Consider the following 55,941-nt stretch of genomic DNA (forward strand, 5'->3'; position numbering starts at 1 on the left):
CGCCTGCCTCCACCTCCAGATCGTCGATGCGCGTCTGCAGCTCCCCGCTTGCGGCGGAGAGCCGGCTCGCTTCCTGCTGAAGTTTGCCATTCTGAATCTGCAGCGCAACGGTCTTGTCACGCTCCTGCGTCAGGGCATGTTCGGTCCGCGCGTTTTCGGCTGCGAAGAGCGCGCGCGCCATGTCTTTCTGCGCGCGCACTTCCTGCGGGCTCAAGGGCATAGTCGCCTTCAAGCGTTTCTCGGTGAACCAGACGATGCGACGATGGATTGCCGGCGCGATGAGAAAGACCAGTAGAGCGGCCGTCAGAAAGCCCAATCCGAACAAGAGAGCAAATTGAATCACGACGCAGCCAGTATTCTGGAGTTATGTTCGATATCGATAAAATGATTAATCATGGGTTAGCCATGCGGGCAAGCGTTTAACGCGGATATGGTTTATCGGCGCGGAGCCGGTTTGGCGGAAAGAAAAGGCCCGCAACTGAAGCGGGCCAAGGCGTGCGCTGCTTGGGAGATCGTATCAGAGGATTGGTTCAGAAAGGATTCCAGGTCGGGTTCGGCGTGACTTTGAGATAGCCCATGTTGATGCCAAGGCGTGCGCCAAGGCCGGTGCGGATCGGAACGAGCACGATGTTGTTGTTCTTCAGGACAGTCATGCCGAAGCCGGCAACCACGAATGCCTGGCCGCTGACGCCGCCGAAGCGGGTGTAGACGCTGTTGATGCTCGGCAGATCATAGACCAGCATCATGACGCGGGTGCCCTGGCCGCCGTAGTCGAAGCCGAGCGATGGTCCCTGCCAGTAGAGCGGATGCTCGCCGGCATTCTTGGTGTTGAGCTGGCCTTCGCCGTAGGTCAGGCCTGCGAGGAACGCGCCGGAACCTTCCTGACCGAGGATGTAGCCATTCGGCAGGCCATACTGCTGGAAGGCGCGCTCGACCACCTTGGCAAGGCCACCGCTGGTGGAGCCGAAGAAGGAGTGGCCGGCATCGACGATTTCCTGAGCCGAATATTGATTGGTGGGCGCGGCAGCGGCCTGACGGGCCGGCAACGCGAAACTCACAAATGCGACAATGGCCAGAATCAGGCCGAGGCCGAGCGTTCTGGTGCCGGGGCTTGGCATTCTCTTCAGGAATTCATAGCGCATGGAAGTCTTCCGTTCATCATGGTCGGTGCAACAGGGACGAATAGGCGACGCATTCGCCTGAATGCGCCATGCATGGCACGCCCCCATTTTTTCAGACCATTTCGCCCATCTCTCGCAGGACGAATCGCGTGCGAAAAAGTCTGATGGTGATGAATGCATTTTGCGTCGATGGTCTTAACAATCGGTTTACCAAATATGGTGTCATTATGGCGCGCGGTACACTGGCTGCGAAACCCTCGAGCAACCTTACCGTGGCAAGGTGGAACTACTCGCTTTGCCCTGTCAGCATTCAGGAGACAATGAATGTCGAAAAATCCCAATCTCACTCTGACCGGACCGGATCTGGCCGCGCTGCTGTGCAGCCGCGTCTGCCATGACGTGATCTCGCCGGTCGGGGCGATCAACAATGGCCTGGAGCTGCTCGACGAGGGTGGTGCCGACGCCGACGCGATGGATCTGATCCGCACCAGTGCGCTCAACGCTTCCGTCCGCCTCAAATTCGCGCGTCTTGCCTTTGGCGCGTCCGGTTCGGTCGGCGCGTCGATCGACACCGGCGAGGCGGAGCGGGCCGCCAAGGATTTCGCCGCCGCCGAGAAGAAGACCGAGGTTAGCTGGGTCGGTCCGCGCGCGATCATCGCCAAGAACCGCGTGAAGCTGCTGCTCAATCTCTTCCTCGTTGCCTATGGCGCCATTCCGCGCGGCGGCAATATCGAGGTGACACTCGAAAATCCCGAATTCGAGGCAAAGTTCACGATCACCGCCAAGGGTCGGCTGATGCGAATACCACCGAAGTTCGCCGAGATTTGCTCCGGCACGCTGGAGGAAGCCATCGATGCTCACTCGATCCAGCCCTATTACACGGTGCTGCTGGCCGAGGAGAGCGGCATGGAGCTCTCCTACAATGCGACTCCGGAGGAATTAACCTTCGTAGCGACCATGGCTGCCCAAGCCGCGGAGTAAGCGGGTCGATCCATTGATGTTTAGCCCGCAGTCGGTCATCGGCTGCGGGCTTATCTTTTCGTGTATCGAAAATTCTGTGCAATCTTGGAGTTGTCCGCTCAATTGATAATGTAGCGGTAACGAATCCTTAGCTTGCTGCTCCTATCGTTTCAATTTGAAGCCGGCATCGATGATGGCGGCTGATGCCAGGGAGCTCACACATGCAGCGGTTCATGATAACGGATACATCGGATGTCGTACGCAAGGTCGGCAAACGAATCCTGTCCGAGCTGGATTTTCTCGTGAGCGAAGCCGGAGATGCGCGCGAAGCGCTGATGCGCTGCCAGGCCGAAATGCCAGATTATCTGATCGTCGATGCCGGCATGGAAGGGGCACTCGAGCTCATCGCCAGCATCCGCGCCATGCCCGATGGCAAGGACGTGAAGATCTATTACTGCGTTATCGAGGCCGACCTTCGCAAGCTGATGGCCGGAAAGCGCGCGGGCGCAACGGATTTTCTGCTGAAGCCATTCGATCGCAAGATCCTGACGGCCATCTTCGGCAATCGTGCCGCCGCCGCCTGATTTCAATGAGATACATCGAAACAAGGATAGCCGCCCTTCGAGGCGGCTATTATTTTGCGCTGCATTGAGGCCAACAAAAAATCCCGCCTCGAAAGACGGGATTTCTGTGTGTCGGCGGTAAAGGCGGGGAGGCGGCTCAGGCGCTTTCGGCGAAATCGCTGCTGTCGGGCTCGCGCAACACATAGCCGCGGCCCCAGACCGTTTCGATGTAGTTGGCGCCGCCGGCGGCATTTGCCAGCTTCTTGCGGAGCTTGCAGATGAAGACGTCGATGATCTTCAGTTCCGGCTCGTCCATGCCGCCATAGAGGTGGTTGAGGAACATTTCCTTGGTGAGCGTCGTGCCCTTGCGCAGCGAGAGCAGCTCCAGCATCTGATATTCCTTGCCGGTCAGATGCACGCGCTGTCCGCCGACTTCGACGGTCTTGGCGTCGAGGTTGACGATGAGCTCGCCGGTCATGATGACAGACTGGGCATGGCCCTTGGAACGGCGGACGATGGCGTGGATGCGGGCGACCAGCTCATCCTTGTGGAAAGGCTTGGTCATATAGTCGTCGGCGCCGAAGCCGAGGCCGCGAACCTTGTCCTCGATGCCGGCCATGCCGGAGAGGATGAGGATCGGTGTCTTGACCTTCGAGAGGCGCAGCGTGCGCAGCACTTCGTAGCCGGACATGTCGGGAAGGTTGAGATCGAGAAGGATGATGTCGTAGTCGTAGAGCTTTCCGAGATCGACGCCTTCTTCACCGAGATCGGTTGTATAGACGTTGAAACTTTCGGATTTGAGCATCAGCTCGATGCTCTGCGCTGTCGCGCTATCGTCTTCAATGAGTAGAACCCGCATAATTGTCCCCTTTACCGCCGCCGAAAGGTCGTCAGCCCCTTAACGCGATACCGATCAAATCACTGCTTGATTTGGAAGCTGCCATGCAATGGTTAACAAATTCTGATTCACTCTGGCAAGTCGTATCGAATTTATTAAATAATTTTTCCATTGCACTGTTTTCCAACGACAATCAGTAAAATCGACTCCTAAAGTATTGCATTAACAACCAACGCCAAGTGATTCATCTGACTCACCAATGCCGACATGTCGAATTCCGACCACAACATTTACCGAGCCTTAAATCATTGCGCCTATCATTAACGATGCCCGTAAACGAAAGGTTACCAGCGGTAGGCTTTTATTAAGATCGCTGGAAATTTTTTTAACCAAGCCGTCTCAAAGCGGTTCGGCGAACGGGAATATCGAGAGCCGGGGTCTCGCATCACGGGAGTAATGCGTATGAAGTCACGTGAGAGCCTTGTTCGCCTGAAAGAGTTTCAGGTGAACGAAAAACGCCGTCAGTTGCAGCAGCTGCAGATGATGATGGCGGAATTTGACCGCATGACGAAGGAACTGGAAAGCCAGATCGTCGTCGAGGAGAAGAAGTCCGGCATTTCCGATCCGAGCCATTTTGCCTACCCGACCTTTGCCAAGGCTGCCCGCCAGCGTGCGGACAATCTGCAGGTGTCGATCCGGGAGCTGCAGGTTCAGGAAGAGGCGCTGGAAAATTCGCTTGAGGAAATGCAGGCCGAATATGCCAAGGCCGCAGCGCTTGAAGAGCGTGATGGTTCGGGTCCGGCGCGGGCACGCGCCTGAGATCGCAATTCCGTCTTCTCCTTCGGATCAAGCATGATTGCGTTCCGGTACGGAGCTTATCTTCGGAATGCGAAGAGTATGATGGAAGCGCATGAAGGCTGCGCATGACTGGCCGTGACGGGGCCGGCCATGCGCAGCTTTTGCGTTTTCGGAGATAATCCGACCGATTGGACGGATTTTGTCCCGCTTGGTCATGCGATGCGCGCGTGCGACGCGTGCTGCCGTGCTTAAAGCACCGCGTTTTAGAGATTAACGACGTCGCGCCAGTCATCATGACGTTGCGCCTGAGCCTTCAAGAAGGGACAGAGCGGGATGATTTTCCAGCCGCCACAGCGCGCCTCTTCGACGGCGTGAAGCGCCAGCGCCTGGCCGACTCCCTTGCCACGCAGGGCATCCGGCACGCCGGTATGATCGACGATGATCAGCTTGGGAGACGTGCGGGAAAAGGTCATCTCCGCCTCGTAGCCTTCGACCGTTGCAACATAACGGCCGCCGGATGCATTGTTTTCGTTGCGGATATCCATGATTTTCTCCCTTGTCGCATCTGATGCAATGAGGATTGCATGTGCTCCGGCGTCTGCCAACCGTCGAGATTGTTAACGGATCGTCTCCGTTTAGGTTGATGTCAAAAATACGGACCGGCCAAGCCCTTTAGCGTAGGCGAGGCGAGCAATGCGCGGGCGCCCTTCAATAAAATAATTCGGGCCTCTTTCGCAAGAAAAGAGGCCCGAACACAAAATAGAATAAAGGTGGTGCTGTCGCTGCTGTCAGTGGCGATACTGCTGTATGCGGGTCGTCCGGAGGCCGGCAAGGCCATGGGTATTGATGGACGACTGCCAGGAGAGGAACTCTTCGACGGTCAACGTATAACGTTCGCAGGCTTCTTCCAAGCTGAGCAGACCACCACGCACGGCGGCGACAACCTCAGCTTTACGACGAATGACCCAGCGGCGCGTATTCGGCGGCGGAAGGTCTGCTATCGTCAGCGGGCTGCCATCGGGGCCGATGACATACTTCACTCGGGGACGTATCATTTCGGTCATTGGACTCTCTACACACACTCAAGACCACGTGTGGCACTCTAGCTTGCCACATTTAAAAATTGCCTAAGCACATGGTAAGACTTTGCTAATAATTTTAATCAATGTGGCGAAGTGCTGATTTGCATATGTTTCGCCTGAGAAAAATGCGCCAAAGCCCCTGTTATTTCAGGGAAAATCGCATTCATTCTATGATTTTTTGTCAGTGAAAACTTACGCTTTCGGGCCGAAATTAGCCGCTCCGTTCGGCTACTCGCGCGTTCGAGAAAAGCTGCAGAAGTTGTTTTTACTTGCAAAAATAAACTTACGCCGAGACGCCGTGCTTCTGTCCGCCCCAGCAGATGAAGTGCGGATTGGCGAAGTCGACGTCCGCGTACTGGTCGGTCTTGCCGTAGGTCAGAAGGCCACCCTCGACCGTGACAGTCTTGCCGCCCGCCGCCCGCAACACGGCATCGCCGGCTGCCGTGTCCCATTCCATGGTCCGGCCAAAACGCGGATAGACATCTGCCTTGCCCTCAGCGAGCAGGCAGAATTTCAGCGACGAACCGATCGATGTACAGCCGGAGACCGCATTGTCGGTGAGAAAGCCTTCGGTTTTCGCATTGCTATTGCAGCGGCTGGCAAGCGCCGTCAGCTTGGCCGGCGGTTCACGCACCGCAATATTGACGCGGCTAGTAATGGCAAAATACTTGTCCACCATCAGCTTGCGCGCCCTGCCGGGCTCGCCAGTAAAGGCGACGCCGAGCGCCGGTGCGTAGACGATGCCGATGAGGGGAATACCGTCTTCGATATAGGCGATGTTGACGGTGAACTCATCGCGATGCTCGATGAACTCTCGGGTGCCATCGAGCGGGTCCACGAGAAAGAAGGCGCGGCCACGCACATCCGGAATCTTGCCGGCTGAAACCTGCTCTTCGGCAATGGCCGGGATATACGGAAAATCGCGCTCGAGGTGTCTGAGAATGATGTGTTCGGCCCGCTCGTCGGCCAGTGTGACGGGGCTCATGTCCTGCTTCAAGGCAACGGAATAGCCGGCACGATAGACCTCCAGGATGGCCTTTCCTGCCTCAAGCGCCGCCTTTTCAAATGTTGCAAGCATGTGCTTCTTCGTCTTCCGCGCGCTGTCTGCGCCTGAACTCTCCAGACATTATATATAAGAATATATAAGAAGTTGCGATTGCGAAGTTTAGACTTCCGATGCCCGGCTTTCCTGGCCATAGCGCTTGCGCGAGGGTTTAGCAACAGCGGCCCGGAAGGCAGGTCTTTTGGCAGGCCGGCCATGTATCCCTTCCGCAGCAGATACCGTCCATCACTGCGCATTCGGAAAAGATCATGTTCTGTTTGCGAAGCTTTTTCGCTCTTTCGGGACTTGTCGTTTTTATTGCATATGCGAATGTGCGGCCGGGTAGTGATCAGGATGAATGCATGCGTTATTCGGCTTATCAGCTTTTAAAACAGGCGTTTTCAGGCAATCGCCATTGGCAGCCGGTGTGGCGGACGCCGGAGCCGAAACCACATTATGACGTGATCATCGTCGGCGGCGGCGGACATGGCCTGGCAACTGCCTATTACCTCGCCAAGGAATTCGGCATTACCAATGTCGCAGTGCTGGAAAAGAGCTATATCGGCTCCGGCAATGTCGGCCGCAACACGACGATCATCCGTTCCAATTATTTGCTGCCCGGCAACGAACCCTTCTACGAATTCTCGATGAAGCTGTGGGAAGGGCTTGAGCAGGATTTCAATTATAACGCCATGGTGTCCCAGCGCGGCATCGTCAATCTGTTCCATTCCGATGGCCAGCGCGATGCCTATGCCCGGCGCGGCAATGCCATGCGCATGCACGGCGTCGATGCGGAACTGCTCAATCGCGAGCAGGTCCGCCGGATGATGCCCTATCTGAATTTCGATCATGCCCGCTTTCCGATCCTCGGCGGCCTTTTGCAGCGCCGCGGTGGCACGGCGCGGCACGATGCGGTTGCCTGGGGCTATGCGCGCGGCGCCGACAGCCGCGGGGTCGATCTCATCCAGCAATGCGAGGTGATCGGCATTCGCCGCGACGAGGGCGGTGCTGTGACGGGGGTCGAAACCAACCGCGGCTTCATCGGCTGCAACAAGCTGGCGCTTGCGGCCGCAGGTCATACGTCGATTCTCGGCAATATGGCTGACCTGGAGCTGCCGATCGAAACGCATGTGCTGCAGGCTTTCGTTTCCGAAGGGCTGAAGCCTGTTATCGACAATGTCATCACCTATGGCGCGGGACACTTCTATATATCCCAATCCGACAAGGGCGGCTTGGTCTTCGGCGCCGATATCGATTACTACAGCTCCTATGCGCAGCGCGGCAATCTCGCCACCGTCGAGCATACGATGGAGGAGGGGGTGGCGCTTATCCCCGGCCTGTCGCGGGTGCGCGTGCTGCGCACCTGGGGCGGCGTCATGGATATGAGCATGGACGGCTCGCCGATCATCGATCGCACGCCCATCGAAAATCTCTATCTGAACTGCGGCTGGAACTATGGTGGCTTCAAAGCGACGCCCGCCTCCGGCTTCTGCTTCGCGCATCTGATCGCCAGGGGCGAGAGCCACGATGTCAGCCGCCTTCTGAGGCTTGACCGTTTCGAGCGCGGCTTTGCGATCGACGAAGGCGGCAAGGGTCCGCAGCCGAACCTGCATTGAGGGCACAATACCAATGGCAAGCTTGATCAACTGCCCGCATTGCGGCGTGCGACCCAAGGAAGAATTCTCCATTCGCGGCTCAGCCTCCGTTGTCCGGCCGGCGCCGACCGCGCCGGATGAGGACTGGAACCGCTACGTCTTCATCCGAGACAACGAGCGCGGCCGGATTGAGGAATATTGGCATCATAGCGCCGGATGCCGCCGCTGGCTGGTCGTCGAGCGCAGCAATGTCACGCACGAGGTCTTTTCCGTTACCGATGCCGAGGACAAGGCAAAGGAGGCGACGCGATGACCTCTTATCGTCTGTCGAGCGGCGGTCTCGTCAATCGCAGCCGCCCACTGTCCTTCCAGTTCGACGGCAAGGAAATGAAGGGTCTGGAAGGCGACACACTCGCCGCCGCCCTGCTTGCCAATGACCAGATACTGGTTGGCCGCAGCTTCAAATATCATCGGCCGCGCGGCATCCTGACGGCCGGTTCGGCGGAGCCCAACGCGCTCGTCACCATCGGCAAGGATGGCCGCACCGAGCCGAATACGCGTGCTACCGTCGCCGAGCTCTATCAGGGCATGAGTGCGGTGAGCCAGAACCGCTGGCCGTCGCTGAAGTATGATTTTGGCTCGATTAATGGGGTATTCTCCCCCTTCCTCGGGGCTGGCTTTTACTACAAGACTTTCATGTGGCCGGCTGCCTTCTGGGAAAAGGTCTATGAGCCGCTGATCCGGCGCGCTGCCGGCCTCGGCAAGGCGGTCATGCAGGCCGATCCGGACCGGTACGAAAAGGCCTGGGCGCATTGCGACCTGCTCGTGATCGGCTCCGGTCCGGCGGGGCTAATGGCGGCTCTGACCGCCGCCCGCGCGGGCTTGCGTGTCGTATTGGCCGACGAAGGCTTTAGACTTGGCGGCTCGCTATTGTCGGAAAAGCTGACGATCGGCGGCGCTTCCGCTGATGTTTTCGTGCAGGCAACGCTTGAGGAATTGCAGAGCTTCGAGAACGTCACTTTGATGCCGCGTACCACCGTATTCGGTTGGTATGATGGCAATGTTTTCGGTGCCGTCGAGAAGGTGCAGAAGCATGTGGCGATGCCATTGGCCGACCTGCCGGTGGAGCGGCTCTGGCGCATCGCCGCCAAGCGCGCCATCCTTGCCTCGGGCGCCGAAGAGCGACCGCTGGTGTTCGGCGGCAATGATCGCCCGGGCGTGATGATGGCCAGTGCCATGCGCAGCTATCTCAATCGCTATGGCGTCGTTGCCGGGCAGAAGGTTACCGTCTTCACCAATGGCGGCTCCGGATACCGAACTGCCGCCGATCTCGCCGCTGCAGGCGTGGAGATTTCGGCAATCCTCGACACGCGAGCCGCGTCGGCCGATGTTGCTCCGCAAGGCGTGCGCGTGGTTCATGCGGCAAGCGTCCACGCGACCAAAGGCAAATATCGCATCAGTGGCGTCATTGCAGACCGCGGCGGGCTGGATGAGCTGATCGCCTGCGATGCGCTGGCCATGTCGGGTGGCTGGTCACCGATCATCCATCTTGCCTGCCAGCGGGGTGCCAAGCCGGTCTGGTCCGACGAGAAGCAGGCCTTCATCGCACCGATCGTCTCTGGCGAGCTGGAGATTGCCGGTTCGGCTGCGGGTATCGAGAGCGTTTCCGGCTGCCTCGCCGATGGCGCGCAGAAGGCGCGAGGGGTCATCGAAAGCCTGGGCCGCACGGCTCATGCGGAAGATTTGCTTGAAGTTGATGGCGAGTACGATCCATCCTTCGCGGCGATCTGGCATGTGCCGGGCGCGAAAGACAAGGCATTCGTCGACTTCCAGAACGACGTCCATACCAAGGATCTTGGCCTCGCGCTGCGCGAAGGCTTCGGCCATGTGGAGCATGCCAAGCGCTATACGACAAGCGGCATGGCGACGGACCAGGGCAAGCTTGGCAATGTCAACGCCGCCGGCATCATCGCCGGCATGCGCGGCATCAGCCCGGCCGCCGTCGGCACCACGACATTCAGGCCCTTCTACACGCCAGTGTCCTTCGGTGCGCTGGCGGGAACCGCACGCGACAAGCATGCGCAGCCGGTTCGGGAATCGCCGCTGCATGGATGGGCGAAGAAGAATGGCGCGAGCTTCGTCGAGGCCGGCCTCTGGTATCGTTCGTCTTGGTTTGCCCGACCGGGCGAGAAGGGCTGGCGCGACAGTGTGGACCGCGAAGTCCTCAACGTCCGCAACAATGTTGGGATCTGCGACGTGTCGACTCTCGGCAAGATCGAGATTTTCGGCAAGGATGCGGCTGAGTTCCTCAATCGCCTCTATTCCAACGCCTTCCTGAAACTACCGATCGGCAAGGCGCGCTATGGCTTGATGCTGCGCGAAGACGGCATGGTTTTCGATGACGGCACGACGAGCCGGCTGACGCCTGACCATTTCTTCATGACGACCACGACGGCGATGGCCGGCGAAGTGATGACGCATATGGAATTTTGCGCGCAGACGCTTTGGCCGCAACTCGACGTTCGCTTCGTGTCCTCGTCCGATCAATGGGCGCAGATGGCGATTGCCGGCCCGAAGGCGCGGCTGGTGCTGGAGCAGATCGTGGAAGACGATATCTCCGACGCGTTCTTCCCCTTCCTTGCTGCAGCCGAAATCATGCTGAAGGGTGGGCTCAGGGCACGCCTGTTCCGCATCTCTTTCTCGGGCGAGCTCGCCTATGAACTCGCGGTGCCGGCCGGCTATGGCGAGGCGGTGGCTGATGCCATCATGGAGGCCGGCAAGGCGCATGGCGTCTGCCCCTATGGCGTCGAAGCGCTCAACGTGCTGCGTATCGAGAAGGGACATGTCACCCATAACGAACTCGATGGCCGCACCACGCCTGACGATGTCGGGCTTGGTCGCATGATGTCGACGCAGAAGCCGGATTTCATTGGCAAGCGGCTATCTACCCGCTTCGGCCTGACTGCTGCCGACCGCGGCCAGCTTGTGGGCCTGAAGCCGATCGATACGGCCAAGGAAATTCACGCCGGCGCGCATATTTTGAAGGAAGGCGCGAGACCTTCGACGGTGAACGATCAGGGGCATGTTTCCTCAGCGTGCTTCTCGCCGACGCTCGGCCATTCCATCGCGCTCGCTTTCCTGAAGTCGGGCCGGGAACGCATCGGCGAGCGCGTGGTCGTCTGGGACGGATTGCGGGGTGAGGAAGTGGCAGCAGAGGTTTGCAGCCCGGTCTTCGTCGATCCCGACAACAAGAAGCTTTTGGGGTGATGGATTGATGAGCGTCGCGTTTCAGAACAGGCATGTGCTGGAAGATCATATTTCCGGCTTCGAAGCTGCCGCCAATCCGAATCATCTCGCCGTCGTGCGTCATCCGGCCATCTTCTCTGTGCTCGCCAGGGCCGGCGATCAAGACGGTATTCTGGCCAGCCTGAAGGCATTGAAGGATGTATCGGTTCGCGATGTCGGACCGAGGGAATGGTTCGTGGTATCGGAGACGCTCAGCGCCGATAGCGTCGCGCGGGATCTCTTCACGCTCGATCCCGCCCGGGCCTCTTTCTTCGAGCAGAGTGACGGTCGCGTCATGCTTCGCATTTCTGGTCCCAGCGTTCGCCGTATCCTTGCCAAATGCGTGGCGGTCGACTTGCATCCGCAGGTTTTTGCCGAGGGGCAGTCGGCCAACATGCTGTGCTGTCACGTCAGCGCCAATGTTGCCCGCACCGGTCCGGATCATTTCGAAATCATCGTGCCGCGCTCCTATGCCGGCAGTGTCTTCGAAGAGATTATGGAGATGGGGCGGGAGTTCGCGCTCACGGCCGGTTTCGCCGACTGAAAAGCCTCGTGGCGGCGGAGGTCGAGCGCCTTGCCGACCGGCCTTTGCCGTCGATAGCCGATGGCGCGATCCGAACAATTGCGATGGCGCAAACAGACATATTGGTTTCGCAGTTCGGGCTATTTGGCCTGTCGGATAGTCTCTAGGTTTCCTCTCAAATACGGTCGGTCGCGCGGGAAGACACCCGGCGGCTTCGTGCCGAAAACAGGGGATTCCCAATGAAAAGCCATGCCAAGGTCGTCGTCATCGGTGGCGGTGTCGTCGGATGTTCGGTGCTCTATCACCTGACGAAATTCGGCTGGACCGATGTCGTTCTGCTGGAGCGCTCCGAGCTGACATCCGGCTCGACCTGGCATGCGGCCGGCGGCATGCATACGATCAATGGCGATCCGAACGTTGCTAAGCTGCAGAAATATACGGTCGAGCTCTATAAGGAGATCGAGGAATATTCCGGCCAGGACATCGGCCTGCACCTCACCTCCGGCCTGATGCTGGCGGCCACCCCGCAGCGCTTCGACTGGCTGAAATCCATTCTCGCCAAGGGGCGCTACAATGGCCTGGAAGCGACGCTGCTGACGCCAAAGGAAGCGCATGAAATGATGCCGCTTCTCGATCCTGATCAGTTTGTCGGCGCGCTTTACGACCCCGTCGAAGGCCATCTCGACCCCTATGGCACCACGCATGCCTATGCTCGCTCGGCCAAGAAGAACGGTGCGGAAATCTACCTGCATACCAAGGTGGAAGAGCTGGTACAGCGCGAGGATGGTTCCTGGCGTGTCATCACCAACCAGGGCGAGATCATCGCCGAGCATGTCGTCAACGCCGCCGGTCTCTGGGCGCGCGAAGTCGGCCGTATGGTCGGGCTGGAGCTGCCGGTGCTCGCGATGGAGCATATGTATCTGATCACCGAGGACATGCCCGAGGTCATCGACTTCAACAAGACGACGGGCAAGGAGCTGATGCACTGCGTCGACTTCGATGGCGAGATCTATCTGCGCCAGGAGCGGCAGGGCATGCTGATGGGCACCTATGAAAAGGCCTGCCGTCCATGGTCGCCGGTGACGACGCCCTGGGATTTCGGTCACGAGCTGCTGGCCGAGGATATCGAGCGGATCACGCCGGAACTGGAAGTCGGCTTCCGCCATTTCCCGGCCTTCAACAATGCCGGCATCAAGAAGATCATCAACGGCCCCTTCACCTTTTCGCCTGATGGCAATCCGCTCGTCGGCCCCGTGCGCGGCTTGAGGAACTATTGGTCCGCCTGCGCCGTCATGGCCGGCTTCAGCCAGGGCGGCGGTGTGGGGCTCGCACTCGCCAACTGGATGATTTACGGCGATCCGGGCTTCGACGTCTTCGCCATGGACGTTTCGCGCTATGGCGACTACGCGACGCTCGCCTATACGAATGCCAAGGTACGCGAGAACTATGCTCGCCGCTTCTCGATCCGCTATCCCAACGAGGAGCTGCCGGCAGCACGTCCGCTGCTGACAACGCCGATCTACGACAAGCTGAAGCAGGCCGGCAGCGTATTCGGCGCTTATTATGGTCTCGAGCAAGCCCTGTGGTTCGCGCCGCAGGGCGAGGTCGACCAATTCTCCTGGCGCCGCTCCAACGACTTCGATGTCGTCGGCGCCGAAGCCAGGGCGGTGCGCGAGAGCGTCGGCCTAATGGAGACCTCCGGCTTTGCCAAATATTCGATTAAGGGACCGGGGGCGGAAGCTTTCCTCGATCGGCTGTTGAGCTGCCGCATTCCGGCCATTGGCCGGATGACGCTGGCACCGATGCTGAAGCACGACGGCAAGCTGATAGGCGATTTCACGCTGGCGAAGCTGGGCGAGGGGGATTTCCTTCTCATCGGCTCCGGCATTGCCGAAGCCTATCACATGCGCTGGTTTGAAGGACTGCTGCCGAAGGACGGCTCGGTTCGGCTCGAAGCACTCGGTCTTTCGCTCCTCGGCCTGTCGATCGCCGGTCCGAACGCCCGCAAGCTGCTGCAGAAGCTGACCCATCAGGATCTCTCGACCGCCGCCTTCCCGTTCATGTCCATTTGCCGCATGGATATCGGCATGGCGCCTGCGATCGTCGGCCGCGTTTCCTATACGGGCGACCTCGGCTATGAAATCTGGATGAAGCCGGAGCATCAGCGCTATATCTTTGACCTTCTGATGCAGGAAGGTGCCGAGTTCGGCATCCGGCTCTTTGGGCTGAGAGCGCTGAATGCGCTGCGCCTCGACAAATCCTATGGCAGCTGGGCGCGTGAATACCGACCACTCTATGGGCCGTTCGAGGCCGGCCTCAACCGATTCGTGGCGCTGTCCAAGGAGGCCGATTTCATCGGCAAGGCGGCCGCCGCCAAGGAAAAGGCGGAGGGCGGCACGTTGCGCCTGCGGACCTTCATCCTCTCGGCCAGGGATGCCGATGTCATCGGCGATGAGCCGATCTATCACAACGGGGCGGTCTGTGGCTGGGTGACGTCAGGCGGCTATGCTCATGCTTCCGGTCTTTCCGTCGCTGTGGGTTACGTGCCGAAGGAAATCGCCGACGAGGTGCAAGGCTGGTCGATCGAACTGCTCGGCGAACTCTTGCCGGCAAGGCTGCAGGCCGAGCCGCTGTACGATGCGGATGGTGCCAGGATGCGGGCGTAAAGTCGCGGTTCAGGCGATCACTGTGGCGGGCCTGACGAGGCCTGCCTCTGACAAGAGCTCTTCAGAGTGCAGGCGCCGCTTCACGGTTTTGGCTAATTTTGAGCCATGGCCTGCCGCTTTCGTGTCATTTTTGGTCGGATTCGCATCAGCGCACAGCGATTTGAAAAGAATTTGTCAATTTCTCGCCTTTTTGGCTTCACATTTCCTTCGAAACCAGTATGGAATCGCGCCCATAGGCCTCTAGAAGGAACCTAAAAAAGCAATAAGAGATGCGGTCGTATGACGCCGCATCCAGGGGAAATGATATATGGATTATTTTATCCAGCAGCTCTTAAACGGGCTGACTCTCGGGTCGATCTACGGCCTGATCGCCATTGGTTACACCATGGTTTATGGCATCATCGGCATGATCAACTTTGCCCACGGTGATGTGTTCATGCTCGGCGGTTTCGCCGCTCTTATCACCTATCTCGTTCTCATTTCGCTCTTCGCCGGCCTGCCGGTCGCGATCATGCTGCTTGTCATGCTGATCGTCGCCATGCTGATGACGAGCCTGTGGAACTGGGTGATCGAGCGGGTGGCTTATCGGCCGCTGCGCGGATCGTTCCGCCTCGCGCCGCTCATCACGGCAATCGGCATGTCGATCGTTCTGTCGAACTTCATCCAGGTTGCACAGGGCCCGCGCAACAAGCCGATCCCGACGCTGGTGGGCGATGTCTACAATTTCGGTGGCGTCTCGCTGTCTCTGAAGCAGATAATCATCTTCATCATCACCGTCGTGCTGCTGGCCGCCTTCTGGTACATCGTCAACAAGACGGCGCTTGGGCGTGCCCAGCGGGCGACCGAGCAGGATCGCAAGATGGCGGCGCTGCTCGGCATCAATGTCGACCGCACCATCTCCATCACTTTCATCATGGGTGCGGCGCTCGCTGCTGTCGCCGGCACGATGTATCTGATGTATTATGGTGTCGCCAACTTCACAGACGGTTTCGTGCCGGGCGTCAAGGCTTTCACGGCGGCGGTTCTGGGCGGCATCGGCTCGCTTCCGGGCGCTGTTCTCGGCGGCCTGATGATCGGCTTCATCGAGTCCTTCTGGTCTGGCAATTTTCCCATCGCGTATAAGGATGTCGCCACGTACGGCATCCTTGCCTACGTGCTGATCTTCAAGCCGACGGGCATTCTCGGTCGGCCGGAAGTCGAAAAGGTATAACGCCATGGCAAATTCAAACTTCGTTGCAGGCAAGACCGCGCCCGGTCTTGTCCAGAAGGGGATTACGGACGCCCTCTGGACCGCTGTCATATCCTTCGGCATGTTCGTCCTCTATATCGGTCTCAAGACCGATCAGAATATGGACAACAAGCTGATTATCGTGCAGCGCTGGGGTCTTCTGGCGATCATCGTCGCGATCGCTACCGTCGGCCGCTTCATCATGACGATCTTCGTCCAGCCTTATCTGGCGGCGCGAAAGGCAGCCAAGGCCAAGGTCGTGCAGGTAGAGGGCGAACAAAGCTTCGTCTCCAAGCATTTCAACAAGATCGCCCTTGTGTTTCTGCTGATCTATCCGATAGCGGCGGTGGCTATCCTTGGGCCGCAAGGTGCGCTGACCTATGTCGACAATTTCGGCATCCAGATCCTCATCTATGTGATGCTTGCCTGGGGTCTGAACATCGTCGTCGGCCTCGCCGGTCTGCTCGACCTGGGATATGTCGCCTTCTATGCGGTCGGCGCCTATTCCTATGCTCTGCTGTCGATGCATTTCGGCCTATCCTTCTGGCTGCTTCTGCCGATTTCGGGCATTCTGGCAGCGCTTTGGGGGATGGTCCTGGGCTTTCCGGTGCTGCGCCTCAGGGGTGATTACCTGGCGATCGTGACGCTTGCCTTCGGTGAAATCATCCGCATCGTGCTGACCAACTGGACCGATGTGACGCAGGGAAGCTTCGGCATCTCCAACATCACCAAGGCATCGCTTTTTGGCCTGTATACCTTCGATATGAAGGATCCGCACAACTTCGTCCGCAGTTTCGGTCTGCCGATCTCGTCGGCCTGGTACAAGGTTTTCCTGTTCTACGTGATCCTGCTGCTCTGCATGCTGACCGCCTATGTCACCATCAGGCTGCGCCGCATGCCGATCGGACGTGCGTGGGAAGCGTTGCGTGAGGATGAAATCGCCTGCCGTTCGCTCGGCATCAATACGGTGACGACGAAGCTGACGGCTTTTGCCACCGGCGCCATGTTCGGCGGCTTTGCCGGCTCCTTCTTCGCGGCACGTCAGGGTTTCGTCTCGCCGGAATCCTTCGTGTTCCTCGAATCCGCTGTGATCCTCGCTATCGTCGTTCTCGGCGGCATGGGGTCGCTGAAGGGCATCGCGATTGCCGCGATCGCCATGGTTGGCGGCACCGAATTGCTGCGCAACATGAGCTTTCTCAAGACCGGGCTGGTCTTCGGCGATACGACGATCATTCCCGGTTTCGGCCCGGACTTTACACCGGAACTCTACCGCATGCTGATCTTCGGCCTCGCTATGGTGGTCGTTATGATCTTCAAGCCGCGCGGCTTTGTCGGCACGCGCGAGCCGACCGCTTTCCTCAAGGAGCGAAAAGCGGTTTCAGGCAGCTTTACCAAGGAGGGCCACGGCTGATGAACGCTGTGACCGCAAACCCCAGCGACGTCCTCTTGAAGGTCGACCATCTGTCAATGAAGTTCGGCGGCCTGATGGCGATCAACGACTTCTCGTTCGAGGCCAAGCGTGGCGATATCACCGCGCTGATCGGGCCGAACGGCGCCGGCAAGACGACCGTGTTCAACTGCATCACCGGCTTCTACAAACCGACGATGGGCATGCTGACGCTGCAGCAGAAGAGCGGCAAGGAATATCTCCTGGAGCGGCTGCCGGATTTCCGGATCACGCGCGAAGCCAAGGTGGCGCGTACCTTCCAGAATATCCGTCTGTTTTCGGGCCTCACCGTGCTCGAAAACCTGCTGGTGGCGCAGCACAACAAGCTGATGCGTGCCTCCGGCTACACGATCCTCGGCCTGCTCGGCATCGGTCCCTATCGAGCCGAAGCGAAGAATGCGATCGAATTGGCGCGCTTCTGGCTCGAAAAGGCCGATCTCATCGATCGCGCCGACGATCCTGCAGGCGACCTTCCCTACGGCGCGCAACGCCGCCTGGAAATCGCTCGTGCCATGTGTACGGGGCCGGAACTGCTTTGCCTGGACGAGCCGGCTGCCGGTCTCAATCCTCGCGAATCTCTGGTTCTCAACGAATTCCTTCGCAGCATCCGCAAGGACACCGGCACATCGATCCTGCTGATCGAACACGACATGTCCGTGGTCATGGAAATTTCCGACCATGTCATCGTGCTCGAATATGGGCAGAAGATCGCCGATGGCACGCCGGATGAGGTCAAGAATGATCCTCGCGTGATTGCCGCCTATCTGGGCGTCGAGGATGAGGAAGTGGAAGAGGTGATTGCCGAAGTCGAGCACCTCCAAGAGGGTGAACATTGATGGCGGGGCAACCACTTCTCAAAGTTGCGGGTGTCGAAACCTATTACGGCAATATCCGCGCCCTTGCCGGCGTCGATATCGAAGTCAATAGCGGCGAGATCGTCAGCCTGATCGGCGCCAACGGCGCCGGCAAATCGACGCTGATGATGACGATCTGCGGCAGCCCGCAGGCGCGCACCGGCTCGGTCACCTTCGACGGCCGCGATATCACGCGCATGCCGACGCATGAGATCGCGCGGCTTCGCATCGCGCAGTCGCCCGAGGGTCGGCGCATCTTTCCGCGCATGACCGTCTATGAAAACCTGCAGATGGGCGCGAGTCTCGACAAGCTCAAATATTTCAACGAGGACGTCGAGAAGATCTTCACGCTCTTCCCGCGTCTGAAGGAGCGCCAGTCGCAGCGCGGCGGAACGCTTTCGGGCGGCGAGCAGCAGATGCTGTCGATCGGCCGCGCACTGATGGCGCGTCCCAAGCTGCTGCTGCTGGACGAACCCTCGCTTGGCCTGGCGCCGCTGATCGTCAAGGGCATCTTCGAGGCGATCAAGGTTCTGAACCAGACCCAGGGGCTGACTGTGTTCCTCGTCGAGCAGAACGCCTTTGCGGCGCTCAAGCTTTCCGACCGCGCCTATGTGATGGTCAACGGCCGGGTGACGATGAGCGGTTCCGGCAAGGAACTACTCGCCAATCCGGAGGTGCGTGCCGCCTATCTCGAAGGCGGTCACCATTGAGTTTCGTTTCGCGGAGAATTTAAGATGCAGGGACTTCTCTTCGACACCGATACCGGCGGGCGCATGGTCATCCGCGCTGTTATCGTCATTCTCGGTTTCTGGACCGCATGGCGTGCTGGCCGCGCCGTTGCATCCAGCTGGGAAACCTATCCGCTTGTCGTCATCTACAGCTTTCTGATCGGCCTTGGCCTGCAGTTTCTGCACCATGCGCTGTTCAATGGCCCGGTTTTCGACGTCACCATCTACATCATCGATGTCGTGCTTCTGCTTGTTTTTGCGACGGCGGGATACCGGTATCGACGTACCGATCAGATGGTGAATAATTATTACTGGCTCTATGAAAAGACCTCGGCCTTTTCGTGGAAGAAGAAGAATTGACAGTGCGCCTAAACTAGGCACAGTCTGCGTACAACCAAGAGCGTCACCCAGCCCCATAAAAACAGACGGGAACGGGCAGGGGTCATGCTTCCAGAGTTCGGAATGCAAGCGTTACCGGCGTGATGATTGGTGGGTATCGCGCAGGGCAGATCAAACGGAACCCGCTTAAAAATTGGGAGTAATAATATGAAGAAGTATCTTCTGTCGGCGGTGGCCTTGTCGGCGATGATCGCTTTCGGCGGCGTTGCGAAGGCCGACATTATTGTTGGCGTCGGTGGTCCGTTGACGGGCCCGAATGCTGCGTTTGGCGCGCAGCTTCAGAAGGGTGCAGAGCAGGCGGCTGCGGACATCAATGCGGCCGGCGGTATCAATGGCGAAAAGATCAAGATCGAACTCGGCGACGACGTCTCCGATGCCAAGCAGGGCGTTTCGGTCGCAAACAAGTTCGTCGCTGACGGCGTGAAGTTCGTTGTCGGTCACTTCAACTCGGGCGTTTCCATCCCGGCTTCGGAAGTCTACGCCGAAAACGGCATCCTGCAGATCACGCCCGCTTCGACGAACCCGAAGTTCACCGAGCGCGGCTTGTGGAACACGTTCCGTACTTGCGGTCGTGACGACCAGCAGGGCGAAGTTGCCGGCAAGTATATCGCCGACAATTTCAAGGGTGCCAAGGTTGCCGTCGTTCACGACAAGACCCCGTATGGTCAGGGCCTGGCTGACGAGACCAAGAAGAACCTCAACGCCGCCGGCGTGACGGAAGTTCTTTATGAAGGCATCACCCCCGGCGACAAGGACTACTCGGCCCTGATCGCGAAGATGAAGCAGGCTGGCGTCGACTTCGTCTACTACGGCGGTCTGCACACGGAAGCTGGCCTCATCATGCGTCAGATGGCTGACCAGGGCGTGAAGGCTCACTTCATGTCGGGTGACGGTATCGTCTCGAACGAGCTGGCATCGATCGCCGGCGACGCCGTCGACGGCACGCTGATGACCTTCGCGCCGGATCCGCGCAAGAACCCGGCTTCCGCCGATCTCGTCGCCAAGTTCCGCGCTGCCGGCTACGAGCCGGAAGGCTACACGCTTTACTCCTACTCGGCTCTGCAGGTTATCGCTGCCGCCGCCAAGGCTGCCGGTTCCAATGATCCGATGGCTGTTGCCGACGCGCTGAAGGCAAAGGGTCCGTTCAAGACTGCAATCGGCGACCTCGGCTTCAACGCCAAGGGCGACATCACCCGTCCGGACTACGTCATGTACAAGTGGTCCAAGGGCTCCGACGGCAAGTACAACTACGCCGAAATTTCGAAGTAAACTTTGCGACGCCGGTTTCCGGCATCAGCAAGATTTGGGAAGCCCGGCCACAGGTCGGGCTTTTTCATATCTGCGATATCGGTTCGCCATTTCCTTCATGCCGAAGCTGCTTTAAGTCTCCCCTGTATCGGCAGGAGGATCACAGCATGAGCAAACCCCGTATTCTCGTGACCCGGCGCTGGCCGGCTGCGGTCGAGGCGGTGCTTTCGGAGCGTTTCGACACCACTTTGAACAGGGATGACGCAGCACTCGATGCGGGGCAGCTGCGCGAGGCGCTGCTCACTTATGATGCCGTCCTGCCGACGGTTTCCGACAAGCTTCCGGCCGCGCTTTTCGAGGGGGCGATCCGCTCAAAGATCCTTGGCAATTTCGGTGTCGGCTTCAACCACATCGATATCGCTGCTGCCAAGAAGAAAGGCGTAACCGTCACCAACACGCCGGGCGTGCTGACGGATTGCACGGCTGATATCGCCATGTTGCTGCTCCTTTCCGTTGCCCGACGCGGCGGCGAAGGCGAGCGCGAGGTTAGGGCTGGCACCTGGACCGGCTGGCGGCCGACGCATCTCGTCGGCACGAAGGTGACGGGCAAGACTGTCGGCATCATCGGCTTCGGCCGTATCGGTCGTGCCTTCGCGCAGCGCTGTCACTTCGGCTTCGGCATGGATGTTGTTTTCTATAATCGCTCGGCAATAGATCCGATGGAAGCTTCGCGCTATGGCGCCATGCAATTGCAAACCGTCGAAGATGTTCTGGAAGTCTCCGACTTCGTCTCGCTGCACTGTCCGGGCGGCGCCGAGAACCGCCATCTGATGAATGCGGCTCGTCTCGCAGCCATGAAGCCCGGCTCTTTCCTGATCAACACGGCAAGGGGCAATGTGGTCGACGAGGCGGCGCTGATATCGGCATTGGAGCAGGGAACGATCCGCGGTGCCGGTCTTGATGTCTATGAAGCGGAGCCGCATGTTCCCGAACGGCTGCGGGAGTTGGAGAATGTCGTGCTTCTGCCACATCTCGGCAGTGCCACTGAAGAGACGCGCACGGCCATGGGCATGAAAGTCGTCGACAATATCACCGCTTTCTTTGCAGGGCGGGAGCCGCCGGACCGCGTGGTCTAGGCTGACACGCATGGCCTTACAGTCTCGGGGATAAAACAGATCCGTTTAAGATGGATGTATTTGCCTTTCTTTTGAGCGTTTGATGAAGAATCCAGCTCATATGGGTGGTGTAGGATCGATATCGCGCCGCGTCGAATAAGGCACAGGAATTGCTTGCATTTATTCCTTGCCGGGCTTGAATGGCCGGACTTTGGCATGACGTGATGTGTGGAGAGGCTGATGGCAATGATGGCGGCAGGCACGAGACCGCAGCGGGCGCGGGGTCGCGGCCATCTTGCGGCGAAGTCGCTTGGCGGCCGTACGCGTCTTGCCGAGCTTTTCCAGGAAGGGGCGGCCAAGATCAGGCTGCCGGAAACTTTCGATCATTCGATGGAGGCGGTCATCATCAACACCGCCGGCGGTCTCACCGGCGGCGACCGGATGGATTGGAGTGTCGTTGCCGGACCGGGCACGCGCATCGACGTGACGACACAGGCTTGCGAGAAGATCTACAAGGCTTCGATGGGCACGGCCGAGGTTGAAACCTCGATCAAGATCGGTAGTGGCGCTCGGGTCGATTGGCTGCCACAGGAAACCATCCTGTTCGATCGCGCATCGCTTTCACGTGCATTGAATGTCGAGCTTGACGAAACGGCCGAATTCCTTGCTGTCGAGGCGATCCTGCTCGGGCGGAAAGCCATGGGCGAGGCGATGGAGCAGGGGCTGTTTCGCGACCGCTGGCGCATCCGCCGCGGTGGTCGTCTGGTTCACGCCGAGGAGTTGCGGCTGGACGGCGATGTGGCTGCATTGACGGCGAAAATGGCGATGCTTGACGATCAGGTGGCCTTTGCGACCTTGCTCTATGTCGGCCCACTGGCCGAGACCTATCTCGGCCGGATCAGGCCGCTCCTCGAAAACCATATGGCAGGCGCCAGCCACTGGGGCGAGAAGCTCGTCGTGCGGCTCGCCGCCGCCGATGGGTTCGCGCTCAGAAAAATTCTCATTCCGATCATTTCCGCCTTGCGCGACGGAGCGCCCGTGCCGAAAGTCTGGAATCTGTAAATTGAGCAAACAGCAATCACATAGGTAGGCGATGAACCTCACTCCGAGAGAAAAAGACAAGCTGCTGATTTCCATGGCGGCGATGGTGGCGCGGCGGCGGCTGGAGCGTGGCGTCAAGCTCAATCATCCCGAAGCCATTGCGCTGATCACCGATTTCGTGGTCGAAGGCGCGCGCGACGGCCGCCCGGTCGCTGAGCTGATGGAGGCTGGTGCCCATGTCATCACCCGTGATCAAGTGATGGAGGGAGTGGCCGAGATGATCCATGATGTTCAGGTCGAGGCGACGTTCCCCGACGGCACCAAGCTCGTGACCGTCCACGAGCCCATCCGGTGAGGCTGAAATGCTGGAACTGAGACCCAATTGCGAATGCTGTGACAAGAATTTACCGCCGGAAAGCAAGGAGGCGATGATCTGCACGTTCGAGTGCACCTTCTGCGTCGATTGCGTCGATACCGTATTGGGTGGCGCCTGTCCGAATTGCGGCGGCGATTTCGCGCCGCGTCCTATCCGCCCGGCGGCGTTGCTCGCCAAATATCCCGCTTCGACCAAGCGTGTTCTGAAAGCTGAGGGATGCGCGCCCGTCCGGGCCGCATGAGGAGAGAACCATGATCCCAGGTGAAATCATTGCCGCAAGCGGCGACATCGAACTCAATGCCGGGGCGCCGACCGTGACGCTTGAGGTTTCGAATACAGGCGATCGGCCGGTGCAGGTCGGGAGCCATTATCATTTTGCCGAGACCAATGCCGGGCTTTCTTTCGATCGCGACAAGGCAAGGGGCATGCGGCTCGACATTCCCGCCGGAACAGCCGTGCGCTTCGAGCCGGGGCAGACACGCTCGGTAACGCTGATCCCGCTGTCGGGCAAGCGCGAGGTCTACGGCTTCCGTCAGCAGGTCATGGGCAAGCTGTAGAGTCTCTGGGGAAGCGCAATGTCGATGAAATTGCTTGCATCCGCTGCCGCTCTTGTCGCCGTTCTGGTTTGCGGCCCGGTCTTTGCGCAGAAAACCGCGAAGAAATCTGGGGCCGATTGCGCCAATGCACAGACGCAGACGGACATGAATATCTGTGCTGTGCTCGAATTCGGTGAGGCCGACAAGGCGTTGAATGCGCAATACAAGAAGACGCGCGCCGCGATGGTCGCCATCGACGCGGATCTCGACAACAACATGAAGGGCGCGGAAAAGGCGCTTATCAATGCGCAGCGAGCCTGGGTGGATTATCGCGACGCCGAATGCGAGGCCCAAGGGTTCCAGGCGCGTGGCGGCTCCATGGAGCCCATGCTCGTCTCCGGCTGCAAGGCGGACCTGACGAAGAAGCGGACCAAGGAATTGAAGGACCTCGCCGATGGACCGGAGGGCAACCAGTGAGTTCCAGGCGTAGCGTAATGATTGTCGGTAATGGTGAGGTTGCGGCAGGTGCCGCAGCCGTCATCGATGCCGCCGATCTTGTGATCCGTTTCAACGATTGCCGCTCGATGGGGGCCGGCGGCAGCCGGACCGACGTCGTTGCGGTGTGCAATACCGGCCGGCCAGCGCGCGCCATGCTCGGCTCGGCCGAATGGCGCAAGAGCCCTGCCGTTGCTTCCGCATCCGAGATCTGGAGCGTGCGCGATCCGGTCAAATTCGCGGCGCTGCGTGCGCCGCTGGCGATCTCGCATCCGGAACTCGACGATTTCTGCGACGACTATACCGACCAGTTCACCGCCTTCTGTCAGGCAACCGGCAAGCGGCATGTCGTGATCGGTCAATCCATTCACGAAGGCGTCGATGCGGCACTCGCAGAGCATGATCCCGGCTCCTACGTTGTGCCGAGCAGCGGCATGATCGTGATTGCCGATGTGATGGCGCGTTATTCCGACGACGATATCGCCATTACCGGTTTCAGCCACACGGGCTGGGAGGAACATCCCTTCGCCGCCGAGAAACGGCTGGTGGACGCCTACATATCCCTCGGCCGCCTGAGGCGACTTGCCGACACGAACCTCCTCTCTGCCTCCCAAGGAGATTGATTGATGCCCTACAGGATTTCCCGCGCCGCCTATGCCAACATGTTCGGACCGACCGTCGGCGACAAGGTGCGTCTGGCCGACACCGAATTGTTCATCGAAGTGGAGAAGGATTTCACCACCTATGGCGAGGAGGTGAAGTTCGGCGGCGGCAAGGTCATTCGCGACGGCATGGGGCAAAGCCAGGTGACGCGAGCAAATGGCGCGGTCGATACCGTCATCACCAATGCGCTGATCCTCGACCATTGGGGGATCGTCAAGGCAGATATCGGTTTGAAGGACGGCCGCATTGTCGCGATCGGCAAGGCCGGCAATCCGGACATGCAGCCTGGTGTCAACATCATCGTCGGACCGGGCACGGAAGCAATCGCCGGCGAGGGCAAGATCGTCACTGCCGGCGGTATGGACAGCCATATCCATTTCATCTGCCCGCAGCAGATCGAGGAAGCGCTGATGTCGGGTATCACCACCATGCTTGGCGGCGGCACCGGGCCGGCCCATGGAACGCTGGCAACAACTTGCACGCCCGGTCCCTGGCATCTGGCGCGCATGATCGAATCCTTCGACGCTTTTCCGATGAATATCGGCCTTTCGGGCAAAGGCAATGCGTCTTTGCCCGCTGCCTTGGAAGAGATGGTGCTCGGCGGTGCCTGCTCACTCAAGCTGCATGAGGACTGGGGCACGACGCCGGCGGCTATCGACTGCTGCCTCAGCGTTGCCGACGAATACGATGTGCAGGTGATGATCCACACGGATACGTTGAATGAAAGCGGCTTCGTGGAAGATACGATCGGTGCCATCAAGGGTCGCACCATTCACGCCTTCCACACGGAAGGCGCGGGCGGTGGCCATGCGCCCGATATCATCAAGATCTGCGGCCAGTCGAACGTCATTCCGTCTTCGACCAATCCGACGCGGCCCTATACGGTTAATACGATCGCAGAGCATCTGGACATGCTGATGGTCTGCCATCACCTATCGCCGTCGATTCCTGAGGACATTGCCTTTGCCGAAAGCCGTATCCGTAAGGAGACGATCGCCGCGGAGGATATTCTCCACGATATCGGCGCCTTCTCGATCATTTCATCCGACAGCCAGGCCATGGGCCGCGTCGGCGAAGTGGCGATCCGCACCTGGCAGACCGCCGACAAGATGAAGCGCCAGCGCGGCCGCCTGGCGCAGGAGACCGGAGACAACGACAATTTCCGTGCGAAGCGCTACATCGCCAAATATACGATCAATCCGGCGATCGCGCATGGCGTCAGCCACGAGGTCGGTTCGATCGAGGTCGGAAAGCGTGCCGATCTGGTACTCTGGAATCCAGCCTTCTTCGGCGTGAAGCCGGAGATGGTATTGATCGGCGGCTCCATCGCGGCTGCTCCCATGGGCGATCCGAATGCCTCGATCCCGACGCCGCAGCCGATGCATTATCGGCCGATGTTCGGCGCTTATGGCAAGAACCGGACGAATTCCTCTGTGACCTTCGTTTCGCAGGCGGCGTTCGATGCCGGGCTTGCCGGCAAGCTCGGCGTTGCCAAGGCGCTGCTGCCCGTCAAGAACACGCGCGGCGGCATTTCCAAGGCATCGATGATCCACAACAGCCTGACGCCGCATATCGAGGTGGACCCGGAAACCTATGAAGTGCGGGCCGATGGCGAGCTTCTGACCTGCGAGCCGGCAACCGTGCTGCCGATGGCGCAGCGCTATTTCCTTTTCTGAGGATATTTCGGACGCAGATTATCGGCAGATATGAAAACCCCGGTTTTCCGGGGTTTTCATATGCTGCGCACTGGGCGCAGCAATATCAATGACATGGCATGGTGGCTTGCCATTGCGCATTTCTGCCGGCAAACCGGATTTGGTGGATGTACCTTCCCGTCTGTTCACAACTTGGGAAATGCGCCGCATTTTAATCATTCCATTAAAGACCTGGAAGCGTCTTCACCCCTATCTCACATGATTGAAATAGTGGGCTGAGGAAGGTGAATCGCATGAAGCAATGGATTTCGCTGCAGGCCGAACTCGGTAATTTTCAGCAGCGACGTGCGATTTTTATTTTCGCGCTTAAGATGAGTTTCGTCGCCGTCATCATGTCGCTTGCCATCATCCTGGTGCTGCTTTTTGTGATGCAATGGCTTGATCTTCTGCCATTGCCGATCTTCGAGGCGATGCGTTTTGGTGTCTTGCTGGCATGGATCATCGGGGGCACCGTGTCCGGCGCGCTTGCGGTGCTGGCAGGCTTTTCCATCCACAGGCTCGCGGTCTCCCGTGCTGAGTTCGAGCGGTTGAGCCGCACCGATATGCTGTCCGGCCTGCTCAACCGCCGTGCTTTTACCGAGGCGTTGAGTATGGCCGGAGACGGCGCTTCTCTGGCGATTTTCGATCTGGATCGGTTCAAGGCGATCAACGATCGTTTCGGGCATGCATCCGGTGATGCCGTGATCGTTGCAGTGTCGCGGCTATTTTCCGATGCCTTCACCGGAGAAGACGTGATTGCACGGCTTGGCGGTGAGGAATTCGGCGTCATCATTCATGGCGGCGATACGGCCGAGCGTATCGCGCGCGTTGAGGAGATCAAGGAGCAGATCGCCGAACATTCGATCGCCATTGAAGGCGGGTCGGTGAAGATCACCATTTCCGCCGGGATTGCCGATATCGGCGCGGATCGCAAGACGGAGACCGTCTACGCCGCCGCCGACAAGGCGCTTTATCTTGCCAAGACACTCGGCCGCAACCGTGTCATGCACGAGCGCGAGCGTCTGTCGCAGGTCTGGCATCGCTGCGCCACGGAGCAGGAACAGGAGGCAACGACGGATGTCAGGGAACTGCAGCGCTATGTGCAGCGGATGTGAGGCTTCCATGCGCCATTGATGCTTGCGCGGGAGGCGACTATTTTGCATGGTCTGATAAAGTATTAAACTGGAACAGTCATGCTACGCGTCACTTCCTATCTGCCGGCCGGCACTCCTTCCTCCAATCCGATCGATCGTGTCGTCCTGCCGCATGATCTCAGGCATCTGCGCCGCAAACTGCTGCATCTCGAAAATGGCGAGATGGTCATGCTCGATCTTAAGGAGCCGGTTCTGTTTGCCAGCGGCGATCTGCTGGTGCGCGAGGATGGCGAGCTGATCGAGATCGTTGCAGCTGATGAAAAACTTTTCGAGATCCGCCCGCGCGATCGCAGGCATCTGATCGAGCTTGCCTGGCATCTCGGCAACCGCCATCTTCCCGCGCAGATCGAGGAGGAGCGTATCCTGATCTTGCGTGACCATGTGATCCGGTCCATGCTTGAGGGGCTGGGGGCTGTCGTGACCGAAGTCAGCGAGCCTTTCCAGCCCGCGCGAGGCGCCTACCACGCCCATGGAGGCCATTCGCACGGCCACGACCATCATCATGGTCACGGGCATGACCACGGACACGATCATCACAACCATTCGCATGATTGAACCGTGATGACCAACGCGGTGGTTTCGGACGATGGCGACCTGCAGGCGCTGCTGCGGCTGATGGCGTGGCTATCCCCGGCGTTTCCTGTGGGATCGTTTGCCTATTCCGGCGGTTTGGAGCGTGCGGTGCATGACGGCCTGGTGCGCGACAGCACCGGCCTCAGCAATTGGATTTCTGCAATCATTGAGCATGGTTCCGCGTGGAATGATGCAGTGCTGCTTGTGGAGGCGCACGGGGCGGGCACAGATGTGCAGCGGCTTGCGACCGTTGCGGAACTTGCCGAGGCGCTGGCTGGCTCGAAGGAGCGGCATAACGAGACCATGCTGCTTGGAGATGCCTTTCTCTCGGCCGCTGCCGCCTGGCCACATGCGATCTTTTCCATGCTCCCGGCAAGGACGGCCTATCCGGTTGCGGTTGGCGCCGTCGCAGGTGCGCATGGCATTGCCGCCGAGAAGGCGGCTGCCGCCTTCCTGCATGCGCTGGCCTCGCAGATGGTATCCGCCGGCATCCGGCTTGGCGTCGGCGGCCAGAAAGATGGTGTCGCCGTTCTGGCGCGGCTGGAAGGTCTGTTTGCAGATGTCGCGCGCCGCGCTGCTCAATCCAGCCTAGACGATCTTGGCGCTGCGACCGTACAGGCCGATATTGCGAGCCTGCGGCATGAGACCCAGGGCACGAGGCTCTTCAGGTCATGATGGGCGTTACAAAGAAGATATTGAAATTGAGGCATCGCCTACGTCATTCGCCTCTGTGCGGCCGCCCGACGCTTAGCTATGCTATCACTTTATCGGAGTTGCGAGCATGAAATCGAGACATGGACCCTTGCGCGTTGGGATCGGTGGCCCGGTCGGTTCCGGCAAGACGGCGCTGACGGAGAAGCTGTGCAAGGCGATGCGCGAGGACTATTCCGTCGCCGTCGTCACCAATGACATCTACACGACCGAGGATGCGGAAGCGCTGGTGCGGATGCAGGCATTGCCATCTGACCGTATCGTCGGCGTCGAAACCGGCGGCTGCCCGCACACGGCCATCCGTGAAGATGCGACGATCAATCTGCAGGCCATTGCCGGCCTGAACGAGCGGCTTCCTGACCTCGATGTCGTTTTCATCGAATCCGGCGGCGACAATCTGGCGGCAACCTTTTCGCCCGATCTCGCCGATATCACCATCTACGTGATCTCGGTATGCCAGGGCGAGGAAATCCCGCGCAAGGGCGGCCCCGGCATTACCAAATCCGACCTTCTCGTCATTAACAAGAAGGATCTGGCGCCTTTCGTCGAGGTCGATCTCGAGGTGATGGATCGCGATGCCACCCGCATGCGCCAGGCACGCCCCTTCGTCTTTTCCGACATGAAGCGCGGCGAGGGCGTCAGCAGGATCGTCGACTTTCTAAAGGAACAGGGCGGCCTTTGAGCCGCCCTGTCATCATCCAGACATCTGCTGAGGCTGTTCTATTCTGCCGCGAAGGGCGGCAGCTTTAGCACATTGGTGCCCACCGACCTGTTTCTTCCATCCTTGTTTTCGATGGCCTCCAGGCGCTCTTCCAGATTGGTGAGCGACTGGCGGTTTTCGTTGACGGCGACGGCCAGACCTTCTTTAGTCACGACCTCGTCGTCCGCATCTTTCTTGCCGACAAGCCTGCCGAAGAGGTAGCCGAGCAGGCGCGACAGGTCGTCCATGATCAGGAAGAAGGACGGCACGACCACAAGGCTGAGTACCGTCGAGACAATGATGCCGCCGATCACGGCTATCGCCATCGGTGCGCGGAAGGAGCCGCCTTCGCCGACGCCGAGAGCGGACGGTAGCATGCCGGCCGACATGGCAATCGAGGTCATGATGATCGGGCGGGCACGCTTCCGGCCGGCTTCGACGACCGCTTCCAGCCGCGGCATGCCCTGATGCATCATCTCGATCGCGAAATCGACCAGCAGGATGGCGTTCTTCGTCACGATACCCATCAGCATCAGAATGCCGATCATGACGGGCATGGACAGCGCATTGCCGGTCATGATCAAGGCCAGCGCCACGCCGCCGATCGCCAACGGCAGCGACAGCAGAATGGTGAAGGGCTGGATCACATCCTTGAACAGCAGGATCAGCACAGTCAAAACGAGCATGAGGCCGAGAAGCATGGCATTGCCGAAGCTCTGCTGCATTTCCTTCTGGACCTTGGTATCGCCGCTTTCTGCCAGATGCACGGTTGCCGGGATCTTGGCGTTGTTGACGATATTGAGGAAGTGTTCCGATGCCGTATCCAGCGCCACGCCTTGCGGCAGGTCGGCCCCGATCGCGACGACGCGGAAACGGTTGTTGCGCTTGATGGAGGAAAGGCCCTCCGAATAGTCGATGTCGGCCACGCTCGATAGCGGCACGGTGGTGCCGGTGGATGCCTGTCCGGTGGTGCCCATCGATGTCTTGATGCGCAACGCACGGATCGCGGCCAGATCTCGGCGCATGCCGAGTGAGGCCTGAACGCGGATTGGGATCTGGCGATCATCGAGCGAGATCTTCGCAAGTGAAGCGTCGATATCGCCGATGGTCGCCACGCGAATCGTATCCGAAATCATCTGCGGCGTGATGCCAAGGCGTGCCGCCTCGTCCTTGCGCGGGAAGATCTGCAACTCGGGCCGCGGCAGGGCGCCGTCGGCGCTGACATTGGCAAGCGCCGGATCGGCGCGCAGCTTGGCTTCCAGAATACCGACGGCCTGATTGAGGTCCTTTTCGTTGCGCGAGAGGAAGTTATAGGTCAGGTCGCGGTCGCCGCGATCGTTCAGCTTGGTGATGCGGACGTCGGGTATCGAGCGCAGCTTGGCAAAGACTTCCTTTTCGATCTCCCATTGCGGGCGCACGCGGCCATGGACGGTAACCTTCGGCAGGTGGGGGCCGATGACAGGCAGCGAGCCGAGAACGTCGTTCACGACCTTCTTTGTCAGCGACTGATCGAGCTTGCCGAGTGTCAGCGTCACCGTGGCGCGGCGCAGTTCCAGATCGCCCTTCGGCGAGGCGCCGCCGAGTACGAAGACGCTTTCAACGCCATCGATACCCTTCACGCGCCGATAGATCTCGTTGGTTGCCTGTTCCGTATCATCGAGCCGGGCGTTCGGCGGCAGTTCCGCCGACAGAACGATGCGCGAGGAGTCTTCCGGCGGGATGAAGCTGCCGGGGACGAACATGATGAGAGCGAAGACCGAAGCGATCGAGAAAGCGAAAGCGGCAAGCAGCGTCGGATAACGCGTGTACCACTTCTTCGTCGTCAGCCGCACCAGCCAGCTATAGCCCCGCATGAAGCGGCCGTCATTGTCGTGATGGTCATCGACGCCGTCTTCGGCGCGCATCAGATAGGCGGCCATCATCGGCGTGATCAGACGCGCCACCAGCAGCGAGAAGAACACCGAGAAGGCGACCGTCAGGCCGAACTGGATGAAGTACTGCCCCGGAATACCCGGCATGAAGGAGACGGGCACGAAGACCGCGATGATGGTGAAGGTCGTCGCAATGACGGCCAGACCGATTTCGTCTGCAGCGTCGATGGCGGCGCGATAGGGCGTCTTGCCCATCTTGATGTGGCGCGCGATGTTCTCGATTTCGACGATGGCATCATCGACGAGAATACCGGTCGCCAGCGTCAGCGCCAGGAAGCTGACGAGGTTCAGCGAGAAGCCGATCTGGTTCATGATCCAGAATGTCGGGATCGCGGAGAGCGGCAAGGCAACCGCCGATATCAGCGTCGCGCGCCAGTTCCGCAGGAACAGGAAGACGACGATGACGGCCAGTATGGCGCCTTCGATCAGCGTATGCATCGCGGATTCGTAGTTGCCATAGGTGTAGTAGACGGAGTCGTCGATCATCTCGATCGAGACGTTCGGGTTCTCCGCGCGCACCTTGTCGAGCGTGTCGGCAACCGTCTTGGCGACGGTCACCTCGCTGGCGCCCTTGGCGCGGAATACGCCGAAGGTGACGACAGGGGCACTGTTGAACCGCGAAAAGGACTTCGGCTCCTGATAGGTGTCCTTGATGGCGCCGAGATCGGAGAGTTTTACGAAGCGCCCGTTGGTGAGCGCGATCGTCGTATCGGCGAGCTGGGCGACATTGCGGGCGTCGCCGAGCACGCGGATCGCCTGCTCGCTGCCGGCAACCTGGCCGCGGCCGGAACCAAGATCGATATTGGTGCTGCGGAGCTGCTGGCTCACCGAAAGCGCTGTTATGCCATAGGCGTTCAGCTTGTTGGGATCGAGCTCGATGCGCACTTCTCGATCGGCGCCGCCATAGCGGTCCACTCGGCCGATGCCCGCCTTGCCCTGCAGCGCGCGCTTGACCGTATCGTCCACGTACCAGGACAGCTCTTCGAGCGTCATGTTCGGCGAGGACACGGCGAAGCTCTGGATCGCTTGGCCGACGACATCGACCTTGGAGACGATCGGCTCATCGATGGTCGATGGCAGGTTGCCGCGGATGCGGTCGATGGCGTCCTTGGTGTCCTGAACGGCCTGCTCTGTCGGCACCTCCAATCGGAAGACGACGACGGTCTGCGATTGGCCGTCGGTGATCGTCGATTGTATCTCGTCGATGCCGTTGATGCTGGCAACGGCGTCTTCGATCTCCTTCGTCACCTGCATTTCGAGCTCGGCCGGCGAGGCGCCGCTTTGCGTCACGGTGACATTGACAATAGGGACGTCAATGTTCGGGAAGCGGGTGATGGGCAGATTGAAGAAGGCATGCGCGCCCACGACCATCAGCAGGAAGAAGCCGAGGAGCGGGGCGACCGGATTTCGGATGGACCAGGCGGAGAAGTTCATCTTGTCGTTCTCGCTCAGTTGGAGGCTTGCGACGTATCGCGAACCGGCGTGATGTGGTCGCCGTCGCGAACATAGGCACCGGCCTTGGCGACGACATCATCACCGGCTTTCAGGCCCTTGACGATCTCGACATAGCCTGAATCCTGGATGCCGGTTTCGACGCTCACGAACTTGACCACGCCGTTTTCGACCTTGCGGGCGGAAGAACCGTTTTCCTCGCTGTTGACTGCCGTCAGCGGCAGCGCAACGCCATCTTCCTGGCGAATGATGATCTCGGCGCTACCATACATGCCGGCGCGGGCCTTCTCGCCTTCGTCGATCGTGATATGCACCGCGCCGAGGCGGGTGACGGGATCGACGATTGGAGCAACGAGACGGACCGTTCCGGCAAGCTTTTCGCGACGGCCTGAAAGCGCGATCAAGGCCTTCTGTCCGCTCGTGATCTTGGTGATATCGCTCTCGGACACATCGACCACCAATTCGAGCTGGCTGTCGCGGATGATGGTGAAAAGCGGATCGCCATTGCCGTTGGCGATGGCGCCGACGCGGGCATTGCGCGACGCGACGGTGCCGGCGACGGGGGTCCTAATGCCTGTTCTGGCAAGCTTGAGATCGGTATCGGCGATCTGGCTGTCGGTAACTTTCAGATCGGCCTCTGCAACGGCGATCGCCTGCTCGGCGGAAACGACGCGCGCCTTGTTGGCGGCGGCGGCGGCATTCGCCTGTTCCACCGAGGAGGTCGACATCGTGCCCTTGGCGCCCATCGTGACGGCGCGAACACGCTGCAATTCTGCCTCTTCGGCATTGGCGCGGGCTTCGGTGAGCTGGGCGTGCAATTGCGCAAGGCTTGCTTCGCCTTTGGCCCGCGTCGCCTGCATCTGGCTCTTCTGCAGAATAAGAGCATCATCGTTCAGCGTGGCAAGCGTGCTGTTCGCGCTGACCTTGTCGCCGACATCTGCGTTGAGAGAGCGGATGGAGAGGCCATCCACCTGCGGCTGGATGTAAACCTCCTCGACAGCCTTCACCGTGCCGGTCGCGACCACCTTGTCGGTCAGGTGGCGCATCGTGGCTGTGGTGATGACGATTGCGGGCAGGTTCTGTTTCGGCGTGGTAACCGGGGGCTCTTCCGCCAGGGCGGCAGACACGCCCAGCAGGGAAAGCAGGATTGCGGTCGTGCTCAGAAGTCTAAACGGCGTAAGGGCCATGCGTCCGGTTCCAGTTCGGCGTTTGATAAAATGGGATTTCGCTGATTTCCGTCGCGAACACGGGGATGCGATGCATGCGGGCCGGCTTCTCCGGCGGATCAATATCCGTCTGTCATGCCTTGCAGTTCCCTCATCCTAAAATCGCAGTGTAGATGGGATCGGTTTTCAATTCTCGCAAGATCACGAGAAAATGATTTCGCGGGCATTTCTATCGTCTACAACCTTGCGAAGCAATCACGGCATTGTGATGTCAGCATTCGAATAGTTGATGGCTGAGGGCTTTTCAGCCAGACGGAGCGACAAAGCCAGCATTTTGTTGCTACTGTTACAAAATGAAAAAAACGCGCGGGGCGGTAACCTCGCGCGTTTTAGCCTCTGTGAGTGCTCCGAGCTTATTTCAGAGCAGCGTCCGTGATCTCATGCGTATAGGCGCCATCCGGCTTCTTGTTGATGATTTTCTGATCGAGCAAGGCTTCGACCGTGCGGTTATAGGTCTTCATGTCGAGCTTGCCGTTGCCGATCAGCTTGGCGACTTCGCCCGCCATGCGCTTCTGGTGGTTTTCATCCTGGCCACCATTGTCCATGACGATCTCGGCGGCTTCATCCGGATGCTCGACGGCATATTTCCAGCCCTTCATCGAAGCGCGGACGAATTTCACCATATCGGCCTTGAACTTCGCGTCCTTCAGCTTGTCTTCTTTGACGTAGAGGCCGTCTTCCAGAAGGTCGTTGCCGAGCTTCGTATAGTTGAAGACGGTCAGGTCTTCGGCCTTGAAGCCGGCATCGATCGCCTGCCAATATTCGTTATAGGTCATGACGGAGATGCAGTCGGCCTGCTTCTGGACGAGGGGCTGCACGTCGAAGCTCTGCTTCAGAACGTTGACGCCATCCTTGCCGCCGTCGGTCTTGAGGCCGAGCTTATGCATCCAGGCGAAGAAGGGATATTCGTTGCCGTAGAACCAGACGCCGAGGGTGTGTCCCTTGAAATCCTTCTCCGTCTTGACCGGTCCATCCTTAGGGCAGATCAGCTCCAGACCGGATTTTTCGAAGGGCTGGGCGATATTGATGAGTGGCACGCCCTTTTCGCGGGCAACCAGCGCGCCGCCCATCCAGTCGACGATCACATCGGCACCGCCGCCGGCGATTACCTGCTCCGGAGCGATATCAGGCCCGCCCGCCTTGATATCGACATCGAGGCCTTCTTCCTTGTAGAAGCCCTTGTCCTTGGCGACGAAGTAGCCGCCGAACTGAGCCTGGGCCACCCATTTCAGCTGCAAGGTCAACTTATCCGCCGCCATCGCGCCCTGGGTGGCGGCAAGCGTCATGGCACTTGCCATCAATGCAAACATTATTTTTTTCATGTCTTCACCCTTTCCCTCTGAAGTTATGCCTTGATCCCTTGGAGGGGATCCTGGATTACGTCTGCCCACCACGGATAGACGGATGCCAGAACGTCACCATTCGTTCGATGATGGCGACGATACCGTAGAAGACCGAGCCGGCAATCGCGGCAACCGCGATCTCAGCCCAGACCATATCGAGGTTCAACCGGCCATTTTCGGTTGAGATGCGGAAACCCATGCCCGACATGGGCGTGCCGAAGAACTCCGCCACGATGGCACCAATCATCGCCTGGGTCGAGTTGATCTTCAGCGCATTGAAAATAAAGGGGGCGGCGGCGGGCAGGCGCAGCTTGAAGAGCGTCTGCCAGTAGCTCGATGCGTAGGTGCGCATCAGGTCGCGTTCCATATTGCCGGCGGCGGCAAGGCCTGTCACCGTGTTCACCAGCATTGGGAAGAAGGTCATGATGACGACGACGGCGGCTTTCGACTGCCAATCGAAACCGAACCACATGACCATGATCGGTGCGACGCCGATGATCGGCAGGGCCGAGACGAAATTGCCGATCGGCAGCAGGCCGCGCCGCAGGAAGGCAAAGCGGTCCGCAAGAATGGCGACGATGAAGCCGCTGGCGCAGCCGATGATATAGCCGATCAGGACGGCGGTGAGGATCGTCTGGCGGACATCGATCCACAATGTCGGAATCGAATTGGCGATCCTGGCACCGATGGCGCTCGGCGGCGGCAGAAGGACCAGGGAGACGCCTGCGCCGCGAGTGACGGCTTCCCAGATGATCAGTATCCATATGCCAAAGATCGCCGGGATCAGCAGCCGCAGCGTATAGTTGCCGGCGGTCGAGTGCGAACGCATCGACGACAGGACGGAAACGCAGCGCCAGGCCAGCAGCCATGAAGCGGCAATCAGAATGAAGAAGGATAGCTGTGCCTTGCCTTCATTGCCGGAAATTCCCGCAAGCAGCAGCCATGCCGCCGCATGCGCGCCGAAGAAGAGGACCGCCGCGCTCAAGTCTGCAGATAGGCGCATGAAGGAAAGGGCGGCCGCCGCAGCAATCAGAATGAAGATGACGAAGGTCGTTCCGCTGCTGACGGGTGCAGCGGCATCCGCTGCGAGCAACGGCAATGCGGGGATTGCTGCAAGACACAAAAGAAGTGCAAGAATGCCCTGCCAGGAGAAAAGAAAGGATCTCATGCCGTTCTGCCTCCCATCGAACGGTCGACGATGCGCGCCGCGATGCTGACGATGCCGACGAGAACGGCAGCGAGGACGGAACCGGCGACCAAGGCCGCCCATATATCGATCGTCTGGCTGTAATAGGAGCCTGCCAGCAGCTTCGCGCCGATGCCGGCGACCGCGCCCGTCGGCAGCTCGCCGACGATCGTTCCGACCAGGCTTGCGGCGATCGCGACCTTCATGGAGGTGAAGAGGAAGGGGACTGAAGCCGGCACGCGCAGTTTCCAGAAGGTCTGCCAGCTGCTGGCATTGTAGGTGCGCATCAGATCGAGATGCATGATTTCCGGAGAGCGCAGGCCCTTCGTCATGCCGACCGTGACCGGGAAGAACGACAGATAGGTGGAAATCAGCGCCTTCGGGATCAGCCCGTCTATGCCAAGAGCGCTGAAGACAACGATGATCGTCGGAGCGATGGCAAGGATCGGGATCGTCTGGGACGCGATGATCCACGGCATGAGGCTGCGGTCGAGCGCGACGAGATGAACGATACCAACGGCAAAGAGGACGCCGAGAATCGTGCCAAAGGCAAAGCCGACCGCTGTTGGCGCCAGCGTTATCCAGGCATTGTAGACGAGGCTGCGATTGCTTGTCGGCACCCGCAGGAAAGTGTTTTCAAAGACATTCTGCGCTACCTGGTGCGGCGCGGGCAGGGTCGGCTTCGGCTGCGACAGCGTCTTGCCGATGAATTCTACCATCGTCGGTGTTACGTTGCCGCGCCGGTCGAGATCGCGCTGGAATGGCGCATTGAGAATGACGGCGAAGACATACCAGAGCAGGACGATCGCCAGGATGATCGTCGTGACCGGCAGGAACTTGTGCTTGAAGAACTGTTCCTTTTCCATGTTCATGCCCTTCCTTGCGCGGGAAGCAGCATGAGGATCATGGCGATGATGCCAAGACCCACGCCGGCAAGTTGCTGCAGGCTCAGCCGTTCGCCAAAAACGATGAAGGCGATGACATTGACGACGACGAGCTGCGCGATGGAGGAAGCGGAGATCGCCAGGCCAAGTCCGCCCTCGCGCATCAACCGCACCATCATCAGATTGCCGACACAATAGAGCGCGAGCGACAGGATCAAGACCAACATGTTGTTGTTGGCGATATAGGCGCGCGAAGCTGTGGCACCGCCGATGAAGATCGCCATCGCGCCGACAAGCCAGAGGAGGAATTGCGGGTTCATGATATTCCTCCGATTGCGGAGCGGCGTTGTTTTCCCGGCTCCGACAGTACGGCAATTGAATGAGAATGAGGCTGCTTCGGCGCACCTCCTTTTCCCCTCGGGGAGAAGGTGCCGCCAGGCGGATGAGGGGGCTTGCCAAGAAAGCGGAAGCCGTTGGCTTTGAAGCGGTTAACCCCCTCATCCGACCCTTCGGGCCACCTTCTCCCCGAGGGGAGAAGGTAAAGACCGCACCGACCTGCTCTTATATGCGATTGCCTTGGGCTCGGTACGGTGAGGGGCCGTCGCGCAACGGAGCCGTCCATCATCCTATTCCTCATAGCTATGCCCTGCTCTCAGCCCTTCCCGGACGCGGTGGGCGATTTCCAGGAATTCCGGCGTTTCGCGAATGTCGAGCGGCCGCTCCGTCGGTAGCGTCGATTCGATGACGTCGGTGACGCGGCCCGGACGCGGTGACATGACCACGATCTTCGTCGAGAGATAGACTGCTTCCGGGATGGAGTGGGTTACGAAGCAGATGGTCTTGTTCGTCTGTTTCCAGAGTTTCAGAAGCTGTTCGTTCAAATGATCGCGGACGATTTCGTCCAGTGCGCCGAAGGGCTCGTCCATCAGCAGCAGATCGGCATCGAAAGCCAAGGCGCGGGCAATGGAGGCGCGTTGCTGCATGCCGCCGGACAGCTGCCAGGGAAACTTGTGTTCGAAGCCGTTGAGATTGACGAGTTCCAGCGTCCGGGCGATGCGCTTGGCCTGCTCTTGCTTGTCATAGCCCATGATTTCGAGCGGCAGGGCGATATTCTTCTCGATCGTCCGCCAGGGATAAAGGGCTGCGGCCTGGAAGACATAGCCATAGGCGCGATTTTTTCGGGCATCTTCCGGCGACATGCCGTTGACGCTGATATCGCCCGATGTCTTACGCTCGAGGTCGGCGATGACACGCAGGAAGGTGGTCTTGCCGCAGCCCGAAGGGCCGATGAAGGAGACGAAATCGCCCTTACGAACATCGAGATCGACATTGCTCAGCGCATGCACCGGCCCGTCATTTGTATTGTAGGTGAGACAGAGATTCCGCGCAGAGACGACGGAGGAAGCGGATGACGTCATTAACACCTACCAGTCCTGTTTTCGCCGCATGTTTGAGGCGGATTGCGTGTTATCCTGTTTGGCATTGCCGCAGTCCGGAGAGGCGCGAAGGCCTTGGGGCTGCTGAACAGAGGGGAGCAATGCCGTGAGTGTCTCATCGAAGCCCACCTGCTATATCGTGCGGCCCGGCAGTACCTATGCCGGAAAACAAGGTCTCAATTATTTCGAAGGGATTGCCGCCGAGACAGTGGGCTCGACGGGGATTTGCATGCATCTTCTGACCATCCCGCCGGGTGCCCGCGCCAAGGCGCATCTTCACGCCTCGCATGAGACGGCGATCTACGCGATTTCCGGAGAGACGCATTGCTGGTTCGGCGACCAGCTGGAAGAGCATGTCATCGTGCGCGAGGGCGAGATGTTTTATATTCCGGCCGGCGTCCCCCATCTTCCCGCGAACTTGAGCGACCGGCCGGCGACAGCGGTCATCGCCCGCACCGATCCGAACGAGCAGGAAAGCGTCGTCCTGCTGCCGGATCTGGAACGGTATGTGCTGTGCTAGAGCCGTCTCGCTTTTCTTTGAATCGCGAAAATGCTCTATCTCCTTGTTTCTACGCAATTCCGGACGGAAAACTGCTGCGCACTTTTCCTGGAATTGCTCTAGATGGCCGATGAGCCGAAGCGCCGTGCCCAAGCGTCATACCCCGCTTGCCGGGATGCCGCTGCGCTGCACCTTGCGCGGCGCGGTGATTTCTTTCCAGGTGGAAAGTGCCCGGTTGACGGCGGTGAAGGGCTCGCGCTTGACGAACTCGCCGTGGCCTTCCCTGGTCTTGACCGTGCCTTCCTCGATGGCGACGATGCCGCGCGTCAGCGTATAGCGCGGCAGGCCGGTCACTTCCTTGCCCTCGAAGACGTTGTAGTCGATCGCCGACTGCTGGGTCTTGGCGGCGATAGTTTTCGAGCGCTTCGGGTCCCATACGACGATATCGGCATCGGCGCCCACAAGGATCGCGCCCTTCTTCGGATAGACGTTGAGAATCTTGGCGATGTTGGTCGACGTGACCGCGACGAACTCGTTCATCGTCAGCCGGCCGGTGTTGACGCCGTAGGTCCAGAGCATGGGCATACGATCCTCAAGGCCGCCGGTTCCGTTCGGGATCTTGGTGAAGTCGTTGAGGCCGAAGCGTTTCTGCTCGGTCGTAAAGGCGCAGTGGTCGGTCGCGACCACCTGCAGAGAGCCGGAGGCGAGACCGGCCCAGAGGCTATCCTGATGCTGCTTGTTGCGGAAGGGGGGTGACATCACACGGCGGGCGGCATGGTCCCAATCTGCATTGGCATATTCGCTTTCGTCTAGTGTCAGGTGCTGGATCAGCGGTTCGCCATAGACGCGCATGCCCTTCTGGCGGGCGCGGCGGATGGCTTCATGCGCCTGTTCGCAGGAGGTATGGACGATATAGACGGGCGAGCCCGCCATATCGGCGATCATGATGGCGCGGTTCGTTGCCTCGCCTTCGACTTCCGCCGGGCGGGAATAGGCATGCGCTTCCGGGCCGTTATTGCCTTCGGCCAGCAGCTTTGCCTGCATCTGCGCGACCACATCGCCGTTTTCGGCGTGGACGAGCGGCAAAGCGCCAAGCTCGGCGCAGCGCTGGAAGGAAGAGAACATCTCGTCGTCATCCACCATAAGCGCGCCCTTATAGGCCATGAAATGCTTGAATGTGTTGATGCCCTTCTCGCGGACGACGGTTTCCATCTCGTTGAAGACCTGTTCGCCCCACCAGGTGATTGCCATGTGGAAGGAATAGTCGCAGGTTGCGCGGGTGGACTTGTTGTCCCACATGGTCAGCGCCTCGAGCAGCGACTGGCCGGGCGAGGGGAGCGCAAAATCCACCACCATCGTCGTGCCGCCGGCAAGGGCAGCGCGGGTACCGCTCTCGAAATCGTCGGAGGAATAAGTGCCCATGAACGGCATTTCGAGATGGGTGTGCGGATCGATGCCGCCAGGCATGACATAACAGCCGGACGCATCCAGCACTTCATTACCCGAGAGATTCGGCCCGATTTCGACGATCTTACCGCCTTCGATCTTCACATCCGCCTTATAGGTCAGATCGGCCGTGACGATGGTTCCACCCTTGATGACTGTGCTCATGGTGCATGCTCCAGATGTGTTAGGTTCCGATGCTGGGAGACGCGGCAGTCAAGCCACGATCTCCGCCGTCTCAACGACTGCGTGGAACAGCACATCCGCGCCGGCGGTCGCCCATTCCTTGGAGATTTCTTCGGCCTCATTGTGGGAGAGGCCGCCGACGCAGGGGCACATGACCATGGTGGCGGGGGCAACCTTGGCGGCCCAGCAGGCATCGTGACCGGCGCCGGAGATGATGTTCATATGGCTGTAGCCGAGTTTCTCAGCCGCGTTACGCACGGAAGTCACGAGCTTGGGATCGAAGGTGACCGGTTCGAAATGGCCGATGGCTTCGACAGAGCAGCCGACGCCGAGGGCATCGGCGATCTTCTTGCCTTCGGTTTCGATCTTGGTGCGCATGCGATCGAGCTTTTCCTTGTCCGGCGTGCGGATGTCGACGGTGAAGACCACCTTGCCAGGCAGGACATTGCGCGAATTCGGCGAGAAGAAAACCTGGCCGACACCGCCGACGGCCCCCGGCTGGTTTTCCATGGCGACGCTCTGCACCATCTCGATGATCCGCGACATAGCAAGGCCGGCATTGACGCGCATGGCCATCGGCGTCGAGCCTGTATGCGCTTCCTTGCCGGTCAGCGTGAATTCCAGCCACCAAAGGCCCTGACAGTGCGTGACGACGCCGATCGTCTTGTTTTCGGCCTCCAGGATCGGGCCCTGTTCGATATGATATTCGAAATAGGCATGCATCCTGCGAGCACCGACCTCTTCGTCGCCGAGCCAGCCGATGCGCTTCAGCTCCTCGCCATAGGTCTTGCCGTCGGGATCCTTGCGGCCATAGGCATAATCAAGTGTGTGCACGCCGGCAAAGACGCCGGAGGCGAGCATGGCGGGCGCGAAGCGCGCGCCTTCCTCGTTGGCCCAGTTGGTGACCACGATGGGATGTTTGGTCTTGATGCCGAGGTCATTCATCGTGCGCGCAACCTCCAGCGCGGCAAGCACGCCGAGCACGCCGTCATACTTGCCGCCGGTCGGCTGGGTATCGAGATGCGAGCCGACATAGACGGGCAGCGCATCTGGATCGGTACCGGCGCGGGTCGCGAACATCGTGCCCATCTTGTCGACGCCGACGGTCATGCCGGCCTTGTCGCACCAGCTCTTGAAAAGGCTGCGTCCCTCGGCGTCCGCATCGGTCAGCGTTTGACGATTATTGCCGCCGGCAATGCCGGGGCCGATTTTCGCCATGTCCATCAGCGTATCCCAAAGGCGATCGCCATTGATACGCATGTTTTCTCCTGGCGCTGCCACCATGATGCAATCCTCACCTGTTTGTCCTGGGGCACGCAAGGCGCATGCCCGAAATTGTTCCCGTTGGTCTTATTTCAAATTCCGGAGCGCCGTCTTGTTTTTCTTGCCCGGAAATCGCCAGTTGCCTTTAGGAGACATCTGACAGATAATTTGACCGATTGGTAAACATTACAACTTCCGTGGCGCGGCTCAAGACGAAAAGCACGAAAAATTCCGATAAAATTTCAGGCGATTGCCAGATCCGATGCATCGACAGGGTGAATGAGGGAACGGCCGAAAGGCTTGGATTTCAAGGAGAAACAGAGCAGATATGGCCATCCCCAGAGCCGCCAGGACGCAGCGCCGTACCCGTATCCAGGAAGAGAAAGAGGAAATCATATTGGAAGCCGCGCTGGACGTATTTTCCGTCAGCGGTTTTCGTGGCTCGACCATCGACCAGATCGCCGAAGTAGCGGGCATGTCGAAGCCCAATCTGCTTTACTATTTCCGCACCAAGGAGGCGATGCATCGGGCCTTGATCGACCGGGTGCTGTTTACCTGGCTGGAGCCGCTGCGCGCTTTCGATGCCAATGGCAACCCCGAAAGCGAGATCCGTTCCTATATCCGCCGCAAGCTCGAGATGGCCCGTGATTTTCCTCGCGAAAGCCGGCTTTTTGCCAATGAAATGCTGCAGGGCGCGCCGCATGTTGAGGACGAGCTGCGTGGGCCGCTGAAGGCGCTTGTGGACGAGAAGGCCGAGGTCATCCGCGCCTGGGCAAAAGCCGGCAAGATCGCCAAATGCGATCCTTATCACCTGATCTTTTCGATCTGGTCGACCACACAGCATTATGCGGATTTCGACGTACAAGTGCGCGCGGTGCTTGGCGACGAGCATTCTGGCGAGGGACGTTTCGAGGATGCTGCCCGCTATCTGGAACAGCTTTTCGTCGACGGGCTTCGGATTCGTCAGGGCTGAGCCGCGGCTCGATCCTTCGGAGGATTGCGCCTAAAATAATAGGCGACCGCAGCAAGCTGTGGTCGCCTTTTGAATGATTGCGGACTTTACCGTTATTCCGCCGCCTGGCGTGCCATCGGATTGTTCGGATGCGTCGTCCAGTTGGCATAGTTCGGATCGACGATCTTGCCGGTGCGCTTGTCGAGGGCGCCGGCCGGCAGTTCTTCCATGGTGATGCAGTTCTCGACCGGGCAGACGTTGACGCACAGATTGCAGCCGACGCATTCCTCTTCCATCACCTCGAAGCGCCTGACGCCATCGACCATGTTGGTGATCGCCTGATGCGAGGTGTCCTCGCAGGCGATGTGACAGCGGCCGCACTTGATGCAGGCATCCTGGTCGATCTTCGCTTTGGCGATGTAGTTGAGGTTCAGATACTGCCAGTCGGAGACATTCGGCACGGCGCGGGCGATAACATCGTCCAGAGTACGATGTCCCTTCTCGTCCATCCAGTCGGAAAGGCCGGTAATCATCTCCTCGACGATCTTGAAGCCATAGGTCATGGCTGCCGTGCAGACCTGCACGTTGCCGGCGCCGAGCGCGAGGAATTCCGCTGCATCGCGCCAGGTGGTGATGCCGCCGATGCCCGATATCGGCAGGCCATAGGTTTCAGGATCGCGGGCTATCTCGGCCACCATGTTGAGCGCGATCGGCTTCACCGCCGGGCCGCAATAGCCGCCATGGCTGCCCTTGCCGCCGACAGTCGGGTTCGGAGCGAAATTGTCGAGATCGACCGAGACGATCGAGTTGATCGTATTGATCAGCGACACGGCATCGGTGCCGCCGGCCTTGGCGGCTCGGGCAGGTTTGCGGATATCGGTGATATTGGGCGTCAGCTTGGTGATGACGGGCATGCGCGTGTACTGCTTACACCAGCGCACGACCATTTCGATATATTCCGGCACCTGTCCGACTGCGGAACCCATGCCGCGCTCGGACATGCCGTGGGGACAGCCGAAATTGAGCTCGATGCCGTCGGCTTCCGTTTCCTCGACCAGCGGCAGGATCGCCTTCCAGGCATCCTCGACGCAGGGGACCATGATCGAGGCGATCAGCGCGCGATCCGGCCAGTTCTTCTTCACCTGCTTCATTTCGCGCAGGTTGGTATAGAGGTCGCGGTCGGTGATCAGCTCGATGTTGTTGAGACCGAGCAGACGTCGGTCGGCGCCCCAGATCGCGCCGTAGCGCGGGCCGTTGACGTTGACGACTGGTGGACCTTCTTCACCGAGCGTCTTCCAGACGACGCCGCCCCAGCCCGCCTTGAACGCGCGCTCGACGTTATAGGCCTTGTCGGTCGGCGGCGCGGAGGCCAGCCAGAACGGGTTCGGAGACTTGATGCCAACGAAATTATTGCGGAGATCAGCCATATCGGTTCTCCTTTCAGGCGACTGCAGCGGCCGGCGTGGCGGCAGCGAGCGCACGATTGATGGATTCGGCCGCGTCGCGACCCTGTGCTACGGCCGAGACCGTCAGGTCGTCGCCGCCAGCCACGCAGTCGCCACCGGCCCATACGCCTTCGATCGAGGTCCGGCCTTCGCCATCGATGGCGATACGGCCGGATTCCATGCGCAGCGCGCCGAGGCCTGAGGCTTCGAACGTCTGGCCGATCGCCTTGAAGATCTGGTCGGCGGCAATGACGCCGACATCGCCGGTGCCAACGAGCTTGCCGTCACGCAGTTCGGTATATTCGACCTCGATGCCAGCGACCTTGCCGTCCTTGTCAAGGATGCGCTTCGGCGCGAGCCAATGGCGGATGATGACGCCCTTGGAGGCGGCCAGATCCTGCTCGAATTCCGAGGCGTTCATGTGTTCCTTGCCGCGGCGATAACAGATCGTCACCTCTTCGGCGCCAAGCAGTTTTGCCTGCACGGCTGCGTCGATCGCGGTCATGCCACCGCCGAGAACGACGACGCGGCGGCCGATGGCGATATCGGCCTTGTTGCTGGCCTGGCGCAGTTCGGCGATGTAGGCGACGGCATCAGCTACGCCCTCGAGATCCTCGCCTTCGGCGCGCAGCGCGTTGACGCCGGCTAGGCCGAGGCCGAGGAAGACGGCGTCATATTGCTGAGAGAGGTCGGAAAGGCTGAAATCGCGGCCGAGTGCCTGGCCGTTTTTCACCTCGATACCGCCGATGGCGAGCACATAGTCGACTTCCTTTTGCGCGAAGTCGTCGACGGCCTTATAGGTTGCGATGCCATATTCATTCAGGCCGCCGGCCTTCTCGCGGGCATCGAAGATGGTAACGTCATGACCCTTGACCGCAAGACGGTGTGCGCAGGCAAGACCGGCCGGACCGGCGCCGATGACGGCGATCTTCTTGCCGGTGGATTCGGCGCGCGTATAGAACTGCTTGTTCTCAGCCATCGCCGTATCGGTTGCATAGCGCTGCAGACGGCCAATCTCGACCGGGCGCTCCTCGGCAGTATTGCGCACGCAAGCCTGCTCACAGAGCTGTTCGGTGGGACAGACGCGGGCGCACATGCCGCCGAGGATGTTCTGATCGAAGATCGTTTTCGCCGAGCCGATGGGATTGCCCGTGGAGATCTGGCGGATGAACATCGGAATGTCGATGGAGGTGGGACAGGCCGTCATGCACGGCGCGTCGTAGCAGAAATAGCAGCGGTCGGATGCGACCAGCGCCTCATGCTTGGTGAGGCGCGGGTGAAGATCGGAAAAGTTTGCATCATATTCGGCGGGCGTGAGCCTGCCTTTATGAATCCCAGTTTCCAGTCGTCCCATTGAAGTTCCCTCTTATAGTAAACGGCTAGTACTGGAACGGTAACTCAGCTTAAAAAATTTATCAAACGGTAAAATTTTGATCGCAAAGCGTGCCTCGATACGCCTTCCTGTGGGAGAACGAGAACGTTTTCGATCACTGGAGCTTTTATCTTAAAGATATGATTTAAATAGTTTTTCTTCTTTTCCGCACGCGGTTCGGAAAGATTTGAGGCACGACAATGACTGCGAGCGCCTGTCTGCAATTGGAGGGACGCCATGTCAGAGGCTGTGCTGAAATGTAAAAAGTTGATGAATTTTTTTGGATCTGGGTGGAACCAAGGCTTTGCAGCATCGTTATGTCGATGTCCTGATGATGATCGCATCTCCTGATGCACGCCCAATACGTCTCAGGACTCTACTCACGGTCCCCTCCCGATGAGTGCAAAGCAGCCAGTGCGCCGCCCTCGCACTGGCTGTTTTATTGTGCTCCCGCCGGCCGCTAGCGGCGTCTTAGGATTTCATATTCAGTTTCGGGAATGGTGAGCCGATAGCCGATGCTGCCGTCGTCAATGGCGAAGTCTGCGCGGCCATTCATGGACGTCGGCACGACGCGTTCAAGCACCGTGCGGCTGAAGCTATTGTCCTCGAATTCATGGTCAGCGGGCGCGTAGAAACGCTCAGACCAGGCGACCTCAATCGCCTTCTTGCCGTCGAGCTCGGCTTCCTTGCAATTCAACGTGATGCTGGTGGCGCCGGTCGAGATGGCGCCATGCGAGGCGGAATTGACGATGAGCTCGTGCAGAGCAAGCCCCAGATGCACGGCGGCATTGGGCGTCAGATGTGCGTTGATGCCGTAGATCGGCATGGGCACGCCTGCATCGGGCCAATAGGGGGCGAACTGCTTTTCCGCCAGTTCGAACAAATATGCACCGCGCCAGCTGGAATCCGTGATGAGATCCTGCGAATTCGACAGGGATTGCAGACGGCCGCGGAATTTGATGAGGAAATTGTCGACGGAAAGCGTGTGGCGGGCGGTCTGCGTGGCGATACCCTGAATGATGGCGAGCAGGTTCTTGGAGCGATGCGACAGTTCGCGCAGCAGCGACTTCAGCACTTTTTCGCGGTGGCGGCTCTCGGTGATTTCGGAGATGACAGACAGCACGCCTTGCGGCTTGCGCCCGCCGATGCGTTCCATTTTCAGCTCGTAGATCCGTGCGCCGTCGCCGCTGGCGATCTCAACCTCGGCGGTTGCTGGCTTGCCGCTTTCGAGCACGCCCCGTTTCAAACGCAAGAGGTGCTCGCCATCCTTTTCTCCAAAGAGATGCGAGTCATTACCGCCCATGACGACAGACGATTGCAGATGGTCCGGCAGATTGTCGGCATAACGGATCGAAAGATTTACATCCTGGAACAGGATGGACACACTGGCGCTCGCAAGCGCCCGCTCCATCAGAGCGGCTTTGCCTTCCAAGCTCAAAGGCGCGCCGGGTAATGGTTCAGACGTATTCACCGGCTTGCCTTTCACACGCATTTCGAGAACCCCGCCGATAGGGCATTCTCACTCGTAACAACTTGAACCGACCTATAGAACCGCCCCGGATAACAGTCGGTAAACCGGCCGTTTCGAACCCAAACGCCCGGTTATGGTCTTTGTTCCGCCATGGGGTTTTCACTTGGATCAGGCGGCCACCTTTGTGGTTTCGTTAAAGAAGAGTGCCTGGCTGATGAGGGCCTTCACCATGTCTGGATTGAAAGGCTTGGTCACGAGGAAAGTCGGCTCCGGCCGCTCGCCGGTCAGCAGCCGCTCGGGGAAAGCCGTGATGAAGATGACCGGGATGCTGGCGGTCTTGAGGATGTCGTTGACTGCATCGATGCCCGAACTGCCGTCGGCGAGCTGGATGTCGGCAAGCACCATGCTCGGCTTCGTCGCATTATAAAGAGCGACGGCTTCGGCGTGGGTGCGGGCAATGCCGGTGACGCGGTGTCCGAGACTCTCCACCATCTGCTCGATGTCCATTGCGATCAGCGGCTCATCCTCGATGATCATGATATCCGTTGCCACCTGGCGCGAGATTTCCTGGGAGGCGGTATCGAGCAGGTGCATGGCATCGCTTTCAGAGACATCGAGAATATCGGCGATCTCGCCGAGGCGGAAACTTTCGACAGATGCGAGCAGGAAAGCCTGACGCGCAAGTGGCGAGACCTTGGAAAGGTTTACGGATGCGCGCTGTTCCCAGGCGAAAGGTGAGGCCGGTTCAGGAATCTGAAGTGTCACGGAACCGAACAGCTTCGTGAACAGTTTATAGAGTGCGACGCGGTCGCTGTCGGTGTCCGGAAAGATGGATATGTCGGCGATGATGGCTTCCAAAACCGCAGCAACATAGGCGTCCCCCGACGTCTGTGTTCCGGTCAAAGCACGTGAATAACGCCGCAAATACGGAAGATGCGGCGCAATGCGTGTGGAAAGTGTCATCAATGGCTCCCGCCTCTATCAAATTCTAATTAAATACAGCCCGGAGGCCGCAATGACTAACAAACGTCAGTTGAGTAAAAAAGTTCCTCTTTGTCGGAACTTTTTTTAGGCAGTCGCATTACAATGCTTACAATCGGACGACCTCAACCTTTACGATTCGTTAGGCAACTGTTTTGAATGAGGTCAACCGCTCTCCCAAACGGGGAGGCAAGGGCGCGCCTTATCCATGAACGCGAGACAATTGAGAAGCGAGCAGGCCAAATGACCATCCAGAATCATGAGGACGCAGATAAGAAGGCATCGGACCTGCGTGCGATGGATATCCTCGACCCCAACAATCAGATCGGCAACCGGCTCCGTTCGTTCTATTCCGCCATGCAGGACGAAGCCATTCCTGATCGCTTCCTGGATCTTTTGGAGAAGCTCGATCAAGCCGAACGCTTGGCCTCCGCAAAGGTCTCCGAATAGGAGGTGGCGCCATGGAAACGCAAACGAGCTTCAAGCGCGAACTTCTCGCCGCCCTCCCGAGCCTCCGAGCCTTTGCCATTTCTCTGACCGGCCGCCACGATCGAGCCGACGATCTTGTTCAGGACACGATCATGAAGGCCTGGGCGAAGCAGGACCATTTCGAGATGGGCACCAATATGAAGGCCTGGCTCTTCACCATCCTGCGCAACGAGCTCTACAGCCAGATGCGCAAGAGCGGCCGTGAAGTGCAGGACAGCGACGGCGTATTCACCGAATCGATGGCGACGCATCCCTCGCAATATGGCGCCGTAGACCTGCAGGATTTCCGCAAGGCATTGGACCAGCTGCCGCCCGATCAGCGCGAAGCCATCATCCTGGTGGGCGCATCCGGATTTTCCTATGAGGAGGCAGCCGAGATTTGCGGCTGCGCAGTCGGCACCATCAAGAGCCGCGTCAACCGCGCGCGCCAGCGGCTGCAGGAATTGTTGGATATTTCCGGTGAGGCCGATTTCGGCCCGGATGCCACGTCTGCACCGCTGACGTCCAAAGCATTCGCTTTCTAAGAAAAGGCCCGGTGCTATCGACCGAGCCTTTTCTCGTTCCGACCGATTTCTACGGTTTTCATGCCTTTTGCGGCAGCCCGTCAGTGAAGAGCGGATTCAACTCCGCCTTGTCGGCCCTTTTACGCTCATGAATGCCGGTTCAATCGTCCTCGTCGCGCGTACCGAACAGATTGCCGAAGAGAAGAGCGGCGGCAATGGCCGCAGTCATCAGCGGTTGCTTGCGTACGAGGCCGAGCGCTGCGGCCGCTACAGATTCCATCGCCAGCACACGCTCTCTGGCCTGCCGTTTCTCCTGCTGGTTGATGATGGCCATAATGACGAGGACGATCAGCCCGAGCAGCAGAGCGCCTGCCGCTATCAGCAGCGCCGAAACCGCAGCATCGTAGATCGTCGCAAGCCAGATGGCAGCCGCGATCAGGGCGAAGGCATAGGCCGTCAGCAGCAGGAGGACGGCAATGGCAATGAAAATACCGTTGCGCTTGGTCCGCGCAACGGTACGGTTGAACGTGCCTGACAGAAGTAGGCCGAGGATCGGAGCGATCATCCCGCCACCCTAGCGGCGAGACAAAAGCAGGGCGACGGCAAGGCCGAAGGCGGCAGCCGCGCCGATGGTGGCGACGGGATGCTGGCGTACAGTTCTGCGCACTTCACGCGAGCCCCTTGCATAGCCGCGCTGCAAATCGTGCAGCAATTCTTCACCGCGGACAGCGAGATCATCAAGTCCCGACTCGGCATTTGCGCGCCATTTCTTGCTTTGCTTTGCGCCATTCTCGCCGATCAGCTTGGCAAAGGCCGCAACTTCTTCGCGCAGCGAGTCGATCTGTTCTTCGATGGTTGCTTCGACATCATGCAGGCTGCTGCCATTGCGCTTGCCGCGCGTCGAATGGAGGAAGGATGTGGCCATGTTCAGCTCCCTTTCGCTTTGGGCGCCCCTTGGGGCACCTGTTTTCGTGATGATCGGGATTTTTCCGACACACCAGAATATTCCACGCTCGGAACATCGATTCCGACCGCGTCATCTCAACGCGCGGATGCAACAAAAAGTTCCGGATGTGCGGGCGTCAATCGGCCAGTGCGCTATGGGCGAGAACGAAGGGAGCACCGTCGGAGGGAACGCGGTTGACGCGCAGGTTGCAGCCGAAGACATGCTGCAGGTGCTGGTCCGTCAACACGTCCTTGATCGATCCCGTGGCCTGCAGCCGACCGTTCTTGAGCAGGACCATCCGGTCGGCGAAAAGCGCGGTCAGGTTGAGATCGTGCATGACGGCGATGACGCCGCCGCCACGCCGGCAGAATTGCCGTGCAAGCGTCATGATGGTGAGCTGATGGCTGATGTCGAGGCTGGAAACAGGTTCGTCGAGCAGCAGCCAGCAAGGCTTGCCATCAATGACGGGCTCGGAAATCTGGCAGAGCACGCGCGCGAGCTGGACACGCTGCTGTTCGCCGCCGGAAAGCTCCTGATAGAAGCGGCCTTCGAAGCCGCCGAGATCGACGGCGGCAAGCGCCTCCGTCGCGATACGATCGGCTTGCTCCGGATGGCTATTGCGGCCGCTGGTCAGGCCCATGCGCACGATCTCGCGGACGGTGAAGGGGAAGGATATCGAGCTTGCTTGGGGCAGGACGCCGCGCATTTCAGCAAGCTGCCATGGCTCCAGGGCCTTGATTTCAACACCGTTCATATGGATGCCGCCGCTATAGGCGAGCTCGCCTGAGATGGCTTTCATCGTCGTGGTTTTGCCGGAGCCGTTCGGCCCGCAAATGGCGGTCAGCGTGCCGGCCTCGGCCGTGAAGGATATATCCTGCACGACCGGTTTGCCGGCAAGCCGGATGCTCAAATTGGAGACATCGATCATCGCGAACTCACAGGTTGAGACGCGAGCGCTGCCTGAGCAGCATCCACAGGAAGAAGGGACCGCCAACGCCAGCCGTCAGAATGCCGATCGGCAGCTCGGCCGGAGAAACGATGGTGCGGGCGACCACATCGGCAGCGACCAGCAACGAGCCGCCCAGCAGTGCCGAGGCCGGCAGCAGGAAACGATGGTCGGGGCCGATGACCATGCGCAGGATATGCGGGACGACGATGCCGACAAAGCCTATACCGCCGCTGACGGCGACGGAGGCGCCGACCGCCGCAGCGACGCTGACGATGGCGATATTCTTCAGCCGCTGCACAGATATCCCCATGTGGAAAGCGGCCGCCTCGCCGAGCGTCAGCGCATTCAGCCCGCGCGCCATGAAGGGAAGGGGCAGAAGCGAAAGGACGATGATCGGGCCGGCACCTGCGACCTTGCTCCAGGTCGAGCCCGCCAGCGATCCCATGCTCCAGAAGGTCAGGTCGCGCAACTGCCGGTCGTCGGCCATGTAGATGAGGATTCCCGTTGCCGCCAGCGCCAGCGAACCGAGCGCGATGCCGGCCAGCAGCATGGTCGCGATGGAGGTCTGCCCGTACCGGGTTGCGACTTTATAAAGCAATATCGTCGTTGCCAGACCGCTGATGAAGGCGGCGATGGGAAGAGCGAAGACGCCGAGGATATGCGCAACCGGGGCAAGCACGCCGCCGCCGAGGACGATCATGGCAACCGCACCGAGGCTGGAACCGGCAGATACGCCGATCAGGCCGGGATCGGCCAGCGGATTGCGGAAAAGGCCCTGCATGACAGCACCCGAAACCGCCAGCCCGCCGCCGATCAGGAAGCCGAGGACGGCGCGAGGCAGGCGGATCTCGAAAATGACGATGCGGTCGCGGATGCTAAGCGTGCTTTCCGTGCTGCCGGTCAGTATGCCCGTTACGATATCGATGACCGAAGCATTCGATGCGCCTGTCGTGATCGAAAACAGAAAGGCGGCTGCCGAAATCACCAAGAGGCTGGCGACAACGAAGATTGCAAGCGTGCTGCGATCTCCCTCGCGTCGGCGTGCCGGGTTTTGCGACATCTGCTTCAGTCCGGCCATGGCATCGTTGAACGCCACGTCAGCCTCCGTAGATCGCCGCGTTCAGCTCGCGAATGGCGCTGGCCGTGCGTGGTCCGAAACCGAGGAGGTGCAGGCCGTCCATGCGCACGATCGCCTTGTGGCTCGCGGCCGGCGTCAGCGAAATGGCCGGCTGCTTCAGGAGGTCTTCGTTCGACATCGACAGCGGCCCTTCGCGATCCATGATCAGGATCACGTCCGGCTTGGCTTCGATGATGGCTTCATCCGTCACCGATTTGTAGCCGGAGAAGCCGCTGATCGCGTTGGTGGCGCCGGTAAGCTTGATGATGCCGTCGGCGGCCGTATTGGTGCCCGAGGCCATGATCTTGCCGTTCTGGTTGCTGAGCACGAAAAGGACGCGCTTACGCTCGGCCTCCGGGCGCTTGGCTGATTCATTGATGGCCGCATCGAGATCGGCGGCGACCTTGGCTTCCAGGGCCTTGGCCTTGTCCGGCACGCCAAGCAGCGCGCCGACGACTTCGATCTTCTTCAGGATGCCGTCGCGATCGTAGTGTTGCGGCACGGTCTCGAAAGGCAGGCTGGCATTGCGCAACACGGCCAGCGCTTCCGGCGGCCCGGAGCCTTCGACGGCAATGATGGCGGTCGGATTGACGGCCAGAATGCCTTCCGGCGACAGCGCGCGCATATAGCCGACATCGGGAAGCTTGGTCGCTTCCTTCGGATAAAGGCTGGTGGAATCGCGGGCGATGAGCCGCTTTTCCTCGCCGAGCGCATAGACGATCTCTGTCACATCGCCGCCGATGGAGACGAGGCGCGAGGTATCCGGCATCTTGGCCGTTTCGGTGGCGTGCGCGTGGCGCACGAAACTGCCAAGGCCCGCGATCGGGTTGGCCGGCACGAGCGGCAGGGCCATTACCATCACGGTCAGAGCGACTTCCCACGGCCTGATGCGCTTCAAGTTCTTGAACATCGTCATGACCATCCTCATGCGGCAACGTTGGTACCGGCCCTTGTCAGGCTTTCGATGATGGCGCGCCAATCGGGGCGCTCATCGAAGCCTTCTTTTCGCTTGCCGAAGAACTGGATAATCATCTCGCCTTGGGCGTTGTAGGCTTCGAGCGAGGTGACATGGCCGTCCTTGGTCGGCTTGCGCACGACCCATGCCTCGGCGATGTGATCCAGCCGCAGGTGCAGATGGAAGGTCGGGTCCATGACATTGATCCAAGGACCCATGGCCTGCACGTTGTAGATCGGGCCGGAGTGGATCTGCACCGTTCCTTCATTGGCGACGAAGCACATGATCGGGAGGCCCTCGCGCACGCAGGCATGCATCATTTCCGCGACGGCACCCGCATCCAGCTTCCACGCATAATCGTCGCCGACGGTGCGGATCGCATCCTGGCGGCCGATTTTCAGCTTCTTCAGCATGCCGAAGAATTCGTGCGTATCGGTCATGCGGCTCCAATGGTCGCGCAGCTCGTCGCGGCTGACGTCGCCATCGGTTGCGCCATTGTCATAGCCGGAACGGTCTTCGATAAATTCCTGTGACTGGTCTTCGATGCGCAGCTCGGCGACCATGGCGTGATAGGCCTCGACATTCGATTCTGGGCGCAGATGCACCTTGTGGACGGCATCGCCGGCCTTGTCGAAGAACTGCAGGCTGAGCCTCTTCTGATCGCCATCGGTCTTAGTGACGGCAAAGCCATGAACCCAGCGCTTCGGAAAGATGCGCAGGTCGATATTCTCGCCAAGCACGATCGCCGCCTGCGCGCCGAATTTCATGTTCTCATAGACGCCGATTTTCTCATGCACGGCGCTTTCGTTGCGCGACAGCGCCATGATTTCGCCGAGCGAGGCGATCCGCTCCAGGAAGCGATCGACGCTGGCATCGATGCGGATGGCCGAAATGCCGACCTCGGCGGCCACGAGCGCCGCTTCGGAAATCTCGAGGCGGGCAGCGATGTCGCGCTCGCGCATCTTCGGGTTCTCGGCGCGGAAAGCGCGAATTTCGGCAGGGGTCGGGCGAGTCGTCTTATTCATCTGTCATGCCTATTTGTTGAGTATCAGCTTGCCTTGGCGCGTAATCTTCATGCGGTAGATGACGCCCTCGTGCTTGATCATGATTTCGGTCTGGCCCCGGAAAATATCCGTGCTCTCGACAATTCTTACCTGCGGTGCGGCCGTGCACTGCACCGGCGGCGTAGGGGTCTTCTCAGCAATCATCCTGTTTAGTTTTGCCTGAAAATTCATCGGGGGCCGAACCGTCGTGCGGCCAAATTTATCTTGACTCTCATACTCATGGTTTCATAAAGACGCAATAGGAGACTGCTAAAGTCAAGTTTAAAAATTTCGATGCTACACGCTAGGGCCGTTGGCCGAGCGGACACGCGTCAAACATATTCAGGAGAGATGTCGATGCCGACGAAAACCATCTTGGCGCTCGCTGCTGCGAGTGTGTTCGCCGCGGCATCTTCCGCTCCTGCTTTCGCCCAGGATGCGACAGCGGCGGCGCCTGCTCCAACGGCGTCTCATAAGCTTGATGTCGAGTTGAATGCGCTGGCTCCCTCGCAGAAGGGATGCATGATGACCTTTGTTGCCGAAAACGACATGGCAACCCCGATCAACAAGATCTCCTTCGAACTGGCTTTCTTCAACGACAAAAATGCCGTCGACCGGGTTACCGTGCTTGATTTCCGCGACCTGCCGCTCGGCAAGAAGCGAGTGCGGCAATTCGACATGCCGGGCGTCAAGTGCGAAACGGTCTCCCGCATCATCATCAATGACACGCCGGTCTGTGATGGTCCGGCGGCCGGCGAATGCAAGGCCGCTCTAATCACGCGCTCGCAGACATCTGTTCCTTTCGAAGGCTGAAGCCATGACGATGCGCTCGGCGAAAGTTTCCATCGCACGCCGCGCGGATGGCGGCATGAATGACAACTATCCGAGCGTGCTGCCCGGCCATGAATTGGCGGGCCTCGAGGGCGTGCCGCGACAGCCGGCTGCCGAAGCCGTGGCGCATTACAGCCGTTTCACGCAGATCAGTTCCTATCCGGAGCATCCGAGCGAGGCTGCCCCGGTTGAGATGGCGGAGCATCTGCCGATCGACGCGCTGCCTGAGAGGGCGCGAGAAACAGTTGCCGGGCGCAAGACGTCGCTGGTCTTCTCCGGTGTGGGATCCTGCCTGTTTCATGCCGTTATCGTTGTCGTGCTGCTTTTTACCTTCGTCGCCACGCCCGAGGACGCGCAGGAAGAGGCGGGCGATACCGTCAGCGTCATCATGATCGGCAATTCCGATGCCGATCAGATGGCTACGGGCGAGGAAAACCCGCAGACGGAGCCGGAGCAAGTGACCGCCGAGGCCGTGCAGCCGCAGATGGTGCAGCCGACTGAAATGGCGCCGGAACAGACGCAGCCGCTGCAGCCTGACGTCGTCCAGCCGCAGACAGAGGAAACGCAACAGGTGCAAACAGCCGAGCCCGTTGAACCCGTGGA

At 59.6% G+C, this 55,941-nt stretch carries 58 protein-coding genes (2 of these 58 running past the window's edge); 32 read left to right on the forward strand and 26 right to left on the reverse strand.

Features of this window, described 5'->3' with window-relative positions; genetic code table 11:
* Positions 1-343 carry the beginning of a coiled-coil domain-containing protein gene (locus GDN47_RS02160; RefSeq protein WP_145632134.1) on the reverse strand. It extends 869 nt beyond the left edge of the window, so the window shows 343 of its 1,212 coding nt (coding positions 1-343); it begins with the start codon at positions 341-343; the stop codon falls past the left edge of the window.
* A gap of 187 nt (positions 344-530) precedes the next feature.
* Positions 531-1,142 carry a DUF1134 domain-containing protein gene (locus tag GDN47_RS02165; RefSeq protein ID WP_113330258.1) on the reverse strand — a complete coding sequence of 204 codons (612 nt, stop codon included), beginning with the start codon at positions 1,140-1,142 and terminating at the stop codon, positions 531-533.
* A 303-nt stretch (positions 1,143-1,445) separates the two neighbouring features.
* Here GDN47_RS02165 and chpT point away from each other — a divergent pair, with 303 nt between their 5' ends.
* Complete coding sequence (gene chpT / locus GDN47_RS02170) at positions 1,446-2,102, forward strand: histidine phosphotransferase ChpT (RefSeq protein WP_113351612.1); 657 nt, start codon at positions 1,446-1,448, stop codon at positions 2,100-2,102.
* A gap of 200 nt (positions 2,103-2,302) precedes the next feature.
* On the forward strand, positions 2,303-2,665 hold the full coding sequence (locus GDN47_RS02175; RefSeq protein ID WP_112334930.1) for a response regulator: 363 nt from the start codon (positions 2,303-2,305) through the stop codon (positions 2,663-2,665).
* A 136-nt stretch (positions 2,666-2,801) separates the two neighbouring features.
* Here the strand turns inward: GDN47_RS02175 and ctrA are convergent, their stop codons facing one another.
* Entirely contained in the window at positions 2,802-3,503 is a 702-nt protein-coding gene (gene ctrA, locus GDN47_RS02180; RefSeq protein WP_069611718.1) for a response regulator transcription factor CtrA, read from the reverse strand.
* 441 nt (positions 3,504-3,944) lie between these two features.
* Between ctrA and GDN47_RS02185 the strand changes: the two genes are divergently transcribed.
* Positions 3,945-4,301 carry a flagellar export protein FliJ gene (locus GDN47_RS02185; protein ID WP_075851407.1) on the forward strand — a complete coding sequence of 119 codons (357 nt, stop codon included), beginning with the start codon at positions 3,945-3,947 and terminating at the stop codon, positions 4,299-4,301.
* 242 nt (positions 4,302-4,543) lie between these two features.
* On the opposite strand, the gene GDN47_RS02190 is transcribed toward GDN47_RS02185, so the two are convergent.
* The 3 genes from GDN47_RS02190 to cysQ all read right to left on the reverse strand — a co-directional run bounded on the left by GDN47_RS02190 (position 4,544) and on the right by cysQ (position 6,440).
* Positions 4,544-4,825 (reverse strand): GNAT family N-acetyltransferase, encoded by a 282-nt coding sequence (locus GDN47_RS02190; protein ID WP_145632136.1) that lies wholly within the window; start codon positions 4,823-4,825, stop codon positions 4,544-4,546.
* Positions 4,826-5,068: 243 nt separating this feature from the next.
* Positions 5,069-5,344: a CtrA inhibitor SciP gene (sciP, locus tag GDN47_RS02195; RefSeq protein WP_004107124.1), complete on the reverse strand. Its 276-nt coding sequence runs from the start codon at positions 5,342-5,344 to the stop codon at positions 5,069-5,071.
* A 301-nt stretch (positions 5,345-5,645) separates the two neighbouring features.
* Entirely contained in the window at positions 5,646-6,440 is a 795-nt protein-coding gene (gene cysQ, locus GDN47_RS02200; RefSeq protein ID WP_145632138.1) for a 3'(2'),5'-bisphosphate nucleotidase CysQ, read from the reverse strand.
* 326 nt (positions 6,441-6,766) lie between these two features.
* On the opposite strand from cysQ, the gene GDN47_RS02205 reads away from it, so the two are divergent.
* The 23 genes from GDN47_RS02205 (at position 6,767) to ureG (ending at position 29,417) form a co-directional block, all read left to right on the forward strand.
* Positions 6,767-8,020: a sarcosine oxidase subunit beta family protein gene (locus GDN47_RS02205; RefSeq protein ID WP_113330426.1), complete on the forward strand. Its 1,254-nt coding sequence runs from the start codon at positions 6,767-6,769 to the stop codon at positions 8,018-8,020.
* 13 nt (positions 8,021-8,033) lie between these two features.
* Positions 8,034-8,312 (forward strand): sarcosine oxidase subunit delta, encoded by a 279-nt coding sequence (locus GDN47_RS02210; protein WP_145632140.1) that lies wholly within the window; start codon positions 8,034-8,036, stop codon positions 8,310-8,312.
* Positions 8,309-11,266, forward strand: a complete 2,958-nt coding sequence (locus GDN47_RS02215; RefSeq protein ID WP_145632142.1) for a sarcosine oxidase subunit alpha family protein — start codon at positions 8,309-8,311, stop codon at positions 11,264-11,266. Before GDN47_RS02210 ends, GDN47_RS02215 begins: the two co-directional genes overlap by 4 nt.
* A 7-nt stretch (positions 11,267-11,273) precedes the next feature.
* Positions 11,274-11,828, forward strand: a complete 555-nt coding sequence (locus GDN47_RS02220) for a sarcosine oxidase subunit gamma (protein WP_113330253.1) — start codon at positions 11,274-11,276, stop codon at positions 11,826-11,828.
* A 218-nt stretch (positions 11,829-12,046) separates the two neighbouring features.
* Complete coding sequence (locus GDN47_RS02225) at positions 12,047-14,473, forward strand: GcvT family protein (RefSeq protein WP_152092586.1); 2,427 nt, start codon at positions 12,047-12,049, stop codon at positions 14,471-14,473.
* 307 nt (positions 14,474-14,780) lie between these two features.
* Positions 14,781-15,683 carry a branched-chain amino acid ABC transporter permease gene (locus GDN47_RS02230; protein WP_069611711.1) on the forward strand — a complete coding sequence of 301 codons (903 nt, stop codon included), beginning with the start codon at positions 14,781-14,783 and terminating at the stop codon, positions 15,681-15,683.
* Positions 15,684-15,687: 4 nt separating this feature from the next.
* Positions 15,688-17,112 (forward strand): high-affinity branched-chain amino acid ABC transporter permease LivM, encoded by a 1,425-nt coding sequence (gene livM / locus GDN47_RS02235; RefSeq protein WP_145632146.1) that lies wholly within the window; start codon positions 15,688-15,690, stop codon positions 17,110-17,112.
* Complete coding sequence (locus tag GDN47_RS02240; RefSeq protein WP_069611709.1) at positions 17,112-17,984, forward strand: ABC transporter ATP-binding protein; 873 nt, start codon at positions 17,112-17,114, stop codon at positions 17,982-17,984. The genes livM and GDN47_RS02240 overlap by 1 nt, the downstream gene beginning before the upstream one ends.
* Positions 17,984-18,712 (forward strand): ABC transporter ATP-binding protein, encoded by a 729-nt coding sequence (locus GDN47_RS02245; RefSeq protein ID WP_069611708.1) that lies wholly within the window; start codon positions 17,984-17,986, stop codon positions 18,710-18,712. The genes GDN47_RS02240 and GDN47_RS02245 overlap by 1 nt, the downstream gene beginning before the upstream one ends.
* Positions 18,713-18,736: 24 nt before the next feature.
* A complete protein-coding gene (locus GDN47_RS02250; protein ID WP_095435603.1) occupies positions 18,737-19,090 on the forward strand; it encodes a DUF6867 family protein in 354 nt (117 codons plus the stop codon).
* Between the two features lie 186 nt (positions 19,091-19,276).
* A complete protein-coding gene (locus tag GDN47_RS02255; RefSeq protein WP_095435602.1) occupies positions 19,277-20,398 on the forward strand; it encodes a branched-chain amino acid ABC transporter substrate-binding protein in 1,122 nt (373 codons plus the stop codon).
* A 146-nt stretch (positions 20,399-20,544) separates the two neighbouring features.
* Positions 20,545-21,513: a 2-hydroxyacid dehydrogenase gene (locus tag GDN47_RS02260; RefSeq protein WP_145632148.1), complete on the forward strand. Its 969-nt coding sequence runs from the start codon at positions 20,545-20,547 to the stop codon at positions 21,511-21,513.
* Between the two features lie 219 nt (positions 21,514-21,732).
* Positions 21,733-22,554 (forward strand): urease accessory protein UreD, encoded by an 822-nt coding sequence (locus GDN47_RS02265; protein WP_145632152.1) that lies wholly within the window; start codon positions 21,733-21,735, stop codon positions 22,552-22,554.
* Positions 22,555-22,585: 31 nt separating this feature from the next.
* A complete protein-coding gene (locus GDN47_RS02270; protein ID WP_092712060.1) occupies positions 22,586-22,888 on the forward strand; it encodes an urease subunit gamma in 303 nt (100 codons plus the stop codon).
* Between the two features lie 7 nt (positions 22,889-22,895).
* On the forward strand, positions 22,896-23,150 hold the full coding sequence (locus GDN47_RS02275) for a DUF1272 domain-containing protein (protein ID WP_145632153.1): 255 nt from the start codon (positions 22,896-22,898) through the stop codon (positions 23,148-23,150).
* Positions 23,151-23,160: 10 nt separating this feature from the next.
* Entirely contained in the window at positions 23,161-23,466 is a 306-nt protein-coding gene (locus GDN47_RS02280; RefSeq protein WP_112503616.1) for an urease subunit beta, read from the forward strand.
* Between the two features lie 18 nt (positions 23,467-23,484).
* Positions 23,485-23,922, forward strand: a complete 438-nt coding sequence (locus GDN47_RS02285; RefSeq protein WP_173002431.1) for a lysozyme inhibitor LprI family protein — start codon at positions 23,485-23,487, stop codon at positions 23,920-23,922.
* Between the two features lie 17 nt (positions 23,923-23,939).
* On the forward strand, positions 23,940-24,563 hold the full coding sequence (locus GDN47_RS02290; RefSeq protein WP_113389056.1) for a Urease operon accessory protein: 624 nt from the start codon (positions 23,940-23,942) through the stop codon (positions 24,561-24,563).
* Between the two features lie 3 nt (positions 24,564-24,566).
* Complete coding sequence (gene ureC / locus GDN47_RS02295) at positions 24,567-26,279, forward strand: urease subunit alpha (protein WP_113389055.1); 1,713 nt, start codon at positions 24,567-24,569, stop codon at positions 26,277-26,279.
* 272 nt (positions 26,280-26,551) lie between these two features.
* Positions 26,552-27,412, forward strand: coding sequence for a GGDEF domain-containing protein (locus tag GDN47_RS02300; protein WP_113395461.1), 861 nt, complete (start codon positions 26,552-26,554; stop codon positions 27,410-27,412).
* A gap of 78 nt (positions 27,413-27,490) precedes the next feature.
* Positions 27,491-28,006 carry an urease accessory protein UreE gene (gene ureE / locus GDN47_RS02305; RefSeq protein WP_113389054.1) on the forward strand — a complete coding sequence of 172 codons (516 nt, stop codon included), beginning with the start codon at positions 27,491-27,493 and terminating at the stop codon, positions 28,004-28,006.
* Between the two features lie 6 nt (positions 28,007-28,012).
* A complete protein-coding gene (locus GDN47_RS02310; protein WP_145632155.1) occupies positions 28,013-28,699 on the forward strand; it encodes an urease accessory protein UreF in 687 nt (228 codons plus the stop codon).
* Positions 28,700-28,805: 106 nt separating this feature from the next.
* Positions 28,806-29,417 (forward strand): urease accessory protein UreG, encoded by a 612-nt coding sequence (ureG, locus tag GDN47_RS02315; RefSeq protein WP_095435593.1) that lies wholly within the window; start codon positions 28,806-28,808, stop codon positions 29,415-29,417.
* A gap of 38 nt (positions 29,418-29,455) precedes the next feature.
* Here the strand turns inward: ureG and GDN47_RS02320 are convergent, their stop codons facing one another.
* From GDN47_RS02320 to GDN47_RS02350, 7 genes are all read right to left on the reverse strand, one after another.
* The gene (locus GDN47_RS02320; RefSeq protein WP_145316313.1) at positions 29,456-32,800 is read right to left on the reverse strand and encodes an efflux RND transporter permease subunit; all 3,345 of its coding nucleotides are present in this window, start codon (positions 32,798-32,800) and stop codon (positions 29,456-29,458) included.
* A 14-nt stretch (positions 32,801-32,814) separates the two neighbouring features.
* Complete coding sequence (locus GDN47_RS02325) at positions 32,815-34,005, reverse strand: efflux RND transporter periplasmic adaptor subunit (protein WP_145632157.1); 1,191 nt, start codon at positions 34,003-34,005, stop codon at positions 32,815-32,817.
* A gap of 392 nt (positions 34,006-34,397) precedes the next feature.
* On the reverse strand, positions 34,398-35,366 hold the full coding sequence (locus GDN47_RS02330; RefSeq protein WP_145632158.1) for an ABC transporter substrate-binding protein: 969 nt from the start codon (positions 35,364-35,366) through the stop codon (positions 34,398-34,400).
* Between the two features lie 55 nt (positions 35,367-35,421).
* Positions 35,422-36,555 carry an ABC transporter permease gene (locus tag GDN47_RS02335; protein ID WP_152092587.1) on the reverse strand — a complete coding sequence of 378 codons (1,134 nt, stop codon included), beginning with the start codon at positions 36,553-36,555 and terminating at the stop codon, positions 35,422-35,424.
* On the reverse strand, positions 36,552-37,439 hold the full coding sequence (locus GDN47_RS02340; RefSeq protein ID WP_113330235.1) for an ABC transporter permease: 888 nt from the start codon (positions 37,437-37,439) through the stop codon (positions 36,552-36,554). The genes GDN47_RS02335 and GDN47_RS02340 overlap by 4 nt, the downstream gene beginning before the upstream one ends.
* 2 nt (positions 37,440-37,441) lie before the next feature.
* Positions 37,442-37,777 (reverse strand): DMT family transporter, encoded by a 336-nt coding sequence (locus tag GDN47_RS02345; protein ID WP_113330234.1) that lies wholly within the window; start codon positions 37,775-37,777, stop codon positions 37,442-37,444.
* A gap of 306 nt (positions 37,778-38,083) precedes the next feature.
* The gene (locus GDN47_RS02350; protein WP_113389050.1) at positions 38,084-38,875 is read right to left on the reverse strand and encodes an ABC transporter ATP-binding protein; all 792 of its coding nucleotides are present in this window, start codon (positions 38,873-38,875) and stop codon (positions 38,084-38,086) included.
* A 124-nt stretch (positions 38,876-38,999) separates the two neighbouring features.
* Here GDN47_RS02350 and GDN47_RS02355 point away from each other — a divergent pair, with 124 nt between their 5' ends.
* The gene (locus tag GDN47_RS02355; RefSeq protein ID WP_152092588.1) at positions 39,000-39,413 is read left to right on the forward strand and encodes a cupin domain-containing protein; all 414 of its coding nucleotides are present in this window, start codon (positions 39,000-39,002) and stop codon (positions 39,411-39,413) included.
* A gap of 135 nt (positions 39,414-39,548) precedes the next feature.
* On the opposite strand, the gene hydA is transcribed toward GDN47_RS02355, so the two are convergent.
* Both hydA and GDN47_RS02365 read right to left on the reverse strand, forming a co-directional pair.
* Complete coding sequence (gene hydA / locus GDN47_RS02360) at positions 39,549-41,003, reverse strand: dihydropyrimidinase (protein WP_145632162.1); 1,455 nt, start codon at positions 41,001-41,003, stop codon at positions 39,549-39,551.
* A 48-nt stretch (positions 41,004-41,051) separates the two neighbouring features.
* Complete coding sequence (locus GDN47_RS02365; RefSeq protein ID WP_152092589.1) at positions 41,052-42,305, reverse strand: Zn-dependent hydrolase; 1,254 nt, start codon at positions 42,303-42,305, stop codon at positions 41,052-41,054.
* 307 nt (positions 42,306-42,612) lie between these two features.
* On the opposite strand from GDN47_RS02365, the gene GDN47_RS02370 reads away from it, so the two are divergent.
* Entirely contained in the window at positions 42,613-43,257 is a 645-nt protein-coding gene (locus GDN47_RS02370; RefSeq protein WP_113330229.1) for a TetR family transcriptional regulator C-terminal domain-containing protein, read from the forward strand.
* Between the two features lie 92 nt (positions 43,258-43,349).
* Here the strand turns inward: GDN47_RS02370 and preA are convergent, their stop codons facing one another.
* The 4 genes from preA to GDN47_RS02390 all read right to left on the reverse strand — a co-directional run bounded on the left by preA (position 43,350) and on the right by GDN47_RS02390 (position 48,487).
* Entirely contained in the window at positions 43,350-44,663 is a 1,314-nt protein-coding gene (gene preA, locus GDN47_RS02375) for an NAD-dependent dihydropyrimidine dehydrogenase subunit PreA (RefSeq protein ID WP_113330228.1), read from the reverse strand.
* A 13-nt stretch (positions 44,664-44,676) separates the two neighbouring features.
* Positions 44,677-46,035 (reverse strand): NAD(P)-dependent oxidoreductase, encoded by a 1,359-nt coding sequence (locus GDN47_RS02380; RefSeq protein WP_145632167.1) that lies wholly within the window; start codon positions 46,033-46,035, stop codon positions 44,677-44,679.
* Between the two features lie 478 nt (positions 46,036-46,513).
* Positions 46,514-47,545, reverse strand: a complete 1,032-nt coding sequence (locus GDN47_RS02385; protein ID WP_113395452.1) for a sensor histidine kinase — start codon at positions 47,543-47,545, stop codon at positions 46,514-46,516.
* A gap of 147 nt (positions 47,546-47,692) precedes the next feature.
* Positions 47,693-48,487, reverse strand: coding sequence for a response regulator (locus tag GDN47_RS02390; protein ID WP_069611680.1), 795 nt, complete (start codon positions 48,485-48,487; stop codon positions 47,693-47,695).
* A 261-nt stretch (positions 48,488-48,748) separates the two neighbouring features.
* On the opposite strand from GDN47_RS02390, the gene GDN47_RS02395 reads away from it, so the two are divergent.
* Positions 48,749-48,955 carry a NepR family anti-sigma factor gene (locus GDN47_RS02395; protein ID WP_113395451.1) on the forward strand — a complete coding sequence of 69 codons (207 nt, stop codon included), beginning with the start codon at positions 48,749-48,751 and terminating at the stop codon, positions 48,953-48,955.
* Between the two features lie 11 nt (positions 48,956-48,966).
* The gene (locus tag GDN47_RS02400) at positions 48,967-49,518 is read left to right on the forward strand and encodes an RNA polymerase sigma factor (RefSeq protein WP_004107036.1); all 552 of its coding nucleotides are present in this window, start codon (positions 48,967-48,969) and stop codon (positions 49,516-49,518) included.
* Positions 49,519-49,657: 139 nt separating this feature from the next.
* On the opposite strand, the gene GDN47_RS02405 is transcribed toward GDN47_RS02400, so the two are convergent.
* The 7 genes from GDN47_RS02405 to hemP form a co-directional block, all read right to left on the reverse strand.
* Positions 49,658-50,062: a hypothetical protein gene (locus tag GDN47_RS02405; protein ID WP_145632171.1), complete on the reverse strand. Its 405-nt coding sequence runs from the start codon at positions 50,060-50,062 to the stop codon at positions 49,658-49,660.
* Positions 50,063-50,071: 9 nt separating this feature from the next.
* The gene (locus tag GDN47_RS02410) at positions 50,072-50,422 is read right to left on the reverse strand and encodes a glycine zipper domain-containing protein (RefSeq protein ID WP_113330223.1); all 351 of its coding nucleotides are present in this window, start codon (positions 50,420-50,422) and stop codon (positions 50,072-50,074) included.
* A 157-nt stretch (positions 50,423-50,579) separates the two neighbouring features.
* Positions 50,580-51,371 carry a heme ABC transporter ATP-binding protein gene (locus GDN47_RS02415; RefSeq protein WP_145632173.1) on the reverse strand — a complete coding sequence of 264 codons (792 nt, stop codon included), beginning with the start codon at positions 51,369-51,371 and terminating at the stop codon, positions 50,580-50,582.
* A gap of 7 nt (positions 51,372-51,378) precedes the next feature.
* Entirely contained in the window at positions 51,379-52,470 is a 1,092-nt protein-coding gene (locus GDN47_RS02420) for a FecCD family ABC transporter permease (RefSeq protein WP_371864935.1), read from the reverse strand.
* A 19-nt stretch (positions 52,471-52,489) separates the two neighbouring features.
* Positions 52,490-53,425 (reverse strand): heme/hemin ABC transporter substrate-binding protein, encoded by a 936-nt coding sequence (locus GDN47_RS02425; protein ID WP_145632178.1) that lies wholly within the window; start codon positions 53,423-53,425, stop codon positions 52,490-52,492.
* An 8-nt stretch (positions 53,426-53,433) separates the two neighbouring features.
* Positions 53,434-54,489 carry a hemin-degrading factor gene (locus GDN47_RS02430; protein ID WP_152092591.1) on the reverse strand — a complete coding sequence of 352 codons (1,056 nt, stop codon included), beginning with the start codon at positions 54,487-54,489 and terminating at the stop codon, positions 53,434-53,436.
* A gap of 9 nt (positions 54,490-54,498) precedes the next feature.
* Positions 54,499-54,672, reverse strand: a complete 174-nt coding sequence (gene hemP, locus GDN47_RS02435; RefSeq protein WP_047629363.1) for a hemin uptake protein HemP — start codon at positions 54,670-54,672, stop codon at positions 54,499-54,501.
* 192 nt (positions 54,673-54,864) lie between these two features.
* Here hemP and GDN47_RS02440 point away from each other — a divergent pair, with 192 nt between their 5' ends.
* A complete protein-coding gene (locus GDN47_RS02440; protein ID WP_113420525.1) occupies positions 54,865-55,320 on the forward strand; it encodes a hypothetical protein in 456 nt (151 codons plus the stop codon).
* 4 nt (positions 55,321-55,324) lie between these two features.
* Positions 55,325-55,941, forward strand: partial view of a cell envelope integrity protein TolA gene (gene tolA, locus GDN47_RS02445; protein ID WP_113420457.1) — the start only. Its footprint extends 634 nt past the window's final position; 617 of the gene's 1,251 nt are visible here — the first part of the coding sequence; its start codon is at positions 55,325-55,327; its stop codon lies off the right edge, out of view.

Source organism: Martinezella dioscoreae, from assembly GCF_009176305.1.
In the GTDB taxonomy this organism is placed as follows: Bacteria; Pseudomonadota; Alphaproteobacteria; order Rhizobiales; family Rhizobiaceae; genus Rhizobium; species Rhizobium dioscoreae.

Bases quoted from the DNA above. Each gene is read 5' to 3' on its own strand.
- GDN47_RS02165 (WP_113330258.1), bottom strand. From the start codon at position 1,142: ATGCGCTATGAATTCCTGAAGAGAATGCCAAGCCCCGGCACCAGAACG.
- chpT (WP_113351612.1), top strand. From the start codon at position 1,446: ATGTCGAAAAATCCCAATCTCACTCTGACCGGACCGGATCTGGCCGCG.
- GDN47_RS02175 (WP_112334930.1), top strand. From the start codon at position 2,303: ATGCAGCGGTTCATGATAACGGATACATCGGATGTCGTACGCAAGGTC.
- ctrA (WP_069611718.1), bottom strand. From the start codon at position 3,503: ATGCGGGTTCTACTCATTGAAGACGATAGCGCGACAGCGCAGAGCATC.
- GDN47_RS02185 (WP_075851407.1), top strand. From the start codon at position 3,945: ATGAAGTCACGTGAGAGCCTTGTTCGCCTGAAAGAGTTTCAGGTGAAC.
- GDN47_RS02190 (WP_145632136.1), bottom strand. From the start codon at position 4,825: ATGGATATCCGCAACGAAAACAATGCATCCGGCGGCCGTTATGTTGCA.
- sciP (WP_004107124.1), bottom strand. From the start codon at position 5,344: ATGACCGAAATGATACGTCCCCGAGTGAAGTATGTCATCGGCCCCGAT.
- cysQ (WP_145632138.1), bottom strand. From the start codon at position 6,440: ATGCTTGCAACATTTGAAAAGGCGGCGCTTGAGGCAGGAAAGGCCATC.
- GDN47_RS02205 (WP_113330426.1), top strand. From the start codon at position 6,767: ATGCGTTATTCGGCTTATCAGCTTTTAAAACAGGCGTTTTCAGGCAAT.
- GDN47_RS02210 (WP_145632140.1), top strand. From the start codon at position 8,034: ATGGCAAGCTTGATCAACTGCCCGCATTGCGGCGTGCGACCCAAGGAA.
- GDN47_RS02215 (WP_145632142.1), top strand. From the start codon at position 8,309: ATGACCTCTTATCGTCTGTCGAGCGGCGGTCTCGTCAATCGCAGCCGC.
- GDN47_RS02220 (WP_113330253.1), top strand. From the start codon at position 11,274: ATGAGCGTCGCGTTTCAGAACAGGCATGTGCTGGAAGATCATATTTCC.
- GDN47_RS02225 (WP_152092586.1), top strand. From the start codon at position 12,047: ATGAAAAGCCATGCCAAGGTCGTCGTCATCGGTGGCGGTGTCGTCGGA.
- GDN47_RS02230 (WP_069611711.1), top strand. From the start codon at position 14,781: ATGGATTATTTTATCCAGCAGCTCTTAAACGGGCTGACTCTCGGGTCG.
- livM (WP_145632146.1), top strand. From the start codon at position 15,688: ATGGCAAATTCAAACTTCGTTGCAGGCAAGACCGCGCCCGGTCTTGTC.
- GDN47_RS02240 (WP_069611709.1), top strand. From the start codon at position 17,112: ATGAACGCTGTGACCGCAAACCCCAGCGACGTCCTCTTGAAGGTCGAC.
- GDN47_RS02245 (WP_069611708.1), top strand. From the start codon at position 17,984: ATGGCGGGGCAACCACTTCTCAAAGTTGCGGGTGTCGAAACCTATTAC.
- GDN47_RS02250 (WP_095435603.1), top strand. From the start codon at position 18,737: ATGCAGGGACTTCTCTTCGACACCGATACCGGCGGGCGCATGGTCATC.
- GDN47_RS02255 (WP_095435602.1), top strand. From the start codon at position 19,277: ATGAAGAAGTATCTTCTGTCGGCGGTGGCCTTGTCGGCGATGATCGCT.
- GDN47_RS02260 (WP_145632148.1), top strand. From the start codon at position 20,545: ATGAGCAAACCCCGTATTCTCGTGACCCGGCGCTGGCCGGCTGCGGTC.
- GDN47_RS02265 (WP_145632152.1), top strand. From the start codon at position 21,733: ATGGCAATGATGGCGGCAGGCACGAGACCGCAGCGGGCGCGGGGTCGC.
- GDN47_RS02270 (WP_092712060.1), top strand. From the start codon at position 22,586: ATGAACCTCACTCCGAGAGAAAAAGACAAGCTGCTGATTTCCATGGCG.
- GDN47_RS02275 (WP_145632153.1), top strand. From the start codon at position 22,896: ATGCTGGAACTGAGACCCAATTGCGAATGCTGTGACAAGAATTTACCG.
- GDN47_RS02280 (WP_112503616.1), top strand. From the start codon at position 23,161: ATGATCCCAGGTGAAATCATTGCCGCAAGCGGCGACATCGAACTCAAT.
- GDN47_RS02285 (WP_173002431.1), top strand. From the start codon at position 23,485: ATGTCGATGAAATTGCTTGCATCCGCTGCCGCTCTTGTCGCCGTTCTG.
- GDN47_RS02290 (WP_113389056.1), top strand. From the start codon at position 23,940: ATGATTGTCGGTAATGGTGAGGTTGCGGCAGGTGCCGCAGCCGTCATC.
- ureC (WP_113389055.1), top strand. From the start codon at position 24,567: ATGCCCTACAGGATTTCCCGCGCCGCCTATGCCAACATGTTCGGACCG.
- GDN47_RS02300 (WP_113395461.1), top strand. From the start codon at position 26,552: ATGAAGCAATGGATTTCGCTGCAGGCCGAACTCGGTAATTTTCAGCAG.
- ureE (WP_113389054.1), top strand. From the start codon at position 27,491: ATGCTACGCGTCACTTCCTATCTGCCGGCCGGCACTCCTTCCTCCAAT.
- GDN47_RS02310 (WP_145632155.1), top strand. From the start codon at position 28,013: ATGACCAACGCGGTGGTTTCGGACGATGGCGACCTGCAGGCGCTGCTG.
- ureG (WP_095435593.1), top strand. From the start codon at position 28,806: ATGAAATCGAGACATGGACCCTTGCGCGTTGGGATCGGTGGCCCGGTC.
- GDN47_RS02320 (WP_145316313.1), bottom strand. From the start codon at position 32,800: ATGAACTTCTCCGCCTGGTCCATCCGAAATCCGGTCGCCCCGCTCCTC.
- GDN47_RS02325 (WP_145632157.1), bottom strand. From the start codon at position 34,005: ATGGCCCTTACGCCGTTTAGACTTCTGAGCACGACCGCAATCCTGCTT.
- GDN47_RS02330 (WP_145632158.1), bottom strand. From the start codon at position 35,366: ATGAAAAAAATAATGTTTGCATTGATGGCAAGTGCCATGACGCTTGCC.
- GDN47_RS02335 (WP_152092587.1), bottom strand. From the start codon at position 36,555: ATGAGATCCTTTCTTTTCTCCTGGCAGGGCATTCTTGCACTTCTTTTG.
- GDN47_RS02340 (WP_113330235.1), bottom strand. From the start codon at position 37,439: ATGGAAAAGGAACAGTTCTTCAAGCACAAGTTCCTGCCGGTCACGACG.
- GDN47_RS02345 (WP_113330234.1), bottom strand. From the start codon at position 37,777: ATGAACCCGCAATTCCTCCTCTGGCTTGTCGGCGCGATGGCGATCTTC.
- GDN47_RS02350 (WP_113389050.1), bottom strand. From the start codon at position 38,875: ATGACGTCATCCGCTTCCTCCGTCGTCTCTGCGCGGAATCTCTGTCTC.
- hydA (WP_145632162.1), bottom strand. From the start codon at position 41,003: ATGAGCACAGTCATCAAGGGTGGAACCATCGTCACGGCCGATCTGACC.
- GDN47_RS02365 (WP_152092589.1), bottom strand. From the start codon at position 42,305: ATGGTGGCAGCGCCAGGAGAAAACATGCGTATCAATGGCGATCGCCTT.
- GDN47_RS02370 (WP_113330229.1), top strand. From the start codon at position 42,613: ATGGCCATCCCCAGAGCCGCCAGGACGCAGCGCCGTACCCGTATCCAG.
- preA (WP_113330228.1), bottom strand. From the start codon at position 44,663: ATGGCTGATCTCCGCAATAATTTCGTTGGCATCAAGTCTCCGAACCCG.
- GDN47_RS02380 (WP_145632167.1), bottom strand. From the start codon at position 46,035: ATGGGACGACTGGAAACTGGGATTCATAAAGGCAGGCTCACGCCCGCC.
- GDN47_RS02385 (WP_113395452.1), bottom strand. From the start codon at position 47,545: ATGCGTGTGAAAGGCAAGCCGGTGAATACGTCTGAACCATTACCCGGC.
- GDN47_RS02390 (WP_069611680.1), bottom strand. From the start codon at position 48,487: ATGACACTTTCCACACGCATTGCGCCGCATCTTCCGTATTTGCGGCGT.
- GDN47_RS02395 (WP_113395451.1), top strand. From the start codon at position 48,749: ATGACCATCCAGAATCATGAGGACGCAGATAAGAAGGCATCGGACCTG.
- GDN47_RS02400 (WP_004107036.1), top strand. From the start codon at position 48,967: ATGGAAACGCAAACGAGCTTCAAGCGCGAACTTCTCGCCGCCCTCCCG.
- GDN47_RS02405 (WP_145632171.1), bottom strand. From the start codon at position 50,062: ATGATCGCTCCGATCCTCGGCCTACTTCTGTCAGGCACGTTCAACCGT.
- GDN47_RS02410 (WP_113330223.1), bottom strand. From the start codon at position 50,422: ATGGCCACATCCTTCCTCCATTCGACGCGCGGCAAGCGCAATGGCAGC.
- GDN47_RS02415 (WP_145632173.1), bottom strand. From the start codon at position 51,371: ATGATCGATGTCTCCAATTTGAGCATCCGGCTTGCCGGCAAACCGGTC.
- GDN47_RS02420 (WP_371864935.1), bottom strand. From the start codon at position 52,470: ATGGCCGGACTGAAGCAGATGTCGCAAAACCCGGCACGCCGACGCGAG.
- GDN47_RS02425 (WP_145632178.1), bottom strand. From the start codon at position 53,425: ATGACGATGTTCAAGAACTTGAAGCGCATCAGGCCGTGGGAAGTCGCT.
- GDN47_RS02430 (WP_152092591.1), bottom strand. From the start codon at position 54,489: ATGAATAAGACGACTCGCCCGACCCCTGCCGAAATTCGCGCTTTCCGC.
- hemP (WP_047629363.1), bottom strand. From the start codon at position 54,672: ATGATTGCTGAGAAGACCCCTACGCCGCCGGTGCAGTGCACGGCCGCA.
- GDN47_RS02440 (WP_113420525.1), top strand. From the start codon at position 54,865: ATGCCGACGAAAACCATCTTGGCGCTCGCTGCTGCGAGTGTGTTCGCC.